Source organism: Haloarcula sediminis (genome assembly GCF_035656455.1).
Lineage (GTDB): Archaea > Halobacteriota > Halobacteria > Halobacteriales > Haloarculaceae > Haloarcula > Haloarcula sediminis.
In genome coordinates this window covers 543,115-596,553 of record NZ_JAYMGA010000001.1, presented here as the reverse complement: position 1 = coordinate 596,553, position 53,439 = coordinate 543,115, and the positions used below count along the sequence as shown (strand labels likewise).

The window sequence follows — 53,439 nt, the reverse complement described above, 5'->3', positions numbered from 1 at the left end:
GGAATACAAGCTCAAGAAGACGACCGTCCTGAACAACATCTACGGCGTCGACTTGATGGGGCCGGCGGTCGAGATAGGGAAGCTCCGACTCTGGCTGTCAATCATCTCGGAACTGGACGAGGACGTTATTGACGACCTTGATGACGACGACCTCGCGCTTCCCAATATCGTGTTCAATCTCCGTGAGGGGAACAGTCTCATCGGGTACACGGGCTTCCCCGAGACGAACGGTGATGACCAGTACCGACTTGGCAGTTTCAGCGAAGACAGCGTCCGAGACCGCTATCAGGGCATTATTGATGAAATCGAGAAGCACGAACAGGCGTTTGACAGCGAGACCGCCGAAAAACACCGCAGTCAAGCCTTCGAGAAACTACGGAACGCCCGCGAAGAACTGATTGACGATATTCACGCAGATTTCGTAGATGCGGGCATTGATGATATTACACCGGAAGAAGTCAGGGAATTAGAGCCGTTCAATTGGGTTCTTGAATTTGCTGAGGTCTATGCCGACGGTGGCTTCGATGTTGCTGTAGGAAACCCGCCTTGGGATGTGCTACGGACGAACCGAGATGACTTTTTCTCTCGGTATGACCCGACTTTCCGAACTCGGATGCCGGAAGACAAGGACGCGAAAATGGAGGAGTTACTGGAAGACCCCGAAATCGAGGAAGGCTGGGAACAATATAATCAGCAGATGCAGGCACGAGCCGACTATTTCAATAATTCCGATGGATATGAACTTCAGAGTCCAGTTGTAGACGGCAAAGAAGTAACATCAGAAAATGAGTTATCTGCTCTTTTCTTAGAGCGCGTATATAACATAGCGCGAGACGATGCCTATGTTTCTCTTATCCTGCCAAATGTGATATTCACCAGTTCTACCGCCAAAGACCTCCGATTACACCTACTAAACAATACTACCGTGGATTCGCTCCTACATTTCGAGAACCACGGCATTTTCGAGGGGTTACACAATCAGTATCGGTTTGGTATCCTCACCTTCCAAAACGGTGGGCAGACAGATGAACTCCGAGGAATATTCTTAGAGAATACCATTGATGTGATTGAGAAATTTGAGGAAAAAACAGTCAAGATTCCACGTAAGGTACTAACAGATTATTCGCCCGAAGCGGCGCTGTTCCCGCAGATTTCATCGCGTGGGGATACCGACCCTGAAAATGAAGTGGGTGTTTTGAGCAAACTCCTTGACCATCCCTCGCTTGACGAGCCATTTGAAGATTCTTGGAACGTCAGTATCCATCGTGAATTAGACCGTACATACGATGCAGACCGATTTGTGGAATCGCCCGACGAAGGTGATTACTCAGTTCTGGGCGGAAAAAACATCTATCAGTTTGTCTACGATGATAGATTTCTGGACGTGGAACCCCCCGAGTTTTGGAGTGTAGATGAGGGCGTGTCAACCGAACTCAGCGCAAAAAGCCGTATCCGCGAAAAGGAGGTTCGTAATCTAAAAACGGCACTCTACAACGAATTTGATGGAACGGGGTCTCAGAAAGGCTTTGTAAACAATCTCCTTGAAGATGCCCGTGGTGAGCCTCTCTCCGTGGATGATGTTCTCCTTGATTGTACCACCCCACGAATCGCGTTCAGAGACATTGGAAACACTACCAACGAAAGGACGTTTATTGCGACAGTCCTTCCCGCCGGAGTAGTCTGTCACAGCAAACTTCGGACATTCAGACCACACGAGACGGTTGCTCAGGAATCTGATTTAGACGAAACACCGCTACGGAGTATCTATCAACGCAGATTTACAAACGAAGAAATGTTCGCCGCGTTGGGACTGATAAATAGTCTCGCCTTCGATTACCTAATGCGTACTAAAATCGACAACACGCTGGTAGCGTACAAGGTTCGTGAATCACAGGTTCCACGATTAACGGACGGCGATGAGTGGTTCGACTATATTTGGACACGAGCCGCCCGATTGAACTGCTACGGAGATGAGTTCGAGTCACTCCGAGACGAACTCGGTATCACATCCGCAACGGGCCATCAAGAGAGAAAGATACTGCAAGCCGAAATGGACGCTGGTGCGATGCTGGCGTATGGTCTGAATCGCAATGAAGTGGAGCATATGTTAGACAACTTCGGTCGAGTCAAGAGTCCTCGATTAATGGACGACGAATACTTTGAGATGGTGCTGGAGAAATACGACGACCTCGCTTCTTGATTGAGCGGCGAGTTCCTGCTGATTATCGACCCGAAGACAGCGGGAACGCGGCCCCGCTTCTATCAGCCCATCTTGTCCAGCGCCGAACGCCGGTCTTCGGGCGGGGCTTGGTCGTACTTCATTGTCGTCTCGGCCCGCTTGTGTCGGAGTTGCTGTTTCGTCGCGGCTAAGTCTTCCTCGCGGGTCATATACGTCCCGACCGAGTGGCGTATCGAGTACCAGCTCATCTTGCGGTTCTTGTACTCGATTCCTGCCCGGTCACAGAGTGTCCGAATGAGCCGGCCCAATTGGCGGTTCCCATAGGGATTACCGTGGTCAGTGAGCCACAGTAGGTCGGTGTCGTCGTATTTCGGGTAGTGGCTCCGCTCGTGAATCCAGTTTTCCAGAGCCTCGGCGGTGTCGGCGCGGATACTGACGTTCCAGTTTTCCTCGTTCTTAGTCGACTCTGATTTAGGAATCCGTAGCACGGCGTTGTCTACGTCGACCCACTCGACTTTGGCCTTCTCCACCTCGGCGGGCCGAAAGCCGGCGTCAAGGGACGACCAGACCAGCGACGTGTACTTCCAACTCGGTGTTTCCTTCCAGTCGTCGACCCCGAGCGCGTCGGTCGACTTGTTCGCCTTCTCGGCAACGAACGGTTTGAGCCGTTCCCGCCGTTCAGGCTTGCACTTGACGGTACTGTACGAGGGAATCGTCCCGTATTGGAGCGCGGCCTGACGGATTTGGTGTCGTTCCTTCTTTGTCAGGTGGTCTTGGGGCTGTTGGGTGTTCGAGACGTTGAAGCTCCGGTCGGGGTTCCAGAGGTTCCCGCCGTACTCGTGGTGTCGCCATTTGAAGTACCGCTTTATACAGTGTAGCAGGGCGTGTTTGTGCGACTGACTGTAATCGGAGTACGCGACCCGCTCTATGAACTCGTCTGCGTCCGCTGTGTCCATCACAGGGACGTACTCATTTCTTTGAGACCAAACGTACCGCTCGAAGAAGGCAACGCGATAGCAGGTCTTCTTGGCGGTATCCTCGGTGTAGCCGTCCTTGTCGCGGGTGTCTTTCCCTTCTCGCAGGAGCCATTTGGCGAACTTCTCGCGCCGGCTCCGGTAATCGAACTCCTCTTTTTCGTTCAGGAACGCCGCTGATTCCTCGGGAACGAGCGGAAAGGGGACGTCTATCTCGGTCTGTTCGAACAGGTCGGATACGGAATCGGACTGTGGTTGCATAGTTGTCACGATGCCGAATCCGCCGGGATAGGCACGTTGGGGGTGCGTAGGAGCAGATTTCTGGTTCAGCGAACAATTTGGTCGTCAGACCAAATCTTGAGTCCGCCGCCGTTTCCGGGCTTGGCTACCCTCGCACGCGCCCTATGCATCCCACATACACACAGCGGTATAAATGTCGTACGGAACCATCGCCGGGACCGCTGGATTGACCACTCGGGCATCCGACACTGAGATATGGACGACCACACGCGCGACGACAGCGTCGGGCCGCCTGCGGGAGACCCGACTGGGTGGCGGGCCGACGGGCAGTGGGAGCACGCTACGCTGCGTCGGGCCGTCGTCCACGGGGTCCGGCTGTACAACGACGGCGGGTTCCACGAGTCACACGACTGTTTCGAGGCCGAGTGGTACAACTACGGCCGCGGGAGCACCGAGAGCAAGTTCCTGCACGGGATGGTCCAAGTCGCCGCCGGCGCGTACAAGCACTTCGACTTCGAGAACGACGACGGGATGCGGTCGCTGTTTCGCACGTCGCTTGACTACTTCCGGGGCGTCCCGAACGATTATTACGGGGTCGACCTGCTGGACGTGCGGACCGCGCTCACGAACGCGCTGGCGGAACCGTCCACGCTCCACGGGTGGGAGATACGCCTCGACGAGGACTACCCTGTGGCCGACGAGACGGACTACGACTTCGCCGAGGGGCTGGACTGACCGGAGTCCGCTGTCACGGGCGCGACTGAGTCAGCTACCAGGGCCCTGGTAGGTCGCGAGTGTCTGACTCGTGCTTTCGGTGGCCCAGACGACGCGGATGTCACAGTCGGCTGTCACGCCCACAGTTATCTCCGCTCCCGCGGTGACTTCGGTGGTGTCGGTCGCACTGGCCCAGTCGGCGTCCGGTTCCGTGACGTCCGGAGTCGCCCCCGCAGTTTCGACGATGCCTGACCCACGGATGTAGAGCCTGGCGCCGTCGATGTTGTCCCCGCCGCTGTGCGTAATCCGCAGGATGCCCTCGTCGCTTGCATCGGCCGCGGACTCGTCGTATTCAAAGTCGAAAGCGGCCTGCGGTGTCGCCGGCTCCGACGAGCCGTCCTCCGTCACTTCGTACGACCATATCTTCCACTCGCTGTCGTGGCGTCGCAACTCGAACAGTTGCGTCTGGGACTCGTTGAGCTCCCCCGAAATGCTGGCTTCGACCTCGACGGTCGCCGAACCGTCGGATTGAGTGAGGACTGTCGTGCTCTCTACGGTCACCGTCCCCTGGAAAGAGACAGCCGACTCCGTGAGCGCGTCAGGCGCTTCAGGGTGATACGTGTCGACGAGTCTACCAGCGTCCTCGTCGCTGTACGCGCCCCAGTGTTCGTATATCGGCTCTGTCACCGCCGGCGCCGAACTGGGGATACCGGTATCTGTCTCGGTCGGCGTCCCAGCGCCGGGATCAGCGGTGTCACTCGGGGTCGCACTACGTTCCTCGACGGTCCCCGGGCCCCCTTCAGAGTCCGTCAGACAGCCGGCTGTCCCCGTCGTGAGTGCGATTCCCGTCAACCCAAGCAATCGTCGCCGTCTCATACGCTCCGGAGGCCGGGCTGTGTAATAAAAGCTTGACCACCACGGCGATCACATCGGGGTCGGGAGTGCCCCCCAGCTCGACACCAAACCCACACATATACTAGGATCCGGTTACTGAGCTACGAACAGATGCGAGTGGAGCAACTGGGTGAGGGTGAGCCATCGATTGCTGTCGTCGGCAGCATCCACGGCGACGAGCCCTGTGGTCGCGACGGTATCGAGGCGGTGCTCGCGGACCCACCCGAGGTGTCCCAGCCCGTGAAGTTCATCGTGGTCAACGAGCGAGCGCTGGCCGCCGGCGAGCGCTACCTCGAACTGGACCTCAATCGCGTGTTTCCCGGGGACCCGGACAGCGACGTCTACGAGATGCGGTTGGCGGCCGAGCTGACCGAGGAGCTCCGGGGCTGTACCGTCCTCTCCCTGCACTCCACGCAGTCTTACGACGGGATGTTCGCGCTGGTCGATGAGCTCTCCGACCTGGCGCGTGATGTCTGTCCGAAGCTCTCAGTCGACGCCGTGGTTCGGACCAAAGGAAACAACGAGGGGCGGCTGTTCTCCGTCGCCCCGACGACCATCGAGGTCGAGTGTGGCTACCAGGGGTCGCCCGAGGCGGCCGAGAACGCCGAACAGGTCATCCGGGAGTTCCTGGCCGCGCTGGGCGTCACAGAGGAGCCGGCCCCTGTCAGAAACGACTCGCTGCCGGTGTTCCAGCTCGGCGGTCCCATCCCCAAGGACGCCGCCGAGAAGTACGAGGTGTTCGTGCGCAACTTCGAACCGGTGGCCGCGGGCGACCCGGTCGCCGCGGCCGACGGGGAGACGGTGTACGCCGACGAGGCCTTTCACCCCGTGTTGCTCTCGGCCGAGGGGTACGAGGACGTCTTCGGATACATGGGGAGCCACGTCGGCACCCTGGAGTAGTCGGTCAGGCGTCTTCGGGCGCCTCGAACTCGACCATCGTGAGGTCCCGGTCCAGCATGCAGTAGTCATGGGGCGGGTCGCCCAGTACCTCGGTGATGCGGTACTCCGTGTCAAACTCCGCCCCCTGTGGCTCGCAGTAGGGGTGGCTCGGGCACTCGGTGTGGGGACAGGGGCCGGCGAGTTCGGCCTTGCTTCCGGCGAAGGCGCCCTTTGTCGGGACGTTTACGCGAACGGGGGCGGGCTCGACCTCGACGGCGTGGACGCCCCCGTCGTGGACCGCACAGTCGAGCGTCTGCCCGCTCTCGCGGACCGCCGTGATTCGGTACCGCCGGCCCGGCGTGAGGTTGAGACACTGGTCGCGATACGGACACCCCGAACAGCCGGACGCTTCGCCGTGGTAGACGAACTCCTCGCCGGTTTCGGCGAGGCGTGCGCCGACGAGCGTGACAGTTGTCATACAGGCCGTAGGCGGGCCCGGAAGGTAAGTGTCAGGCTCTCCCGGTCAGTGTGTCCAGTTCCGCCAGATACGCCTCGCGGGGGACCTGATACAGCGACCGGAAATCGAACTCGCCGGCGGCGAAGTCGTCTGCAAGGTCGACAGCGGCCGCCACGGCGTCGTCCCGCTCTCTCACTGCTGCCGCCTGGTGGTCTACCTCCGGTTCCAGATACAGCGTCACGTACCAGTCCTCGCCGGTCCGGTCGGCGCCCGGGCGACGCGTTCGTTTGCCGCGCGTGAGATAGATAGTCGGCAGGCAGGGTGCGGGAAAGGCCTCACTGTCGAAGACGTCAGGGCGGTACGCGAGAATGAGGTCCGTCTCGGTCCGGTTCCATACCGTCCACTCGTCCGGCAGCGCCGCGAGGTCCATACCGGGCGCTGTGGCTCGGCGGTCAATACGTTGTCGGCTGATACTGGAGGCTGTAAGTTCGGAAAGATATTCGCCACTCCGGGGTGGCGAATTACTTCAGTTTGTTACAGCCACCAGTATGACTGCGGGTCCGATTACTTATAAATTAATCACCGGGATACTGCTGTGGTATACCATACCGACGCACTGCTGTCTATCGGTTGGCCCGCCGATATCCGGGCCGGAGTCCCGGTGGTTTATGTACTACGGCAAAAGGGTCTTAATGTTGAAGCACTCATGTAATAAATAGTATCGGAAACACAGTCACAGGCTGTCATCCGTTACCGAGAGGGTGGCGCGGTTCCCGCCCTGTCAGCAATACCATGGTGTTGTTTACCAACCGACCCGGGCGGACGGGTCATGCCGCGGCTCCCGCTGATTCACAGCCGAAGCGGCGGCTCTCACGGCCGGACTGTTCCCGGGGCGGTCGCGTCACGTCGACGCCGTCCCGTGCAGAACTTTTCGAGATAGCATGAGCCAGAACAAAGAGACACTCGAAGCACTGAGCCAGGAGTACCAGGACACGATACCGGCGGACCTCCGGACCACCCGGACGTTCGACTGGTATCTCGACCAGCTGTACGAGGACCCGAAGGTCGCCCGTAACGCCCACCAGCGCGTGGCGGACATGTTCGACTACTACGGGACCGAGTACGACGAAGACGCCGGCGTCGTCGAGTACAAGATAGCCAGCGAGGACCCCATCCACGACGGCGAGAACACGTTCTACGGGCGGGAGGTCCACGAGGCTATCCACGAGTTCGTCAACAAGGTCAAGTCAGGCGCCCGGGGGCTGGGCCCGGAGAAGCGCATCAAGCTCCTGTTGGGGCCGGTCGGGTCGGGGAAGTCCGACTTCGACCGGCAGGTGCGCCACTACTACGAGGACTACACCCGCAGCGACGACGGGCGGATGTACACCTTCCGCTGGACGAACCTCTGTGACGTGATTCCGGACCAGGACCCGGGCGACGACGTGGTCCGCTCGCCGATGAACCAGGACCCGCTGGTCTTGCTGCCCCAGGACCAGCGCGACCGGGTCATCGAGGACATCAACGAGGTGCTCGACGCCCCCTACACAATCCGGAACGAACAGGACCTCGACCCGGCCTCGGAGTTCTACATGGACCGGCTGCTGGCGTACTACGACGACGACCTCCAGCGGGTACTGGAGAACCACGTCGAGATCGTCCGCTTTGTCGCCGACGAGAACCGGCGCCAGGGCATCGAGACCTTCGAACCCAAGGACAAGAAAAACCAGGACGAGACCGAGCTCACGGGGGATGTCAACTACTCCAAAATCGCCATCTACGGCGAGAGCGACCCGCGCGCGTTCGACTACTCCGGCGCGTTCTGTAACGCGAACCGGGGTATCTTCTCCGGCGAGGAGCTCCTGAAACTCCAGCGGGAGTTCCTCTATGACTTCCTCCATGCCAGTCAAGAACAGACAATCAAGCCCAAGAACAACCCCCGAATCGACATCGACCAGGTCATCGTCGGCCGGACGAACATGCCTGAGTACCGGGACAAGAAAGGCGACGAGAAGATGGAGGCGTTCAACGACCGGACCAAGCGCATCGACTTTCCCTACGTCCTCCAGTACGAGGAGGAAGCCAAAATCTACCGCAAGATGCTGCGCAACGCCGACCTGCCGGACATACAGGTCGAGCCACACACCCTGGAGATGGCCGGTCTGTTCGGTGTGTTGACCCGCATCGAGGAGCCCGACACCGAATCGGTCGAGCTCGTCCAGAAGGCCAAAGCGTACAACGGCGAGATAGACGAGGCCGACGACATCGACGTCAAGAAGCTCCGCGAGGAGGCCGAGCAGGCCGCGGACATCCGCGAGGGGATGGACGGCGTCTCGCCCCGCTTTATCGGCGACGAGATAGCCGAGGCCATCATGGACTCGATGCACCGCAGCCGGGACTTCCTCTCGCCGCTGACGACGTTCAACCACCTGGAGGGGAACCTCGAAAACCACGGCTCCATCGACTCGGAGTCGTTCGAGGAGTACTACCGCTTTCTCGAACTGGTCCGGGAGGAGTACAAGGAGCGGGCCATCGAGGACGTGCGCCACGCCTTAGCCTACGACATGGACGAGATACAGCGCCAGGGCGAGAAGTACATGGACCACGTGATGGCCTACATCGACGACGACACCGTCGAGGACGAGCTCACCGGCCGCGAGCAGGAACCGGACGAGCAGTTCCTCCGCTCGGTCGAGGAGAAGCTCAACCTCCCCGAGGACCGCAAGGACGACTTCCGCCAGGAAGTCAGCAACTGGGTCTCCCGGCGCGCCCGCGAGGGCGATACGTTCAACCCACAGGACAACGACCGCCTGCGCCGCGCGCTGGAACGCAAACTCTGGGAGGACAAGAAACACAACATCAACTTCTCCGCGCTGGTCTCCTCGGGGGAGATGGACGACGACGAGCGCAACCAGTGGATAGACGCCCTCATCGAACAGGGCTACTCCGAGGAGGGCGCCAAGGAAGTGCTCGAGTTCGCCGGCGCGGAGGTCGCCAAAAGCGAGATGGAAGACTAATGAGCGGCGAGGAGTACATCGACCGCGCCGACGACTCGCTTTCGGCCACCTACGAGGAGCCCATGGCGCTGGGCGAGTACGTCGACGCCGTCCTGGAGACGCCCGAAATCGCCGCCCACGCCTCGAAGTACCTGCTGTCGGCCATCGAGGCCGCGGGCACCCGGACCGTCATCGAGGAGGGTGAGGAAAAAGAGCGGTACCGCTTTTTCGACGACCCGCACAACGACGGCGAGCACGCCATCCTGGGCAACACCGAGGTGCTGAACGCCTTCGTCGACGACCTGCGCTCTATCGCGGCGGGGCGGGGCAAAGACGAGAAGATAGTCTGGCTCGAAGGGCCCACCGCGACGGGCAAATCCGAGCTCAAGCGCTGTCTCATCAACGGTCTGCGGGAGTACTCCCGAACGCCCGAGGGCCGTCGATACACGGTCGAGTGGAACGTCGCCGGCGCCGGCGGCAGCGACAGCGCGCTGACCTACGGCGACACCCCCATCGAGGACGAAGACGACTGGTACGAGAGCCCCGTGCAGGTCCATCCGCTGACGGTGTTCCCGGCGGACGTGCGCGAGGAACTACTCGCCGAGATAAACGAGCGCCTCGACGACCACATCGAGATCCGCGTCGACGGCGAACTCGACCCGTTCTCCCGGGAGGCATACGACTTCCTGGAGGAGCAGTACCGCCGAGCGGGCGAGGAGAACCTCTTCTCTGCGGTCACCGACCCCTCCCATCTCCGGGTGAAAAACTTCGTCGTGGACGTGGGACGGGGTATCGGCGTCCTCCACTCCGAGGACGAGGGGACGCCCAAAGAACGGCTCGTCGGCTCGTGGATGCACGGGATGCTCCGCGAGCTGGACTCCCGTGGCCGGAAGAACCCGCAGGCCTTCTCCTACGACGGCGTGCTCTCCCAGGGGAACGGCCTGTTGACGGTGGTCGAGGACGCCGCCCAGCACGCCGACCTGCTCCAGAAGCTACTGAACGTCCCCGACGAGAGCCACGTCAAGCTCGACAAGGGCATCGGGATGGATGTCGACACCCAGCTCGTCATCATCTCCAACCCCGACCTGGAGGCCCAGCTGAACCAGCACGCAGACCGGGAGGGACAGGACCCGCTGAAGGCGCTCAAACGCCGGCTTGACAAACACGAGTTTACCTACCTGACGAACCTCTCGCTCGAAGCACAGCTGCTCCGTCGGGAGCTGACAGACGAGACGAGCGTCTGGGACCCCGACTCTTGGGAGGAGCTGGAGACGTGGATACAGGAGCCCGTCTCGGTCTCGGTCAGGGACGACATCGACACGCCGACCGAGAAGGATATCGCGCCCCACACTATCGAGGCGGCGGCGCTGTACGCGGTCGTCTCCCGACTGGACAGCTCGAACGTCCCGACCGGGCTGGACCTGGTGGAGAAGGCGCTGCTTTTCGACCGGGGTTACCTGATGGAGGGCGACGAGCGCGTCGACATCGAGGACTACGACCTGGAGATCACCCACACCGACGGGGACCACGGTATCCCCGTGACCTACGTCCGCGACGTGGTCGCCGACCTGCTCCACGAGGCCCAGGACCGACACCACTCCGACCTGCCCGTGGAACACGTCATCATGCCACGCGATGTCCTCAACGCCATCGCGGCGGGACTGGGAGACGCCCCGGTGTTTTCGCCGAGCGAGGCCACCGAGTACGAGGAGCGCGTGGTCCCGGTGAAAAACTACGTCTTCAGCGAGCAGGAGCGGGACGTGCTGGCCGCGATGATGCGCGACAAGCGCGTCGACGAGGCGACGGTCGAGGAGTACATCGAGCAGGTGTACGCCTGGGCCTCCGACGACCAGATAGAGAACGAGCGCGGCGAGTACGTCGACCCGGACCCGCTGAAGATGAAGGTGTTCGAGATAGAGCACCTGGGCCGGTTCGACGAGAAGAACTACGAGGGCGCCGAGCCCGACCACGCGGTCACGAAGTTCCGCACCGACAAGATAATCACGGCGCTGAACCGCCACGCGTGGCAGCGCCGCGACGAGGAGTTCCGGGTCGGCGACGTCTCGCCCAAGGAGATACCGGTCATCAAGACCGTGCTGGGGAGCCACGACTGGGACGACGTCAAGCGGACCTACGAGGACTTCGATCCGGGGCAGTGGGACAACCCGCCGTCCGGCACCGAGACGGCCGCGCTCAAGGAGACGACTATCAGGAACATGATGGAGATGCACGGCTACAGCGAGGCCGCGGCCGAGCTGACCAGCCGCCACGTCATGAGTCAGGTGAGCTACAGATGGGACTGAAAGACGACCTCGAACGGTATCGGGAGGTGGGCGAGGAGCGCCGCCAAGACCTGGCGGAGTTCATCCAGTACGGCGATCTGGGTCAGTCCCGCGGCGACGAGGTGAAGATCCCGATCAAAATTGTCGACCTGCCCGAGTTCGCCTACGACCAGCGCGACAAGGGCGGCGTCGGCCAGGGCGAGGGCGCCGAGGAGGGCGACCCCGTCGGGCAGCCACAGCCCCAGCCCGGCGACGGCGAGGAGGGCGAAGACGGCGAGCCCGGCGAAGAGGGCGGCGAACACGAGTACTACGAGATGGACCCCGAGGAGTTCGCCCAGGAGCTGGACGAACAGCTCGGGCTGGACCTGGACCCCAAGGGGAAGACGGTTGTCGAGGAGACGGAGGGCGACTTCACGGACATCACCCGGAGCGGCCCCTCCTCGACGCTTGACTTCGAGCGGCTGTTCAAGCAGGGGCTCAAGCGCAAGCTCGCGATGGACTTCGACGAGGGGTACGTCCGCGAGGCGCTGAAGGTCGACGGCTGGGGGCCGGCCACGGCCTTCGAGTGGGCCCGCGAGAACAACATCCCCGTCTCGAAGGCGTGGCTGGACGACGCCTACGGCGACCTCGCGGCCGAGGAGAAGTCGACCTACGACTCTATCGAGGAGATGGAGGCAAGCGTCGAGCGGGAGGACACCTCCACCCGCATCCGACGTGAGGGCGTCGACCAGATACCGTTCCGCCGTGAGGACGAACGGTACCGCTATCCCGAGATTGTCGAGGAACGCGAGAAGAACGTCGTCGTCGTCAACATCCGCGACGTCTCCGGGTCGATGCGCCAGCAGAAACGCGAACTGGTCGAACGCACCTTCACGCCGCTTGACTGGTATCTCCAGGGCAAGTACGACAACGCCGAGTTCGTCTACATCGCCCACGACGCCGACGCCTGGGAGGTCGACCGCGACGAGTTCTTCGGCATCCGCTCCGGCGGGGGGACCCGCATCTCCAGCGCGTACGAGCTTGCCACCGAGGTGCTGGAGGCGGAGTACCCCTGGAGCGAGTGGAACCGCTACGTCTTCGCGGCCGGCGACAGCGAGAACTCCTCGAACGACACCGAGGAGCGGGTCATCCCGATGATGGAGGAGATACCGGCGAACCTCCACGCCTACGTCGAGACCCAGCCCTCCGGCAACGCCATCAACGCGACCCACGCCGAGGAGGTCGAGCGGAGCTTCCGCGACTCGGACAACGTGGCGGTCACCTACGTCACCTCGCCGGATGACGTGGTCGACGCCATCTACGAGATACTCAGCACGGAGGAGGAGTCATGAACGACGACAGATTTCGGAAACAGCGCATCGCCGACGACCTCGAAGAGCCCGTCCGGGAGGCGAGCAACCTCGCGACCAAACTGGGGCTGACGCCGTACCCGGTGAACTACTGGGTCGTCGACTACGACGAGATGAACGAGCTCATCGCCTACGGCGGCTTCCAGCAGCGCTACCCCCACTGGCGGTGGGGAATGCAGTACGACCGCCAGCAAAAACAGGGGCGGTTCCTCGGCGGGAAGGCCTTCGAAATCGTCAACAACGACGACCCGGCCCACGCCTTCCTCCAGGAGTCAAACACCCTCGCCGACCAGAAGGCGGTCATCACCCACGTCGAGGCCCACGCGGACTTCTTCGCGAACAACGAGTGGTTCGGCCTGTTCAGCGACGGCGCCCCGCCCCGTGCCGCGGGCAGCGAGGGCGACGGCCGCGGCCCGGACGCCGCCGGGATGCTCGCCCGCCACGCCGACACCATCCGCGAGTACATGCAAGACCCGGAAATCGACCGCAGTGAAGTCGAGCGCTTCATCGACCACGTCCTCTGTCTGGAGGACAACATCGACCAGCACCGCCCCTACCGCCCGGTCGAGACGGCCCGGGACCGGCTCGAAGAGATAGAGGGCGTCGACGTAAGCGAGCAACTGGACGAGCTCGACCTCTCCGAGGAGGTCAAGCGACAGGTGTTCGACGAGGAGTGGCTCGACGCCCAGAGCGACGAGGAGGGGAACGCCACCTTCCCGGCCCAGCCCGAGAAGGACGTGCTCGGCTTCCTCCGCAAGCACGGGATGGCCTACGACGAGGACGCCGAGAAGGCCGTCGAGATGGCGGAGTGGCAAACGGAGATACTGGAACTGCTCCGTCGGGAGGCGTACTACTTCGCCCCGCAGAAGATGACAAAGGTCATGAACGAGGGCTGGGCCGCCTACTGGGAGTCGCTGATGATGACCGGCGAGCGCTTCGCCGGGGACGACGAGTTCGTCCTCTATTCGGACCACATGGCACAGGTCCTGGGGTCGCCGGGGCTGAACCCATACTCGCTGGGGCTGGAACTCTGGGAGTACATCGAGAACACGGAGAACCGCCGCGAGGTCGTCGAGCGGCTGCTCCGCGTCGACGGCATCACCTGGCGGACGTTCCACGACGTGGTCGATTTCACCGAGGTACAGGACCACCTGCAACCGCCCGCGTGGCTCCGGGACGTGCCCGGCCACGTGGACGAACTCGACCCCGAGGACCCGCGAGTCGACGCCGACGCGCTGGCCAGAGCCCGCGACGGCGAGTTCGACGTGGGGAACTACCCCTGGAAGGTGCTGACCTACGAGGGGCTGGCCCAACGGCACTACTCGCTGGTCAAGCCCCAGTACCGCGGTTTCGTCTCGCGGGTCGGACAGGCCGAACTGGAGCGGGTCTCGCGTTACATGTTCGACGACACGCGCTACGACAGCGTCGCCGACGCCCTCGCGGACGTGGAGTACACCCGCGGCTGGGGCCGGATGCGCGAGATACGCGAGAGCCACAACGACGTGACCTTCCTCGATGAGTTTCTCACCCAAGAGTTCGTCGACGACAACGACTACTTCACCTACGAGTACACCCACGCCTCCGGCGACTACCGAGTCACCTCGACGGACCACGAGGACGTCAAAAAGAAGCTCATGCTCCAGTTTACGAACTTCGGCAAGCCGACCATCGTGGTCCAGGACGGCAACTACCGGAACCGCAACGAACTCCTCCTGGCACACAGGTACAACGGTATCACGCTGGACCGGGAACAGGCCACCGAGGTACTCAAACGGCTGTTCGAACTGTGGGGCCGCCCGGTGAACCTGCTGACAATCGTCAAGGAGTTCGACGACCACGACATCGAGGTCGCCAAGCGCCGGGACCGCGAGCCCGAGCCCGAAGAAGTCGGGAAACGGCTCCGCTACGACGGCGAGGAGGTGACGGTCGACGACGTCCAGTGGAGCGACGTGGAGCATCTGGCGGCGACGGACATCGACTACAACACGAAACCCGAAGACTGGCTGGCGTAGGTCCCGGGTCGCTCTGGCCGTCGTCGTACCGCCTCCGTGCCCGAATCGGCTGGGAGGCCAACGGGCGCGCCAGTCGGCCGTTCTCTCGTTCTACGACGCGTATCGCCGTGCGTAACCGTCGGTAGTTTCATGTAGGCATTCGGCCAATAGATTTAATTACCCCTCCATCATGCCAACGCTCTACGGCGTCCTCGGCGTCGACCCCGACGCGGACGAACAGTCCATCGTCCGCGCGTACCGCGAGCAGGTGAAGACCGCCCACCCGGACGTCACCGACGATCCCCGGGCCCGGACCCGGTTCAAGCGCCTCACCACGGCCAAAGAGGTGCTCACGGACGGGGCCGAGCGGGCACGCTACGACCGGCTGGGTCACGAGACGTACGTCAAGCGCCACCTCGACGGCTGGACGGACCGTGTCGATACCCGCGACGACGCCGGGGCCGGCGAGACGATCAGCGAGGCCGCGAAACGGGCGGCCGGGGAGTCGGCAGCCGAGTCGCGGTCCACACAGCAGGTGAGCGCGAGCGACGGCTACGCGACGGCCGCGGAGTACTACCGACCGGGTCAGCGGGTCGGCGTCGAGGCCCACAGCGGGTTCGGACGGACGCTCGCGGCGCTGCGGGACGTGCTCCCGTGGCTGGTCGCGCACCTCCTCCTGCTTGGCGGGGCCGTCGCCGTGGCCGTGGTCCTGCTCGCGGGCGCCGGCGGCGGGGGAGTGCCGTCGGTGACGAGCATCGTCGTCGCCACCGCGATGGTCGGGACGACCGCGGGCCTCTCGGTGTTGCATCTCGCCTCGACCGTCTACCGGTAGCGAAGGGAAACCCGTTTTTCCGCCCGCCTCGAAGCCGGGGTATGAACGTACGCACTGTCGCCGACCTCGGGCCCGGGGAGCGGTCCGCGCTGTTTGACCGGGACTCGGGCGTCGACGCGGTCCGCGACGACGTGGCCGACATCGTGAGCCAGGTCCGCGAGGAGGGCGACGTGGCCCTGCGCCGCTTCGCCAGCGAGTTCGACGACGTCGAGGTCGGCAACGTCGACATCACCGACGCCGCCGAGCGCGCCTACGAGGAGATAGATGACGACATCCGGGCGGCCATCGAGGACGCGGCCGCGAACATCCGCGCGTTCCACGAGCGCCAGCGCCCCGAGGACTGGCGCGAGGACTTCGAGGGCCGGGAACTCGGCCGGCGCTTTCGCCCGCTCGACAGCGCCGGCGTCTACGCTCCCGGCGGCACCGCCGCCTACCCCTCCAGCGCGCTGATGGGCGTCATCCCCGCGAAGGTGGCCGGCGTCGAACACGTCGCTGTCGCCACGCCGCCCGCCGAGGAGGTCAACCCGGTCACGCTCGCGGCCGTCCACGCCGCCGGCACCGACGCGGTCTATCAGGCCGGCGGCGCCCAGGCTATCGCCGCGCTGGCCTACGGCACGGAGACGGTGACAGCGACCGATATCGTCGTCGGCCCCGGCAACCGATGGGTCACCGCCGCCAAGGCCGAGGTGCGGGGCGACGTGGCAATCGACTTCCTGGCCGGGCCGAGCGAAATCATGGTCGTCGCCGACGGCGACGCCGACCCCGAACTGGTCGCGGCCGACCTCGTGGCGCAGGCCGAACACGACGAGAACGCCTCCGTCGTGGCAGTGACCGACGACGCGGACCTGGCCGAGGCGGTCGCCGACGCCGTCGACGAGCAGGCCGGCGAGCGCGAGCGCGAGGCCGTCATCCGCGCTGCCCTCGACAACGACGCCTCCGGCGTCTTCCACGCCCGCTCGATGAGCGAGGCGGTGCTGTTCGCCGAGGAGTACGCCGCCGAACACCTCTCTATCCAGGCCGAGGACGACGAGGCGCTGCTTTCCCGGATCCCCTCCGCCGGCTCCGTCTTCCTCGGCCCGTACAGCCCCGTCGCCGCGGGCGACTACGCTGCCGGGACGAACCACGTCCTCCCGACCGGCGGGGCGGCCCGCGTTACCGGCGGGCTCTCGGTCGATACCTTCGTCCGGTCGACGACGGTCCAGCGACTCTCCGAGGAGTCGCTTGGCGACCTCAGCGAGACGATTACGACACTGGCCGAGGCCGAAGGACTCGAAGCCCACGCAGAGAGCGTCCGAAAGCGGTTTGAGTAGCAGGAGCGCTCAGACGCCGAGGTGTCCCAGCAGGCGGTCGAGCAACACCACGGTGGCACCGACGACGGCCCAGAGCCCGGGCACGGCCACGAGCAGGACGAGCCATCCCGGGAGCGGCGCCGACGGCGGGGAGCCATGGAGCAGCCCCATCGACGCCACCGCAGCCGGGTTTGTCACTGGTCGGTCACCGGTCCAGTCCGATAGACGTAGTAGCCGGCGGCGGCGACGACCAGGCTCACGACCAGCCAGTGTGGGTTGTACCGACCGCCCTGAGACAGGGGCTGGTGGAGGCCAAGCAGCATGTGGTTCACCGCCGCGTCGAAGACGTCGAACACGCCGAGTCCAACCAGCGCCCCACCGGCCAGTGGCCGGACCGCGAGCGAACCCCTCGTCGCCCGCTCGGCCCGCCAGACGAGTCCAGCACCGACGCCGACGACGAGCATCCCCAGCGAGAACAGGCCGTCAGCGAGGACGTTCGTCTGTAACCCCGCCAGCGTGTCCGTCGGGTAGATGCCCGAGAGCAGGTGGTGCCACTGCAACACGTGATGGAGGACAAGTACGTCGACGAGGCCGCTGAAGCCGAACCCGAAGACGCCGGCCCCGAGCAGCGCTTGCCGACCGACTCCCGCCGTCGTCCCGTGGGTTCGGTACGGGCCGGCCTGCTCCTGTGAGTCCATACCGGTCGTTGCGGCCGTCGTCTATTGACCGGGCGGCCTGTATATGCAACCGGGTGTCCGTCGGTCATCCGGCGTCAGGGTTAACAGGGCTGGACCCCACCACTCTGTATGAGCAGCACCGTAGACGGCGAGCCCCAACTCGGGGGCGAAGACGTCGGGGTCACCGAGGAAGCAGCCAAAGAGGCGCTCGACCTGCTGGAGGGGGAAGACATGGATACGGACGTCTCCGGTCTCCGCCTGTTCGTCCAGCAGGGCGGCTGTGCGGGGCTCTCCTATGGGATGCGTTTCGAACACGAGCCGGAAGACGGGGACACCGTCTACGAGCGCAACGGGCTCCGCGTGTTCGTCGACGGCGCGAGCATCGACTACATCGAAGGCTCCGTGCTGGCCTACGAGGGCGGCCTGCAGGGCGCCGGGTTCCACGTCGAGAACCCCAACGTGGTCAGCGAATGCGGCTGTGGCGAGTCGTTCCGGACCTGACTGCACGGCCCGTGGTCGGGCGGCGGTGTCGCCTCGCTATTCCTCTAGCTCGAAGGCCACTGTCACTTCCGCCTGGTACTCCCGGCCGTCGGCGCTCGCTATCTCGACGCCGAGTTCGTCGACCTCGACCCACATCAGGTTATCAAGCGTGCGCTCCGCGCGCTCGATGGCGTCGTCGGCCGCGTCGTCGAAGCTCTCCGAACTCGTGCCTATCAGCGTGATTTTCTTGAACACCATGGCGTGCTAGATTTTCACACGATATGGGTATAAAACCTCGCTCGCTCAGCTCTCACGGCCGTCGAGAAACTCCTCGAAGATGCCCACGATATCGGTAAGATGGGCCGTCCCCCAGGTCGCGACGACGATAGCGCCGATAGTGTCAAACACGAGGTCGAGCATCGTGTCCCCGAGCCCGAACTGCGTGAGTATCGTCGCGTTGCCGGTCGCCTCGGCCGCGAGCGTGATGGTGAATTCGAGGACCTCCCACGCGACGCCAAAGGCCAGCACGAACAGCAGGATGAACACGAACATGAACCGGGGCGGGACGTATATCTCCTCGGAGTGGCGGTCCAGCGCCCGCACGGTCGTGTAGCCGATGGCGGCGACGATAGACGAGGAGAGGGCGTGTGTGAGGTGGTCCCACCACCAGATGCTCTTGTAGAAGTTCGCGTCGGCCCACGGGAGCCCGATGACCCCGACAGCGTGGAGGAACACCGCCGTCGTGATCCACAGCGTCAGCGCCGGGTCGAGGGCGATGCCGTAGTCCCGTTCGAACAGCGCCGGGAGCTGTGTGACAACCAGCCCGACGCCGGTGTTGACGATGACGCCGGTGCTCCCGGTGACGATGCCGACGGCGAGGATACAGACCAGCGCGACCTCCATCGCGTACGTGGCCTGGCGCTGTCGGGCCCGGCTGATACCGACGTAGTCCCGGAGCCTCATCGGGCCACCTCCGCGGGGACCCGCGCCGTGGCGACCTTGTAGTTGATGTACAGCGCGAAGACCACGCCCGCGCCGACGCCGGCGAGCGTCGAGGCGACGAACTCCCACATCAGCGCCTCCTCGATGGCGTGTTCCGACAGCGCCGGGTCGAGGATGAACGCCGTTCCCAGTGTCAGGTCGGCGCCCCACCGGACGACGGCCCAGATGCCCGCGGTCGCCATCGTGGTCACGCCGACGAAGACGACGGCGAACCGGGGCGTCATCTTCACCGGCGTGAAAAGCTGTAGCTCCACGGCGACGATGAGGGCGACGGCAGCGACCGAGAGATACGTCGCGAGGTTGCCGGTGACCGGCACCGTCGCGAACAGCCGACCGACGACCGGCAACGCCGAGAGCAGTACGATCTCCCAGGGGAGCATCGCGTCGACGCTGCGATACGAGAGGGGCGGCAAGAGCACGATGGCGGCGAGAACGCCGGTGAAGGCCGCCCACAGCGGTTCGCCGCCAGAGACGCTCCCCGCGGCAGCAGCAAGTATCAGCCCGACGACGAGCCACGCGAGGAGCGCGTTGACCCGCCGGTTACCCAACAAATCCGTCACGTCGGCGCTCATGGACGCCACGAAACGCGGTGGGTGGAAAACACTGTCGCCCTCACAGCAGTCCGTAGGCCAGCGCGTAGGCGACAGCGGCGACGGTAACAGCCGTCAGTCCCGTCACCGCCATCCGTAGTCGGTCGACGCCGCGACTGAACGGCCGGACTGGCGCCCCGATGACCGAGATGGCGAGGACGCTGAACACGAAGTGTGCCGACTGCTCCATCGTCGGGGCCGGCAACAGCAGTGCGGCCGCGGCGTAGCCGGCGCCCAGCGAGGCACGGGGACTGACCAGATCGAGGAGCCGACGGTCGGTGTGGCGGGTGTAGGCCCAGATAGCGAGCCAGACGGTGCCGAGTTCGACCGCGAAAGCCGCCAGTAGCTGCCCCGTCGGGTCGGGATGGAGCGCCACGCGCTCGGCGACGAGCACCACGTCGAAGGGGTAGAGAAACGGCGGCGGTGACCCGGTAAGGAGGTCACCGAACGGGTGCGAGAGCAGCCCGAGTAGCGCGAGCCCGAGTAGCGGTCGCGGCGCGACGCCCTGGCGGCTCGCGAGACCGGCGACGACGAACCCCGAGACGGCGAATATCAGCACCACGACGCCCCCGATGGGACCGCTAACCAGCGTACCGACGGCGAGCACGACTGCAGCGAGGGTGAGCGAGGCCGCTCGCGACCGGCGGGTGCCGACGGCCCAGCAGGCGACCGCGACGGCGAGTAAACCGCCCAGCACCAGCGAGTGGGTCGGCCCCCGATGGATGACGTTCGCCGTCTCCCAGAACATGTCGGGCCCGACGCGCTCGACCGAACGCAACAGGAGTCCGACCGGTGCGTAGACGATGTCTACGTCCGGGACAGCGGCGAACAGCCCCGCAAAGAGGCCGTATCGGAGCGCCCGCTCCCGGGGGACCTCGAACCGCTCGGCCGCGACGGTGGCGAGGGCGAACGCCAGCAGCGCGTGGCCGATGAACATGCTCGCGAGTTAGTCGCCAACAGCTATAAATATCGCGTGTCAACGGCTGTGATACCCGAACCGCTAGCGGGCGGTCCCGACTTTTGTCCACCCTTTCTCGATGTCGGCGTTCGCTCGCACGACCGTGTCACCGTCGACCAGAAACCGGGTTTTCCGGAGCTCTATGGCCAATACCTCACCGGTAACGTCGCCGGCTTTGACCGTGTCCCCGGGGTTGAAGTCCGGGTCACGGAGGAGGTAGACCCCGGCGACCGCGTCGGCTATCATCCCCGAGAGGGCGTAGGAGACGCCAAGGGCCAGAAAGCCGGCGGCGGTCCCGAGCGACGCCGCGATGAGGGTCAACCCGACGATAGAGAGGAAAGAGAGCCCGACCGCAAACCAGAGGAAGACGAGGACGATTGCGGCAACGAACTGCCGGTACACCGGTGCTTCGCCGGGCAGTGCGCGGGCGAGGACGGCGCGCACGACGAACATGATGAGCTTGATCGCGACGGCAGCAAGCGCCAGAAAGACGAGGCCGGTGAGGATGTCCGGCAGCGCGGTGGCGATACCGTCGAACAGCTGCTCGAAGGCGTCGGTGAAAACGGTCGGTTGCACACCGGAGGGTCGTCTGAGCCGGTGGTAAGTGTTTGGCTACGGCCTGACGACGTCGTAGCCCCCGTCTTCGCGGACACCGATGACCGCCCAGTCGTAGGCGACGTCCATCCGCGAGAGCCGGTCGCCGACGTCGGGCGCTTCCGGCGCGCGTGTGACGATACAGTGCATCTCCCCCGACTCGGGGAGTGAAGTGTCTTCTTCGAGCACTGTGACGCCGACCTCGCGCCACTTGTGTGCCGCTCGTAGTCCCTCGTCGGTGCGCGACACGGTGTACCCGATGTCGTCGAATATCGACCGAGCCTGCTCGTCTAGTGATGTGCTAACGGCCGCCATCTACGACACTCTACCACTGGATGGGTGATAAACGTTACCACTAACTATATGTCTGACATGAACGCCCGCCGGTTACTCGTGGGCCGCGTCCCACTCCTCGGCCTTGCGGAGGTTGCTACAGTCGTTACAGCGGATACGGCCCATCGAGTCCATGGCGTTGTTGAACGTCTCGCAGTTGCCACAGAAGTACCCCCAGCGGCGCTCGCGGTCGTCGTCGAGATAGACGACGAAGAAGGGTCCTTTCGTGCCGGTGTCTCCGTCCCCGCGGTCGACGTAGAGGGTCCGGCCGTCCGGACCTGCGCGTTCGTCCATAGCGGCCTGTGGCGGGCCAGGGGGGTAAATGGTACGGGCGGTGTGCCGGCGGGGCCCGAAGCCGTGTGGCGCGCTGGCACGCGGTTTCAGCTTCGAAAGCGCTTTTAGGGCCCGTGGCACACAGACGATTACAGCCTGCACCGGGTTGATGATGCTCCCAGCCTTCTCAGGACCAGCGCGCCGGCGGGGCGTGCCGCGGGATTTCCCGCGAACGGCGGGGGAGCCTGAGCCCGCGTGCAGGAGGTGACTACACAAATGCCAGTATACGTAGATTTCGACGTTCCGGCCGACCTCGAGGACGACGCCCTCGAAGCGCTGGAAGTCGCACGAGACACGGGCACAGTGAAGAAAGGAACCAACGAGACGACCAAGGCCGTCGAGCGCGGCTCGGCAGAGCTCGTCTACGTCGCCGAGGACGTCCAGCCCGAGGAGATCGTCATGCACATCCCCGAGCTGGCCGACGAGAAGGGCGTCCCCTTCATCTTCGTCGAGCAGCAGGACGACCTGGGCCACGCCGCCGGGCTCGAAGTCGGCTCGGCCGCCGCCGCCATCACCGACGCCGGTGAGGCCGAGGGCGACGTCGAGGACATCGCCGACAAGGTCGAGGAGCTCCGCTGAGGTGACCACGGATGAGCGCTGAGGAATCCGAAAGTAGCGGCGCCACGTCGGCCGAGGTCATCGAGATCGTCGGCAAGACGGGGATGCACGGCGAGGCCATGCAGGTCAAGTGCCGACTCCGCGAGGGCGAGAACCAGGGCCGGATCATCACCCGGAACGTCCTCGGTCCCGTCCGCGAGGGCGACATCCTCCAGCTCCGCGAGACGGCCCGCGAAGCTGACTCCATCGGAGGACAATAACGATGCCCCGAACCCGAGACTGTGACTACTGTGGCGCGGACATCGAGCCCGGCACGGGCACGATGCTCGTCCACAACGACGGCTCGACCACGCACTTTTGCTCGTCGAAGTGCGAGAACAACGCCGACCTGGGCCGTGAGGCCCGGAACCTCGGCTGGACTGACGCCGGTCGCGCGACGACCGCCGCGGAGGACGCGGCAGCGGCGCAGGCGGACGCCGAAGCCGAGGCAGAGGCCGAAGCGGAAGACGCTGAAGCCAACGCAGAAGACGCCGACGCCGAAGCGACTGACGACAACGAGGACGCGTCCGAGGCCGACGAGGACGCCGACGACGAAGCCGAAGAAGCACAGGCGTAAGACCGACAGCGGCCCACCGATTTTCCTATTCCGATGACAGAGACAGAACGTACCTTCGTGATGGTGAAACCCGACGGCGTCCAGCGCGGCCTTATCAGCGACATCCTCGACCGGTTCGAGGGACGCGGCCTGAAAGTAGTCGGCGCGAAGCTGATGCAGATGGACCGAGAGCTAGCCGAACAGCACTACGCCGAACACGAGGACAAGCCCTTCTTCGAGGGGCTCGTGGACTTCATCACCTCCGGCCCGGTCTTTGCCATGGTCCTCGAGGGACAGGACGCCACCCGTCAGGTCCGTCGGATGATGGGTGCGACCGACCCCAAAGAGGCCGACCCCGGCACGATCCGGGGCGACTACGGGCTCGACCTCGGACGGAACGTCATCCACGGCTCCGACCACGAGGACGAGGGCGCAAACGAGCGCGAGATCGACCTGTTCTTCGACGAGGACGAACTCGTCGAGTGGGACAAGATAGACGGCTCCTGGCTGTACGAGTAGCGTCCGAACTGCTTTGTGACCGGCGGCCCTACGGCCGCCCGTGAGTCGCACACTCTACCAGCTCGACGGCTGTCCGTACTGCGAGAAAGTGGCCGACAGGCTGGACGAACTCGGCGTCGACTACGACAGTGTCTGGGTCGAGGCGCTCCACTCGGAGCGCGACGAGGTCAAGCGCGTCTCGGGCCAGCGGGCGGTCCCGGTGCTGGTCGATGAGGACCGCGGCGTCACGATGGCCGAGTCCGACCGCATCCTGGAGTTCGTCGAGCGGAGCTACGCCTAGTCTTCCGGCTCGAACTCCAGGGCCGCGCCGTTGATGCAGTAGCGCTTGCCAGTCGGCTCGGGGCCGTCATCGAAGACGTGTCCGAGATGTCCCTCGCAGTTGGCACAGACGACCTCCGTCCGGCGCATCCCGTGGCTCTCGTCGACTCTGGTCTCGACAGTGCCCTCGTCGTAGACATCCCAGAAGCTGGGCCAGCCGGTGCCGGAGTCGAATTTCTCCTCGCTGTCGAACAGCGCGGTCCCACAGCCCGCACAGGTGAAGACGCCGTCGTCTGTGACCTCCATGAGGTCGCTACTGAAGCGGGGTTCGGTCCCGGCCTCCCGGAGGATACGGTACTCCTCGTCCGTGAGCAGTTCGCGCCATTCGTCGTCAGTCTCGGGCACGCTATCGGCCTGTTCGCTCATACCCGTCGTACGTGCTGGAGTGACATAAGCCCACGTCGACAGTGTGCCAGCCGCCTCGCCGGGTGGGGGTCTCATGCGCTCGGGCCACGCCATTCACCGATGACGGCAGTGCGACTGTCCGAAGGGCTCTCCCAGACGATGCGGACAGTTATCGTCTCCAGACTCCCGGGTGACTCGCCGACGATACCGAACGCCGTGCCCGCTCCGGCGTCGCCGCCGACCCAGTCACTCCCGGCCGCCGCGCCGTCGAGCGGGTACGATTCGACCGGCGAGCGGTGTCCTGTCCCACTGTCGTTACCGGGGGCCGGCCGGAACGGGGCGTCGGCCGTGATTTCGACGGTACTGGGGTCGATTCTCTCACCGCTCTCGTGGCCTATCGTCAGATTCCCGTGCCCGTGCTGTGAGTACTCGTAGGTGAAATTCACCTGCGGCGGCGCGTCGTCCGTGCCGCCCTGGACGCCGAGGACGAACGCCGCAGTGGTGGTGGTCGTCAGCACGATCGCGGCGGCGACTATCAGGGAGATTCCAGCCACAAACGCCCCGACGCCGTCGTCACGAAACAGCTTCGGCCGCATTCGTCAGTACGTATATATTTTCCCGCTAATAAATTCTGTCAAACCGACAGGAAATGCATACGCTGCCGATAGCGGCAGGCGGGACTGCCGTCGTGACCGCCAGTCCGGCACTGCTCGACCGGTGACGCCACGCGCTGGGCGGGCCGGTCAGGGACTCGGCGTCCGCTCGAAGTCCGCGGTGAACCGCCGACTCGCCAGCACTGCGTCGCCGATGGCCTCGGCGGCCGTATCGTGGTCGGTCCCGCCGTCGACGTCGAGTCGCGCCCCCAGCGCATACACCTGGAACCTGACGGTGTAGCGCTGGCCGGGTTGTGGGCACGGTGGCTCGTACCCGACCTCGGCGCCCTCGGGGCGGCCCTGTCGCGCCCCATCGAGTGACGCGACCGTCGGCGTCCGAGGGAGGGCCGCCGGAATCCGGTCGGTGTCCGCGGGGACGTTCCAGAGCGTCCAGAAGACCGGGTCAGTGATGCCCCCGCTGTCGTACTCAGCGACGACAGCGAGCCCCTCGGTCGGGTCCGGGACCCGGCCGATATCGAAGGGCGGCGACTCGCCGGCACCGGAGCAGGTGAATCGGTCGGGAAGCGTCCCGCCCCGGTCCAGCGCGGGGCTCGAGACGCTGAACCGCCCGGGCGTTTCCTCGGCCCCACCCAGACAGCCGGCAAGCAGGCCGGCACCGACTCCGCTCACCGTCTGTAACAACCCACGGCGTCGCATAGCCCCGCTGGGGGAGCCGGGTACTTTGCCGCTTTGATGTTCGCGCCGACACCGAATCGATGGGAGCTGTCGACCGGGCCAAAGTAATAAGACACTGCCCCTATTTTAATAATTAACGCCATTATAGGCCGGGTTTGTAACAGGTGAATTAATAACTCTGTGCGGGCTAGGGTCGGGTAATGACAACCGAGGACCCGGACACGCCCGACGGTGGGCCGGCAACACCGACAGACCGGCAGGGCGATGCCGTGAGTCGGTTTGCCGTCCCCGAGATGGACTGTCCCTCCTGTGCGAGCAAGGTCGAGTCCAGTGTCGAGACGCTTCCGGGCGTCGAGGCCATCGACCCGCAGGTCACGACCGGGACGCTGACCGTCAGGTACGACGGCAGCGCGACCGCGGAGACGGAGATCGTAGAGCGGATCCGGTCTGCGGGGTACGCGGTCGAAGACCGGGCGGAGACGCTCCGGCTCTCGGTGCCGGACATGGACTGTGCCTCCTGTGCGGGCAAGGTCGAGTCCGCGCTGTCGACCGTCGACGGGCTGGAGAGCTACGAGACACAGCCGACGACGGGGACGGTCGTCCTCACCAGAGACGGGTCCCACCCGACGGACGAGTCTATCGTCGACGCCATCGAGAGTGCGGGCTACGATGTCACGGAGACCAGTGAAACGGGAGCGACCGACGCCGGGACCGACGACGACCTCTGGACCAGTCCCCGGGCGCTGAAAACCTGGGCCAGCGGCGTCGTGCTGGCTGTCGGACTCGGACTCGAGTTCCTGGTCCCCGGCGCGAACGCACAGGTCGGGACGGTCCTTGGGAGTGCGCTCCACGTCGCCGACCTGCTCTTTCTCGTCGCCGTCGCCGTCGGCGGCCAGGCCATCCTGCACAACGGCTACTACTCGGCGCGCAACCTGAACCTGGACATCGACCTGCTGATGTCTATCGCTATCCTCGGGGCGCTGACTGCCAGCCTCGCCTTTGGCGAAGCGCTGTACTTCGAGGCCGCGACGCTCGCGGTTCTGTTCAGCATCGCCGAGCTCTTAGAGCGGTACTCGATGGACCGGGCCCGGGACTCCCTGGAAGAGCTGATGGACCTCTCGCCCGACGAGGCCACCGTCCGACGGGACGGCGAGGAGGTGGTCGTCCCTGTCGACACCGTCGACGTGGGCGAGCGGGTCGTCGTCAGGCCCGGGGATAAGATCCCCCTCGACGGGGACGTCATCGACGGGGAAAGCGCCGTCAACCAGGCCCCGATCACCGGCGAGAGCGTCCCCGTCGACAAGACCGTCGGCGACGAGGTGTACGCCGGGACCATCAACGAGGGCGGCTATCTGGAGATACAAGTCACCTCGACGGCGGGCGAGAACACGCTCTCGCGCATCGTCGAGATGGTAGAGGACGCCCAGTCGAACAAGACCGAGCGCGAGCAGTTCGTCGAGCGGTTCTCGGCGTACTACACGCCCGTCGTCGTCGCCTTTGCCGTCCTCGTGACCGTCGCCAGCCCGGTCGTCCTCGGGACGACGCTCTCGACGGCGGTCGTCTACGGGCTGACGCTGCTGGTGCTTGCTTGTCCCTGTGCCTTCGTCATCTCGACGCCCGTCTCGGTCGTCTCGGGCATCACGAGCGCCGCCAAAAACGGCGTCCTGATAAAAGGCGGCAACCACCTGGAAGCGATGGGGGCGGTCGACGTGGTCGCCTTCGACAAGACCGGGACACTCACCAAGGGCGAACTCACCGTCACCGACGTCATCCCGCTGAACGGCAACAGCGAGGGGGAGGTACTTCAGTGTGCGCGCGGGCTGGAGGCCCGCAGCGAACACCCTATCGGCGAGGCTATCGTCGCCGAAGCCGGTGACGGCGGCGAGCGCGAGGTCGCAGCCTTCGAGAGCATCACCGGCAAGGGCGTCCGGGCTGAACTGGGCGGGGTCCCACATTTCGCCGGCAAGCCCGGCCTGTTCGAGGAACTCGGTTTCGACCTCTCGCACGTCCACGCGACGACCGACGGCGGCCTCGTCACGAAGACCGCCCAGCAGCTCTGTGAGCGCAACAACTGCCTGGACCTGCTCGACGAGACGGTCCCCGAGCTACAGGCAGAGGGGAAGACGGTCGTCCTCGTCGGGACCGAGGACGAACTGGAGGGGGTCATCGCCGTGGCCGACGAGGTCCGGCCGGAGGCCCGTGCGGCGGTCGCGCGGCTCAAATCCATGGGTATCGGGAAGACGGTGATGCTCACCGGCGACAACGAGCGGACCGCGGGCGCCATCGCCGAGCAGGTCGGCGTCGACGACTACGCCGCCGAGTTGCTGCCCGACGAGAAAGTGGCACACGTCGAGGAACTCGATGCGGCGTCGGACGGCGGGGTCGCCATGGTCGGCGACGGCATCAACGACGCGCCGGCGCTTGCCACCGCGACGGTCGGCGTGGCGATGGGTGCGGCCGGCACCGACACGGCCCTGGAGACGGCCGATGTCGCGCTGCTCTCTGATGACCTCTCGAAGCTGCCCTATCTGTATGACCTCTCCGGCCGGGCCAACGGCGTCATCCGGCAGAACGTCTGGGCCAGCCTGGGCGTCAAGGCGGCCCTGGCCCTGGCCGTCCCCTTTGGCTACGTCCCCATTTGGCTGGCCGTCCTCGCGGGCGACGCGGGGATGACGACGGCCGTGACCGGGAACGCGATGCGGCTCTCGAACGTCGAGGCCGAGGCGCTCGACACCGAGCCCTGAGGACCGGACCAGGGTGGCACTGACCGACGGGCTGTCGGGAATCCGCGGCACAGAACAGGACCGTTCCGGCGGGCGCTTCCGTTCTGGCACCCGCGTTCTCCAAACCGAGGCCGTCCTTTGTCATCTCGAACGACGACTGCTCACACAGCGTGAGCCGTGCGCTGTCACCGTAACATCGACGACGCCGCGGGACGGGGGTTCAGCGGGTGTGTTCGGCGAGGACACCCCGACAGATGATAAACAACAAATACATATTACCAGAATCTGTCTCACAAGCTATTCTGTATATAGGGTAAAGTTTAACAATATGTGAGTTGAGGTGTGATGCATGGGTACACCTGACAGTGGACGCGGTCGGCGGTCGTTCCTGAAAATTGCCGGCACAGCGGGCGCGACGGGACTCTCCGGTCTGTCCGGCTGCATCGCCTTCAGCGGTAACGAGAGCTCTGACACGATCACTATCGCGGCCGCAGTCCCCGAGACCGGGCGGCTGGCCCCGGTCGGCAAGGAAATGCTCGCCGGCTACGAGCTCGGCGTGGAAGCGCTCAACGAGGGCGACACCGTCGACCAGGAAGTCGAACTCCTCGTCAGGGACGACGAAAGCGACCCGACCACGCTCCGCCAGCAGCTCCAGCAACTCACGAGCAACAACGATGTCGACATGATCTGGGGAAGTTTCTCCAGTCCGCTCGTCATGTCGGGTTCGGCGTACGCGGAGAACAACGGGTTACCGTTCCTTGCTGTCGCCACCTGCTATCAGGAACCGCTCGTCTCGGGGGACAAAGAGTGGACGTACACGCCGTTCCCGAAAACACGCGATGTCACGCGTGCGACGACCGGGATGCTGGAACTGGTCCCGGAAAGCGACCGCCCGCAGACGGTCGGTATCTGGGAGGAAAACTCCGGCTGGGGGGCCGAGATGGCCGAGGCCTGGGACACGAAGCTCTCGGATGCGGGCTACGATATCGCGATGCGGGAGACGTACAACCCCGGCAACGAGGACTTCTCGACGCTCATCTCACAGACCGAGAGCGCGGGGGTCGAAGCGCTCGTCGGGTGTCCGCAGCCGCCGGACGGTATCACCGCGATGAACCAACTGAACAACTCCGACTACATGCCCGATTTCATCGAGTTCGTGCGCGCCGCGGACCCGCAGGCGTGGTGGTCGGCGCTCGGCGAACAGGGGAACTACGTGACCATGTGTCCTGGCTGGGCGCCCGGGATGACCGGCAACGGCAACGAGGCGCTCTTGGACACGTACGCCGACCGGAACGACGGAGAGACGCCTCGCGTGATGGTCGGCGTCGGCTACAACCTCGCACAGACCGTCGAGCAGGCGCTGGCCGCCGCCGAGAGCGCCGACCCCGAAAGCGTGCGGACCGCGCTCGACGAGACGGAGTTCAGTACGGTCATCGGGGAGTTCAGTTTCGACGAGCACGGGATGCCCACGGAGGGCCAACTCTCGGCCGCGAGCGCGCAGTGGTGGGACGGCGAACAGCGCCTCGTCTATCCCCAAACCGAGCAGGCCGACGAGCTACGGTTCCCCATCGAGTGACAGCCGGACGCTTGGCTGTGTGGGGCCGTCCGTGGGACCGAGTCCGACGGGCCGCTCGCCCACATCGGGAGCCTGTGACGCGGGCGCGTTTATCGGTGGCACTGTCCCAGTCGTGTCGGTGACACGAGCGCCAAGCACCTCCTGTAGTTAAGAAAATGGCCGATAAATTGAACATCGTAACCAATACTTTAAGTTAAAAGCTTACCTTGTGTTCTCACGATGGGAGCGAACGACATAGAAGATGTGACCGTACTCGGCGCGGGAAGCATGGGTCACGGTATCGCTGAACTCGCCGCCATTGCGAGCCACGACGTGGTACTGCGGGACATCAAAGCGGACCTCGTCGAGGACGGCCTCGAACAGATCGAGTGGAGCCTCGGCAAGCTCGAAGAGAAGGGCAAAATCGACGAGCCGGCCGACGATGTCCGCGCCCGCCTCTCCGGCGAGACGGACCTCGAAGCCGCCGTCGCCGACGCGGACCTCGTCATCGAGGCGATTCCCGAGAACCTCAGCCTGAAACGCGAGACGTTCGCGGAGGTCGACGACTACGCGCCCGACCACGCCATCCTGGCGTCGAACACCTCCGGTCTGAGCATCACCGATATCGGGGCCGCGACCGACCGCCCCGAACAGGTCGTCGGCGCGCACTTCTTCAACCCGCCGGTGAAGATGGACCTCGTGGAGGTCGTCCACGGCGAGCGGACCAGCGAGGCGACCCTCGAAGCCATCCACGCGTTCGTCGAGGACCTCGACAAGCGCGCCATCGACGTCAAACGCGACGTCCACGGCTTCATCGTGAACAACGTCATGTTGCCGTTTATCGAGGAGGCGGCGTGGATGCTCTCGGACGACGAGACCACGATTCAGCGAGCCGACGCGGCGATGGTCTACCAGCGGGGCTACCCGATGGGGCCCTTCGAACTTGCCGACTACACGGGCATCGACATCGCCTACCACTTCCGGGAGGACACAGAGCTTGACTCCCCGCCCGCCATCGCGGAGAAAGTCGACGCGGACCACCTCGGCAAAAAGACCGGGCAGGGCTTTTACCACTGGGAGGGCGAGGGCCCGAACTACGAGCCCGGCGACGGCGACGGGTTCGACTGGCTGCGCATCGAGGCGCGAATGGTCAACGAGGCCGCGAAGCTCGTCGGCGGCGGTGTCGCGACGCCGGACGATATCGACCTCGGGAGCCGCCTCGGCGCGCGTTTCCCCGAGGGCGCCTGCCGGCTCGGCGACCAGCTCGGCCTCGATACCGTCCTCGACAAGCTCCGCACGCTCCACGAGGAGACGGGCTCGGAGCGGTTCGCACCCGCGGAGTACCTCGTAGAGCTCGTCGAGGACGGCCACACGGGCGTCGACGCCGGCCGCGGCTTCCACGACTACGCCGGTGACGGCCCCTACCAGTACATCAACAAGGAGCTCACCGAGCGCGGCGTCCTCGAAATCGAGTTCGACCGACCGGAGCGGCTGAACGCGTTCTCCGAGACGATGTTCGGCGAGGTGAAGGAGGCTCTCGACAACGCCGACACCGACGAGGTGTCCTGCGTGGTGTTCTCGGGCGCCGGGGAGGCGTTCAGCTCCGGCGCGGACATCACGGGCTTCATGGCGTCCGAGCCGACGGAGCTGATGGACGTCGACGAGACGATACAGGCCATCGACGAGTTCGAGCGTCCGACGCTCGCACGCATCGACGGCTTCTGTCTGGGCGCTGGCTTCGAAATCGCGCTCGCCTGCGATCTCCGGCTCGCGACGGCGGACTCCTCGCTTGGCGCGCCCGAGATCAACCTCGGGCTCATCCCGGGCGGGGGCGGCACCCAGCGGCTCACACGCATCGTCGGCGAGGGACGCGCGAAAGAGCTCGTCTTCCGGGGCGAGCAGATCTCCGCCGAGCGCGCCGCCGACTGGGGGCTGCTCAACCGCGCCGTCCCCGAAGCGGAGTTCGACGGTGTCGTCGAGGAGTTCGTCGACGACCTCGCGGACGGCCCGAAGACGGCGCTGAAGGTCGCAAAGCGCGTCATCGACGACGGACAGGACGCCAGCCTGCAGGCCGGCCTCGACTCGGAGAGCCAGGCCTTTGGCCTGCTCACGACCACCGAGGACATGGTCGAGGGCGTGACGGCGTTCAGAGACGACCGCGAACCGGAGTTCGAGTGATGACCCGCAACGCTGCAGTCGTCGGCGGCGGACACGCGGACTGGGGCAAACGCGAGGCGACCTGGAAGGACCTCGCACAGGAGGCCGGGAAGGCCACCTTCGACGACGTGGACGGCCTCGGGCCGGACGACGTCGAGGGGCTGTTCGTCGGCGCGGTCCAGCCCGAGCGGTTCGCCTTCCAGAGCCACGTCGCGCCGCTTGCGGCCGAGCTCCTGGGCGTCCACGCCTCGAAGATGATCTCCCGGACGGAGCTGGCCTGTGCGAGCGGGCAGGCCGCGCTGCGGTACGCGTGGCTCGCCATCGCCGCCGGCCAGATAGACGTCGCGCTCGTGCTCGGCGTCGAGAAGATGAACCTCGGCGACGGCCACATGGAGGAGACCCAATCGAGTATGTCGAACGTGCTCGACCGCGAGTTCGACGGCGTCAACGGGCTGAACGCGCCGTCGTTCTTCTCGATGTTCGCCCAGCGTCACATGCACGAGTACGGCACCACCCGCGAACAGCTCGCGAAGGTGAGTGCAAAGAACAAGCGCCACGCCGCGAACAACCCGTACGCGCAGTTCCAGACCGAGGTCGACGTCGACGACGTGCTGGACTCGTACCCGATCGCCCCGCCGCTGTGTCTGCTTGACTGCAGCGGCATCACGGACGGCGCCGCCGGCCTCCTGCTCGTAAGCGAGGAGAAGGCCCGCGAGCTCACGGACACTGCGGCGTATGTCACGGGCAGCGGCCAGTCCTGCATGGCGAGCAACTCCATCAACAACCTGCCGTCGATGTCGGCGTGGCCCCAGGCGACGGAGGCCGCCGAGCAGGCCTACGAGCAGGCGGGCATCGATGACCCGGTCGAGGAACTCGACGTCGCGGAGATTCACGACTGCTTCTCCATCAGCGAAATCATCGAGTACGAGGACCTCGGCTGGGTGGAGAAAGGCGAGGGGGGCCAGTTCATCGAAGACGGACGCAGCGAACTCGACGGCGACATCGCCGTCAACCCCCGCGGCGGACTCCTTGGCTGTGGGCACCCGCTGGGTGCGACCGGCGTCTCACAGGCGCTTGAAGTGTACAAGCAGTTCACCGGCGAGGTCGAATCCGCCCGACAGGTGCCGGACAGCCCGGAGACCGGCCTCATCCACAATCTCAGCGGCAGCGGCAGCGTCCACAGCGTGATGACGCTCGCGAGGGACCCACAATGACCGACGACACCGACCACACCGACGACGAACCGCCCCGGACGACGGTCTCGGTGCCCGAGACCATCGAGATGCCGCGTCTGCTGGACTTCTATGAGATGCAGGACGCCGACCACACCCGGATACACGAGTTCTACGACCGCCTCCGCGACGGGTCGCTGTCGACGACAGCGTGTCGGGACTGCGGCGAGCGTCACTTCCCGCCCCGCGTCGTGTGTCCCGAGTGTACGAGCGACGACCTCGAATACGTCTCCCTGCCCCACGACGGCACGCTGTTTGCGTTCGCCGCCGTCAGGGGGAGCGGCCCGCTCGGGATGGACACGCCGTTTGTCACGGGCGTCGTCGACCTGGACGGCGTCGACATCCAGCTGTCGGCCCGCATCGACGGCGCCGACTACGACGACCTCGCCATCGGCGACCCCGTCACGCTGCAGGTCGTGGACATCGACGGTCCGACCGATCGGGACAGGGTGTTTTATCGATTCACACCGCGGGATGATACAGCATGACAATGGACTACGACCTCACGATAACGAAGTTCCTGGAACGCGCCCGCGACCTCTTCGACCACAAGGAGATCGTCACCGCGCTCCCGGACGGGAGCACGCACCGCTACACGTACGGCGACGCCTACGAGCGCATCAGCCAGCTCGCACACGCGCTGGACGACTACGGGATGGCGGACGGCGACCGGTCGGGCGTGATGGCGGTCAACCACTACCGCCACTTCGAGCTCTACTTCGGGCCGTCCTGCAGCGCGCGCAGCATCCACATGGTGAACCACCGACTGCCGGAACACCACCTCGTCGAGATCATCGAGGAGGCCCAGGACCGGCTGATGTTCGTCGACCCGCAGTTCGTCGACGTGCTCGAAGCCGTCGCGGACGACCTCGACACCGTCGAGCAGTACGTGATTCTCGGCGACCGAACCGACGTGCCGGACACGTCGCTGGAGCCGGTCACCGACTACGAGTCGTTCATCGAGGGGTACGACACCGACTACGACTGGCCCGCCATCGAGGAGGACACCGAGAGCGCGCTCTGTTACACGTCCGGCACCACCGGGCTGCCGAAGGGCGTCCAGTACACCCACCGGGGCCAGTTCCTGCACACGCTGATGCACAGCCACGTCGACGTGTTCGGCGTCAGCGAGACCGACACCGTGATGCCAGTGGTGCCGATGTTCCACGTCAACGGCTGGGGGCTCCCGTACACGACGACCTTTACGGGCGCGAAAATCGTGCTCCCGGGCCAGCGGACCGACCCGGACGAACTCATCCCGCTGATAACCGAGGAGGCAGTCACCGTCGCGGCCGCGGTACCCACCGTCTGGATGGAGGTCGACCGCCTCATCGAGGGCTCCGACGACCTCGGGCCGGACGTGCTGGACTCGCTACAGGACGTGCTCATCGGCGGGAGCTCCCCGCCGGCGTCGCTCATCCGGAAGTTCGACGAGGTCTACGACGCACCTATCGGTCAGGGCTACGGAATGACGGAGGCCTCGCCCCACCTCGCGAACACGCTGATGACGACGGAGATGCAGGAACTGCCCGAATCGGAACGGGACCGCCTTCGGATGAAAGCCGGCATCCCGGCGCCGGGCGTCCAGGTTCGGCTCCGTGACGAGACCGGCCAGCCGGTGCCCCACGACGGCGAGACGCCCGGCGAAGTGCAGGCGCGGGCCCCGTGGCTCGCCGGCGAGTACTACCAGCGCCCGGACGCGACGAAGGCCTCGTTCACGGGCGACGGGTGGTTCCGGAGCGGCGACGTCGCCACCATCGACGAGTACGGCAACATCGACGTGGTCGACCGCCTCGACGACGTCATCAAGAGCGGCGGCGAGTGGATCTCCAGCATCGAACTGGAGAACGCGATCGCCGGCCACGACGATATCGAGGAAGCCTCTGTCATCGGCGTCCCCCACGACAAGTGGCAGGAACGCCCGGTGGCGTACGTCGCGGCAGCGGACGACGTGACCGCCGAGGACCTCCGCGATCACTTGCTCGTGCAGTTCCCGAAGTGGTGGCTGCCGGACCGCTTCGAGTTCATCGACGAGGTGCCAAAGACGACCACTGGGAAGTACAACAAGCGACGGCTCGTCGAGCGCTTCGACGCGGAGTACGGGTCGCTGCCTGTCGAGGAGTAGCGCCGCGCGGCTAGAACTGGTAGTCGTCGTCGCCGTCGAGGTAATCGAAGAGCTCGGGGCTGGCGCCGAACTCGAGGACGTTCGTCATCACGCTCGTGCGGACGTTCAGCACCGTCTTGCCGTGGTTCTTGTAGAACTCGTGGAGCCAGCGCTCGCCGTGTTCGCGCGTGGGAAAGAGCATGATGGACTTCCACTGGTACTCGCCGTCCGACAGGAAGTACATGAGCGTGTGTTCGTCGTCGCGGATGTGCTCCATCGTCTCGCGCCATTCATCCGCGAAGTACTCCGGATTGAACTTGAACTCGAACAGTTCGAAGATGAAATACTCCTCGTTGGGCACGATGGCTTCCCGGAACACCCCTGCCTCACGCATGTTCCGAATGGACTCGTTGACCGTGACATACGAGACATCGATACCGTACTCGTCTTCGAGAATTTCGGCGAGGTCCCGGGAGGAGATGCTAGAGTTTTTGGCGAGCTCTCTGAGAATGTAGACGTCCCGTTCTTTGAATTCGTATGCCGGCGTGTCCTTTACCATACACACGCCTATCCGGGTAACAATGTTAAGATTCAGGAATTGGTTCCGGCGGTTGGACTGAATCTGTCGTACGAAACAGGGCTCAGAGCCAGGGGTGGGATTTGAACCCACGAACTCTCGATTACAAGTCGAGTGCTTGGACCACCCAAGCTCCCCTGGCGCGTTCGACCGTTGTGGGGCGATGTTTTAAGCGGTGTCGTTTTCGGTCGACTTCTCCAGCTCCAGCCGGTGGGGGGCGTACCCGTGGGCGGCGTAGAACTGTCGGGCCGCGTCGTTTTCGGCCATCGCCTCCAGTTGGATCACCGTGGCTCCCGCATCGGCCAGCCGCTCCTCTGCGGCCTCCAAGAGCGCGCTGCCGATGCCGTCCCGACGCGCCGCCGGCACGACGTAGATGTTCTCGACGAGCCCGGGTGTCACGTCCTGTTCGTAGCGACCGCGCTCGACGCTGAACATGACGAAGCCGACGACAGCGCCCTCCCGGCGGGCCACGAGGAGGTTGTCCGCGACGATTCGCTGGACGACCGTCTCGCGGATGACGGCGCGGTTCTCGGGCCCCAGAAGGTGTGAGCCGTAAGCCCGCTGGTCCCGAGCGAGTTCGACCCACATCTCGGTGAGGTGGTCGGTCAACTCCGTCGACGGGGTCGTGATGTCCACGGCGGGAATGCGTACCACGGTCGCAAAACGCTTGTGTCGGCTACACGTCCCGGCAGTCCGCACAGAGTAGCTGCCCGTTCAGCGACGCGAGCGAGCGAGTGAGCGTGCCACAGGCCGAGCAGATGCCCTGCTCCTCGAAGGAGTCCTCCGTGGCCGTGGTCCCTTCGGCGGTCGCCCGCTCGGGCGTCACCACCTGCGTCGCTTCGTCCCGCCGCTCGGTGGCCTCACTCGCCAGGCGAACCGACGAGAGGATGCCCTGGCCGGTCAGCGTCCCCAGCGGTTCCCCGTCTTCAACCACGACCACCCACTGTGTCGAGTGGGTCGCCATCCGGTCACGGGCTTCCGGCAACCGCGCCTCCGGGCCGATAGAGGGGTACGATTCGGTCATCACGTCCTCCACCGTCGCCGTCTCCGGGGTCCCTTCCGAGACGAGATACCCGAGGATGTCTGCCCGAGTGACGACTGCGACGGGATCGTTGCCTTCCAGCACCAGCGCCGCCGGCTCGCCCTCGCGAACCAGCAACTCCGCCGTCTCGACGAGCCCGTCTGACGCGCTCGCACCCACGTACTCGCGGTTCATCACCTCCTGGACGGAGACCGGGTCGTTCATACGTGAACGTATCGCACGATGCTGCCTAAAAGCTATCTCCGCCAAGGTTATGCTGCGTGGCACCAAACAGTACACCCTTCCGCTGTGGTCTGTCTTCCGCTGTCGTGTCTCTGGGTCGTTCGACTGCAGGGGGCGCTTCGCTCTCTGGCCGTTCCGGGACGAGACGGTCCGCTCCTTCGAGAGCTTCCCTTCAGTCAGACCTCGTTACTGCTCGCGGGTCACGCCGTTCCCCGCTGCGTGTTCGGCGGAGTCTCACTACGTGCGATTCCGCCCTACTCCTCGAACACCACTGTCGTTCCCTCGGCCCGGCACTCTTCGAGCGCGTGTTTCGCGTCCATGCCGGCGTCAGAGGGGTTCCGAGCGCGACCGACACCGACCTTGAGTTCGACGTCGACGGCCTCGCGGACGTGGTTGCAGGCGTCCCGGTAGGCCGCCTCGTCGAGGTCGGGACACACGGCGATGACGTTGTCCCCGCCAACGAAGAACGAGAGGGAATCGTGGGCCTCCCGCATGTACTTCATGAGCGTTGCGTACCCCTGTTCTATCTGGATGAACGTGTCGAACTCGTTGAGCTGGTCGGTGTATTTCTCCGTCGCGTCGTCGACATCGAAGTGAGCTAACTGGACGTCGGTCTCGGTCCGGAACTCCTCATCGATGGTCTGGCCGCGCAACACCTCGCGGCGGCCGTCGTCCTGTGCGCTACCGGCTTCCTGTAGCTGTTCGGTGGCCGTGCCGAGTGCCGACACCGGCGTCGTCCCCGTCGCGACCGAGAGGCTCATCGTCACGGGGTAGCGGTTCCCGACGGATTCCTGGATGAGCGCGTGGTCGGCCTCGTCGAGGCCGTTGCTCACGGCGATCATGTTGTCGAACCGCGAGAAGAAGATGTAGCCGTCCCGGTTGCCAAACAGCTGTGCGAGGTCGGCGTACAGACGGGACTGCAGCGTCTGGAGGTCGACTTCGCGACGCGGCTCGGGCGTCACTGTCCACGGGCCGTAGTTGTCGATCTGGATGTGCGTTACCTGCGTGTTCGTCACTACCGGCCTTTTGGCCCCGACCGGTATTGATGTATCGGAACCGGCACAGAGCCACACCGTTTCGCCGCGGGAGCGTACTGCACCGAGAACGCGCGCCATCCCACGGCGGCCCGGTCTCCGTCGGTGAACAGTCGTCTCAGGCGTGTTGCAGTCGGTAGGGCCACAGGTCCGCCTCGCGGAGCGCCTCTCCGAGCGCACGGTGGAACTCGGGGAAGTCCGCGAACTCGGACTCGTCGACGTGGTCGAAGATGTCCGCGACGCTGACGACCGTCTCGTAGTCGATTCGGACGGGGTGGTCGCCGTACGCCGAGACGTACTCCTCGGCCGAGAGCGGGAAGTCCTCCGCTTCGTCTATCTTCTTTGCGAGGATGGCGTGTCCGTACTTGCGCCGGCCCTCGCTTCCCTCTTCACCGTCGGGGTCGTGTGGCCACTCCATATCCGGTTCTCGGGACACCGGCACAAAAAGGGTTGCTCTCCGCGGCTACCAGGGGTCAAAGTCGTCCGGACGGCCGCCCTCGCCGCCTCCGCCCTCGTCGCCCCCGCGCAACAGGAGCAGGATGGCAACGAACGCGCCAAGCGCGATGGCAAGACCGCCGACGAGATACACCGTACTGATACCTAACACGGTCGAGGGGACGGCGTCGGGAAGCGCTCCGCCATCTGCCAGCGGGCCACTCGCCGTCGTAGCTGGCCCCTGCTCGGACGCGCCGGTCTGTCGCTGGTCACTGAGCTGCCCGGTGGGGATGAACACGGAGCCGACACTGGTCTCGTTGACGGCGAGCCGGTACTGTCCGGACTCGGTGACATCGTGGGAAAGCGAAATGTCCGCGGTCCCGTTTGCCGGAACCGTCACCGTCGTCGTGTTCACCGCCTCGCCGTTGACCCGCATCTCACCGCGGTACGTCCCCGCGATGGCCCCGTCGTTTCGCACCCGGATATCGACGGACAGCTGTGCGGCGGAGCCACGTACTGTCGACCCGTAGGACGTGTTCCCGATGGAGATGTCCGGGTTGATACGGCCCACTGCATAGGTCGTCCCGCGCGTCGCTGTCGCCTCGTAAACGGTCCGGTTGGCGCTGTTGGTCGCGACGCTTGTCGACAACGGCTCCCAGGCCCCGCCGTCGCGCTGGTACACCGTCACGTCGTCGCGCGCGAGCGTCGAATTTGCCAGCACGGCATCGCTAACTCCGATCTGCATGGTCGACTCCTCGAAGCCGTCCCCGCTCTCGAAGTCGATAGCGCCGAACAGGGTGGCCCGCTCCGGCGACGGTACCGTATCCGGCATCTCGGAGCGGTTCGTGTACTCGGTGAGGTACTGCTGGAAGGCCGACTGCCCGGTCGTCGTCGACCACCGCTGGAGCGCAAACGAGCGGTTCGACGGCTGGATGTCTAGGTCGGTCGAGTCAGCCGTCGAGACGCCGTTCGCCCTGATGTCGATGCGACGCTGCGTGTCGGTTTCCGATGCGACGCGGGCCCGCGAGGAGACCACCGTGACGACGCCAGCCCTCCTGTCGTTGACCTTGAGCGCGTAGGTCCCCGGCTTGTCGAACTGGATGGTCGCATTGGCCGTCCGCCGTTCGTCGGGCCCGACACCGCTGACCCGCTTCGACTCGAAGGTCGTCCACGTCGTTCCGTAGTTGGTGCCGTTTCGTTTGAACTCGATCGTGAACCCGCCGCCCGAGTCGCCGACGTTTACCACTTCGCCGGACACCGTGACGTTCTCGCCGACGGTGGCTGTCGTCGCCGACACGTCCGCTGCTCGCACGCCGAAGGCCGAGGTGGCTGCCGCCACAGACGCCATGGAGCCGACGAGGAGGACGACCAGACCGAAGGCGAGCACGCGATGCCCGCGCTCTGTTGGAGACCAATCTGGGAGCTGCATTTGTCTGATGTCTGCCGGACCAATTATATAAAACCTCCCGGTCACCGGAATAAGTCACCGACGTTGACACTCTCAGACGGTGCCCGCCGCTGGCGCGTTGCCCGCGACAAAAACACGGTGGGGCTGGGATTTGAACCACGCGAAGGTGGTCACTCGCTTCGCTCGTGCTCCACCTTCTCTACGTCAAAACCCAGGTGACGTATCTGCCGCTCGCGAATTGCTCGCCGCAAGAATACGGTGGGGCTGGGATTTGAACCCAGGAATCCGTGAGGATACCTGCTTTCAAGGCAGGCGCAATAGGCCGCTCTGCCACCCCACCGCAGACGATGATTGCGGGGGTCCGCCCTAAGGCCTGTCGGTTAGTCCCGGACCAGCTCGCCGTCGGCCGTCACGCGAAGGCCGAGTTCGTTGATGAGCGTCGTCGTCCGCGGTGGCACGACGCGCTCTGCCCGGTGGCGGGCACGAAGTAGCGGGACGACGGTCTTGAGGTCCGCCGGCGTCTCGACGACCGGTGTCGTCGGCATGAAATCCACCCCCAGGTCGCTGTCCATCGCCCGGTCGGTGAGCGTCTGGACGGTCGGGGTCGCGTACGCGTCATCGAAGTCGACGGGCTCGGCGAACCCCGCGTAGTAGACTCGCCCGTCCGTCGAGGGCCCGAGTACGACGCCCGAAGAGCGGAGTTTCATCGCGGCGCTGTCGATGAGCTGACGGGTCAACAGACCCGCGCTCGGTTCGACGGCGGCAACGGTGTTGACGCCCTCGCGCTCCAGCAGGTGCGTGACGGTGTTGCCGACGCGGGCCGCGTGGTTCGACCCGACCTGGACCTCGTAGCGGGCTTTGTCGGGTTCTTGCAGGGCCGCATCGAGTGGCTCGCGGACCGCGCGTTCGGGGTCGACGCCGTCGGGAGTCTGTTCCTCGGGCCGGTAGTTCACCAGCAATTCGGCACCGCTGGCCTCGACGGCGCGACAGATGTCGGCGAGCATCGCCGAGTACAACGCGGCCGCTTCCGACTCATCGAGCGGTCCAGCAGCTAGCTCCGGCAAGACGTTCCCCTCGACCGGCGGGTCCGCCAGTACAGCAACCGTGGTCATACGTCCTCCTCGGAGCGAGGACGGTTAGTCGGTTCCGGACTCGCCGGACGAACTATGCCACTCCGTCCCAATGTGCCGGTATGCAGGTCCGCGAACTCATGTCGACGGCGGTAGTCACCGTCGACGTCGACGCGACGCTGGCAGTCGCCGCCGACCGGCTACTGGACGCGGGCGTGGGGTCGGTCATCGTCGTCGAGGGCGGTGACCCGCTCGGCATCCTCACTGAGTCGGACGTACTGCGGGCCGCGAGGGACACGGGCCGCCCGCTCGCTGCCATCGACGTGCGCGAGGTGGCCCACCGGCTCGCCGTCACCACGACGCCGTCGACGGCGGTCGGGACGGTCGCCCGGCTGATGGCCGACGAGGGCGTCAAGAAAGTCCCCGTGCTCGACGGGGTCGATCTGGTCGGTATCGTGACCCTGACCGACATCGTCTGGGAACTCCCGTCGCTACGGGGAGAAGCGACGGCTATCGAGGCGGTCCGCGAAGAGTGGAGTCCGCGGTGACGGTCTTCCGGACGCGGCGGACGGGCCGTCCCTGAGACACGCTAGCAACACTTATTTATACATTGTCAACTCAGTGTATAGTAACCACAGGGGGCCGGGGATGCATGCAATCGACCGAAACATACCGATGTGACGGCTGTGGCACTACGTATCAGGTAGCGGGCGAAGGGGAACCGACGGTGCTCTGTTCAGAGTGCGACCAGGTGGCGTCGCCACACGGCGACGCGGCCGCCGGGCGGGAGTACCGCGTCGGTCACGTGAAATACATCGAGGGTCGCCGACGGACGACCGAAGCGTTGGGCCGCTTCGAGTCGGGCCAGACGACGCTGGCCCGGGGCGGGTTCGACGACGCGGCAAGCGAGTTCGAGGATAGCGTCGACCGCTTCACGGCGGCGGTGGCACGGGCCGACAGCGAGCCGGTCCGCGAGGACTGCGAGCGCGCGCGCAAGAAGGCGACCTGTCTCTGGCAGGCCGTCGAGTGGCTCGGCGGCGCCACCTACGCCAGCGAACAGGGGGACACGGACCGGGCGACGCGGTACCGCGAGGACGCCCAGCAGCGGCTGCGGGCCGCGAAAGCGTACGACGACCTCGTCGCGCCCGAGGCGCTGACTGACTGAGACGCTCGGTTCGCAACGACCTCGACGGACTGACCGCTGCCGTCGGTCGTCAACGACCCCGACGGACTGACCGCTGCCGTCGGTCGTCAACGACCCCGACGGACTGACCGCTGCCGTCGGTCGTCAACGACCCCGACAGCTTGCCTTCCGGATGCCGACGGTCGTCAACGACCCCGTCGACCCTTCGTCTGTCGGTAATCCTGTCCCAGCACGTCGCTGAAGTGATCGAGGAAGGCCGTCCGCTCCTCGTCGGTCTGTTCGGCCGGCGGAAGCATCGGGAGAATCTCGAAGCCCCGACCCCGGATGGTCGTCGCGTGGCGCTCCTCGATGTCCAGCTCGTCCTCGCTGAGCGTCGTATACTCGAAGGCAAGCTCTTCGAGGGGGCGCTGGCCCACCGGGAGCAGTAGCTCGGGGTTTATCATCCGTATCTCGCTGTTGAGATACGGCTCGCAGTTGATTACTTCCTCGTCGGTCGCCGGGCGCTCGGGGTGGCGACAGCGGGTGACGTAGGTCAGGAAGGTGTTCTTGAGTTCGGGCTCGGCCGCGTCGGGATCTTCGACCATGTCAACGGCGTCGAGGATATCCAGCAGCTCACGCTCTTGCTCGCCTGTGAAGGGGATCCCCGACTCGTCGGCGCCTGCGGCGGGCGAGTCGCCGAGGACGATGAACTCCGCGCCGACGTCGCCGTAGCCGTGGACGACGGTTTCCCGAGTCTCACAGAGTTCCGGGCAGTTCTGGCACTCCTCGTCCATGCCGAACGGGTTCGACATCGACTCTTGGTTGGCGTCCATATGCATACGCACGCTTGTAGTCTCTTACCGGTATCGCCCGCCGGGGACGGTCGATTACCGGGTAACTGCTACAACCGTCCGTATCAGTCCTCGTCGACGGTCTTTGCGTGCGTGTCGGCGTCCTCGGGGTCGTTCTGCGGGCTGGAGGGGTGGTAGTCGGTGTCGTACTCGCCCGCGCGGCCGTCGAGGCGGTCCGGGTTGATACGTCCGGCCAGCAGCATGAAGTCGAGGATGGTGCAGTAGAGCATCGCTTCGACGACCGGAACGGCGCGTGGCGGCAGGACGGGGTCGTGCCGGCCCGTCACCGTTATCTCCTTTTCCTCGCCGGTCTCCCAGTCGACGGTCTTCTGGGTCTTCGGGAAGGAGACGGGCGCGTGCCAGGTCACCTCGCCGTAGATTGGGTCGCCGGTCGTGATGCCGCCCTGGAGTCCGCCGTGGTCGTTGCCGACCGGAGTCGGCGTGCCGTCCTCGCCGAACTCCCAGTCTTCCGTGTACTCCGACCCGGTGGCGGTGCGGGCCTCGCGGCCGATGCCGAGTTCGAAGTCGGTGACGGCGGGGATGGAGTACATCGCCTGGCCGAGCCGCGACGGGATGGAGTCGAACCGCGGCGCGCCCAGCCCGCGCGGGACGCCCCGACACTCGAAGTAGATGGCACCACCGATGGAGTCGCCCTCCTTCTGGTACTTGTCGGCCAGTTCCCGCATCTCTTCGGCGGCCTCGGGGTCGCCACAGCGGACCTCGTTTTCCTCGCTGTGTTCGAGCATCTCCTCGAAGGTCACGTCGTCGGCGACCACGTCGCCGATCTGGCAGACGTGGGCCTTGATCGTGATGTCGTACTCCGACTGCTCTAGGACCTGCTTGGCGACGCCGCCGGCGGCGACCCAGTTGACGGTCTCGCGGGCCGAGGAGCGGCCGCCGCCGCCCCAGTTGCGCGTGCCGAACTTCGCCGAGTAGGTGAAATCGCCGTGGGAGGGGCGGGGCGCCGTGATGAACGGCTCGTACTTCCCCGAGCGGGCGTCCTTGTTCTGGATGACCATCCCGATGGGCGTGCCGGTGGTGTAGCCGTCCTGCACACCGGAGTTGAGTTTCACCTTGTCCGGTTCGCCCCGCGAAGTCGTTATCATCGACTGGCCGGGTTTGCGCCGGTCGAGGTCCTTCTGAATCTCCGCCTCCGAGAGCTCCACGCCCGCTGGGACGCCGGAGACCGTACAGCCCATCGCTTCCCCGTGGGACTCGCCGTAGGTCGTCAGCCGGAAGAGCCGGCCGAACTCGTTGCCGTTCATTAGGAACGTCTGAGGGGCGGGGACATTTGAACCTTGTAGATGTACGGGCCGACGCGCCGGGCAAGAGTGTTGGGAAATATACATATGTGCCGGGGCGTTACTGACACAGAATGTCAGTCATCACCGAAATGACGGTCGACTCCGGCGAGTTCCTCCTGGGGACGGTCCTCTCGCGGGACCCCGAAGCGGACATCGAGCTGGAGCGAGCGATCCCGGCCACAGACCAGGTGATGCCCTACATCTGGGTGACCGGACGGGAGCTGCCCGACTTCGAGAGCCGGGTGCGGACGAGCCCGCACGTCAGGCGACTGGCCGCCGTCGACGTCGTCAACAACCAGGGGCTGTACCGCATCGAGTGGGCCGACGACGGCGAGAGTCTCGTCCACGGGCTCTCGGAGACGGGGGCGACGATACTGAACGCGCGGGGGGCGGGCACGTGGGAGTTTCTCCTCCAGTTCGACGACTACGGCGGCCTCGCCAGGTTCCACAACTACTGTCGCCGCCGCGGCATCGGAATCTCGCTAGACCGGGTCTACTCCCCGGAGGGCATCGAGCGGGCAGACGAAGACGGCCTCCGAACCGAACTGTAGGGGCGAGCTACCGCTCGACCGCGCCGCCAAGCGATTCGAGCAGGTCGAAGAAGTTCGGGAAGGAGACGTCGACGTGTTCGGCGCCGGTGACGGTCGTCTCGCCGTCCGCGACGAGGCCGGCGACGGCCAGCGACATGATGATGCGGTGGTCGGCCCTGCCGTCGACGGTCGCGCCTCGCAGTTCGGAGTCCTCGCCGTAGATGACGAGCTCGTCCTGTTTCTCCTCGACGCGGGCGCCCAGCTCGGTCAGCTCCTCGGCCATCGCGCTGACCCGGTCGGTCTCCTTGTAGCGGACGTGTTCGGCGTCGGTGATCCGGGTGACGCCGTCGGCGGCCGCGCCCAGCGTCGCGATGGTCGGAAGGAGGTCCGGCGTGTCTTCGACGCCGACCTCGATGCCCGTCAGCTCGCTCCGTTCGACCGCGATTTCGCCGCTGTCGCGGTCCCAGGAGAGGGTCGCGCCCATCCGGTCGAGAATGTCGACGATAGCGGTGTCGCCCTGCGCGCTCGGGACGGCCGAGGTGACGGTCATCCCTTCCGGGGCCGCAAGCGCCCCCATCGCCAGCAGGTAACTGATAGAGGAGAAGTCGCCGGGGACGTGATACTCCCCGCCGTCGGGGTCGTAGGACTGCCCGCCGGCGACGGTGAAGCCCTCGGCCGTTCGCTCGGCCGTGACGCCGTAGTCGGCGAGCACTTCGAGCGTGATGTCGACGTACGGCGAGGACTTGAGTTCGGTCGTCAGCTCGATGTCGATACCCTCCTCAGTGACCGCGCCGGCCATCAGCAGCGCCGTGATGTACTGCGAGGAGACATCGCCGGGGATGGCGACGCTCCCGCCGCCGACGCCGCCGCCGACGACGAGAGGAGCCTGGCCGTTCTCGCGGGTGCTCTCGGCCCGGCCGTCGAGTTGCCCGATGGCGTCCAGCAGCGGGCCCTGGGGACGGGAGCGCAGGGAGTCGTCGCCCGTGAGAACGGTCAGCCCCTCCTGAAGCGCGGCCGTCGCGGTGACGAGTCGCATCGTCGTCCCGCTGTTGGCACAGTCGATGACGTCGGCGGGCGTCCCGGGGCGGCCGTCGAAACCCGTGACCTCGATGGCTGACTCGTCGCTCCGGTCGACGCTGCCGCCGTAGGCCGTGACGGCGCGCATCGTCGCCTTCGTGTCCGCGCTCACGAGCGGCGCTCTGACGGTGGCGCCGTCGGCGTAGCCCGCCGCGAGGATGGCCCGGTGCGTGTAGCTCTTCGACGGCGGGGCCTGTGCGGTGCCCGCGACCGTCGAGTTGCGGATGGTGATATCCATGGTCGGGCGGTTGCGGGCGGGCGACAAGAGAGTACCGCTCTCGGCGTTCGCGGGCCACGACGCGACGGGTGTCCGACCACCAGTTTACACTGGTTGCTGTACGTTCGTAAAGATATTCGCGGTAGCGAAGTACGTCGGTTTGTTACAGCCACCAGTCTCAGTCCGAGCCGACGGCGTCGACCGCGACGGTCCAGCCGTCTCCGGTGAGCTCTACGCTGACGCCCGCCAGTCGACTCCGGAACACCTTCCGGTGGTGGCCGTCCGCGTCGTACTGCATCGAACTGGCCACGAGCCCGGCGTCGCACAGCCGCTCCAGCCGGCGGTAGACGGTCGGCCGCGAGCAGTCACAGGCGTCGCCGATAGCCCGTGCCGATTTGGGCTCCTCGACCAGACAGGCAAGTATCTCCCGGGCGTACTCGTCGTCGAGCAGCCCGAACAGCTCCGCCGGCGACCGTTCGGCCGCCGGCTCCGCGCTGTCGTCGAACGCCCGGGACGCCCCGGCGCTCGCGGTCACGCCGTCTCACGCTCCCGACCGACCGACAGGAGCGCGTCGGTCATGACGCCGCCGACCGCCGCCAGCGCGTTCCAGAGGTTACAGACGACGACGAGACCGACGACCCCCAGCACCGACAGCGCCAGCGCTTCGGGCAGCGTCGTGACGACGTGGCTGCCGAGCCGGTAACTGGTATCGGGAGAGTCGTACACGAGCGGGGCGGGGATGAGTACGGCTACGGTCACGCCACCGATGACGACCACGCTGAACGTGACTACGCCGAAGACGAACTTCAGGAGGACCACGCCGACGCTGGTCCACGTCGTCGGTTCGAGGGTAAAGCGCCGCAGCGCGGCCACGTACCCCTCCTCGTCGGTGTCGACGGCCCACTCGCGGGGGTGTGACAGCAGCGGCGGCGCCGGCGTCTCCATATCGAGCAGGGCGCGTGAGAGCCGCGCTTCCAGCCCTGCCGCCGCCGTCGTCGCCGCGAGCGTCGCAAGCAGTATCGGCAGGCCGACCAGAGTGACGAGCAGCGAGACCCCCGTCGAGGTCCCCACAGTGAAACCGACGAAGTACAGCATCCCCAGCGGAAACGCAAGCAGGAGATAGAGGAGCCGTTTGTACGTCCCGACACGAAGCGGTGCGGTGACGAACCGTCGCAGGCTGTCACCCGGAGTCGCAGTCTCCATCACAGGTAGACAGAGCCGCCGGGCGACGGTATATGTAGAGCAGCGGCTGTGAGCGACACAGCCGTGCGAAAGTTTTATCAGTCAGAACGGAACGTCCGGTAGATGGCCAGGAGGCCGACCGTGTGAGCGAGCGTGATACCGAGCAGCGCTTGCGCGTCCGACAGCGCGAGCAACTCACCGACGATGGTGAGAAAGAACGGGACGACGGCGATGGCGGCGACACCGACTGCGAGCCCCCGCATCACCGGGCTGTCGTTGCGCCGGTACCCCCTGAAGGCGAGCCACGCGACGACCGCGCCGAGAGTCGCCGTGACAGCCGACGCGGCCGTCGCGACCAGCTCCGCCGTCATGGCCGCCCCCTGTAGATGACGGCGAGGATGACGACCAGCCCGGCGGCCTCAACCGTGGTCGCCGCGAGAATTCTGACCGGCTCGGCCACCGCGGTGAGGTTCCCGGCGACGAGGCGGATGAACATCGGCGCCGGTGCCAGGAGGAACATCCCGACGGCGAGCCCGAGTATCGGTTTCGACCGCGAACGCAGGTATCCGCGGACGAACCGGTAGGTGACGAGGACCGAAAGCACCAGCGCGACGAAGAACGTCAGGAGCGCAAGCAGCCCGGTCGCGGCGCTTCCCCCCTCGACCGACACCTGCAGCGCTGGCGCGGCGGGCGGGGCCGTTTGGAACGGTTCGGGCAGTCTCATCCGGTGAACTCCTCGTACAGTCGGGTGAAGCGGTCGGCGGGCGGTTCGCGCCGGTCGACCTCGATGCGGACGCCGTCGTCGGTGAACTGTATCTCGACGCGCTCCAGGCGCGCGGCGTAGGTCTTGTAGTGGTTGCCGTCGGGGTCGAGCTCCTGGTGTTCGGTCAGCAGCTCCCGTTCGAGCAGCCGGTCGACGAGGCGGTATATCGTCGAGTCGTCGGCCCCACAGCGGTCGCTCAGGCTGTCGACGGACCGCGCCTGCTCGCGGGTGACCACGAGTATCGTCCGGGCGTTCTCGTCGTCGAGCAACGTGAGCAGCTCCTCGTCGGCGTCACCGGCCGACTGCATCTGTCGGACGTTGCGCCGACGGGTACATTAATCACTGCCCCGACTCTCCGGGCTCACAGCCCGGCCGCAGCTTTAGGTGAGTCCGTCGAGACATCCCCGATAGACTGCATGCCTTCCCTCCGATCTGCGTGTACCGCGCCCGTCCGCCTGCGGACCTACCGCCACCTCCTGTATCTGGCGCTCGTGTTACCGCTCGGACTGCTCTATTTCAACGTCTTGCTGACCGGCCTCTCGGTCGCGATACCGCTCTCCGCGCTGGTCGTCGGCGTGCCGATACTGCTCCTGACGCTGCTGGTCGCCCGGGGGTTCGCTGCGGCCGAGCGACGGCTCACCGCCTCGCTGCTCGGTGCCGACCTCGCCGACCCGTCCTACCCGTTTCTGGACGGCGGCCCGCGCGAACGGGCGAAAGCGCTGCTTTTCGACGGCACCACCTGGCGCGAGTGCCTGTATCTGTTCCTGCTGTTTCCGGTCGGCGTCGTCGCGTTCACGAGCCTCGTCACGGGGCTGACGGTCGCGCTGACCCTGCTTGTCACACCGTTCGTATACGATACACCGGGCGTCCGCGTCGGCGTCTTCCCGGAGGGGTCGGTGACGATTTCACAGTCACTGACCGTCCCCTGGGGCGACCTACTGGTCGGCGTCGGCGTCGTGACGACGGTCAGCGAGTGGGCGGTCGACTCGCTGGCTGACGCGCTTCTGTTCTCGCTGTTGGGCGTCGCAGTGCTGGTCGTGACGCTGAACCTCGCCAACGCGGCGGCGTGGCTGCTGGCCCGGGTCGCGGAGCGGTTGCTCGACGACCGGGGCGCGACCCGGGACGGATCGGAGACGGCGTGACCGAGGCCGACCGCCGTCGGTAACCCTTTGGCGTCCCCGCCCCGACGGGCCTGCATGAACCCCGACTTCGGCCGGCTCGACGCGTTCCTCGACGAGACCAACACCGACGGCTATCTCATCGACGCCGACTCGACGGACTCGGACCAGTACTACCTCTCGGGCTTTGACGCGCCGGACCCCTTTATCACGTTGTACGACGGCGAGACCCACCTGCTCTTTCCGCGGAGCCTCGAATTCGGCCGCGCGAAGCGCGAATCCCGCGCCGAGACCGTCGAACGGTACGTCGACTTCGACCATGCCGAACTGGTCGAAGAATACGGGTCCGAGTCGGCCGTCTCGCACGTCCTCGCCCGGTTCCTCGGCTCCTACGACGTCGACAGCGTCGCCGTCCCGCCCAGGTTCCCCCTGCGGACAGCCGACGGCCTCCGCGAGCGTGGCGTCGAGGTGACGCCCGACACCGACGGCACGATAACCGAGATCCGGGCGACGAAGACTGCCGAGGAGATAGACCACGTCCGGGCCGCCCAGCGGGCCAACGAAGCGTCGATGGCCGCTGCCGAGGACCTGCTCCGGGAGGCCACAGTCGCCGACGACGGGACCCTCACACACGAGGGCGCGCCCCTCACCAGCGAGCGGGTCAAAGAGGAGATCGAGGTGACGCTGCTTCGCCACGGCTGTTCGCTCGACGAGACCATCGTCGCCTGCGGGGCCGACGCCGCCGACCCGCACGACCGTGGGAGCGGTCCCCTCTCCGCCAATGAACCCATCATAATCGACATCTTCCCCCAGAGCAAGGCCACGAAGTACCACGCCGACATGACCCGGACGTTCTGTGTGGGCGACCCCTCCGAGGCCGTCCGGGAGTGGTACGACCTGACCGAGCGGGCGAAAGAAGCCGCCTTCGACGCGCTCGAACCCGGCGCCACGGGCGAAGCGGTCCACAATGCGGTCTGTGACGTCTACGAGGACGCCGGGATGTCGACCTTGCGGAGCGACGACCGGACCGAGACCGGCTTCATCCACTCGACGGGCCACGGCGTCGGTCTGGACGTCCACGAGCTCCCGCGGCTCTCGCCGGGCGGCGGGGAGCTCGAACCCGGCCACGTCGTCACTATCGAGCCGGGGCTGTACGACCCCGCGATCGGCGGCGTCCGCATCGAAGACATCGCCGTTGTCACCGAGGACGGCTACGAGAACTTCACCGACTACGACCAGCACCTGGTCGTGTGAAGAGCTCTCAGTGGTGCTGGCGGCCGTCCGGGGATAAATCATGAACTTTTATTATAGATGGGGCGAAAGCAGGTGATACCTCATGCTTGTACGCAAGCTCCGCTCGCGCCGTGCCGATGCGTCGACCGACCACCATCGCAGAAACCCCACACACCCACCCGGATGACAACCACAATCACGACACCCACCGACGACGAATCGTACCCGACACCCGAATTCGGCAGCCGTTCGACGGACGGCGCTCAGCTGATGTTCTCGCCGACCAGCTCGGCGACCGCCGGCCACTTCGACACCGAAGCGGACGACCTTCGCTGAGACTACCGGCAGTACGAGGCTCCGCCGTCGCTGCCGGCATGACACAACCGTTTTCCGGCCCCGTGGCATGGCTGAGATATGGCCGATTACACCACGGTCTCGATACCGAAAGACCTCGCAGAGCGCGTCGAGGAGACCATCGAGGGGACGAGCTTCTCCAGTACGTCGGACCTCGTCCGCTTCCTGCTTCGCAGCATCGTCGTCGAGCACCAGCGCGAGGGGGAGCTGACGGAGGCGCAGTTCCAGGACATCACCGACCAGCTCCGTGATCTGGGCTACCTGGAGTAGCTACGCCAGCGACTCCTCGGGTGGCTCGATATCGAGAATCTCAACGTCGACGGTGCGTCCCGACCGGTCGAACGCGCCGAAGCTCTCGTCGTCCCAGGGCGGGATAGCGACGAAGATGACCTCGTGGAGGTCGTCGAGCTTGCTGACGCCCATGTAGCCGTCCGGGTGGGAGACGAAACGGCCCTGCGTCTGGCCGGCGGGCGTCCCCAGGTCCATTCCGAAGACGGCGTTGACCGAGCTCCCGGCCGACGGCAGGTAGAAGTCGGTAAACACCGGCGTCTCCGGGTCCAGGTCGGCCTCCGGCAGCTCCTCGGCTCTGGTGACCGCCAGCGAGATAGTCACGCCGTCGGGCTCGGCCTCTTGGGCCATTCCCAGCAACGTTTCGACGAGACCGCGTGTAACGTACACCACGCCGGAATTTCGGGCGGTGGTCGTATAACCCCGTCGCCGGTCCCCCGGGCCGACCGGTTCGGACGAGGGGCTATCCCAGGACGAACGACTTCAGGTTCTTCAGGTACAGTCCCGGCATCCGCCCGCGAGAGCCACGGAGCGCCTCGGCGAGAGCCCCACTGGCGTCGTCCATGACGCCGTGGCCGTGGCCCACGAGGAGCCTGTCGGGGTCGAGGCGGTTCAGCTTCGTCGGCGGCGTCAGCCGGAGCATCGGGTGGACCCCGAGCCGTTCGCCACTGGCCAGGAAGTAGTCGACTGTCCCGACGGCCTCCGGAACGACGAGCGTGTCGTCTTCGTCACCGTACAGCGCGGCCTCCTTCCAGACCGCGTTGCTCGTGAGCTCGTGAATCCCGTAGTCGGTGCCCGGAATCTGTCGGTGGACCCGCTCGGTGGGGGCGTCGACGTCGTCTTCCGTGCCGGCGAGCGCGTCGGGGACGTAGACGGGGGCGTCGTGGCGTTTCGCGATAGCCGCCGAGTCGCGCTTGTGGCGGTCCAGCAGGAGGACGACGCCGGCTACCTCCCCGAACTCGGTCAGGAGGTCGTCGAGGCCGTCGCCGTCGACGGGGTCGACGACGATGGCACCGGCGTCGGTCCCGAGGACGTGGCTCGCCCGCTGCATCGTCTCGTCGGGGTAAGCGATCCAGCTCGCCCCCCGGTCCCAGCGATTCGTTTCGACCCAGTTCGTCGCCACGCCGTCTCCTTTCATTGGCATGCCCGGTGATACGGTCCCAGCGAGGATAAAGGGTCTAACTAACGGGCGCCGTGTTCCCGCCCAGTCGCTCCCGTCCACCGGGCCGACAGTTTTCAGGGTCGGCGACCAACGCCTCCCTATGCTCGCTGCCCCGGAGTGGCTCACGCTGGAGGCGAAGTACCCCGACCGGCTGACCGCCTTCTACGAGGCCTTCCTCGAACTCGACGCGGTAGAGGCCAGCGAGGGGGCGGCCGTGCTCGCGGCCGGGGAGACGGATATCTGCCTGCGTGCGCCCGGTCCGGTGCCCCGCGGCGGCCTCCACACCCACTTCGCGCTGACGGTCCCGGACCGGGAGTACGACGACTGGTACGACCGGCTCGACGAGCGCTTCGACCTCGTCGAGCACACCTTCGGCGACGCGCGGTCGCTGTACTTCTACGACCCGGAGGGCAACTGCGTGGAGCTGGGCGAGCGGCCGCTGGAAGCCAAACACAGCGGCGTCGGCGATCTGTTCGAACTGGTACTGGAAGTCGAGCAGCTGGGCGTGGCGGTCGAGTTCTACGAGCGACTGGGCTTTGACGTCGTCGACGACGGCCGTGACGACGGTCGGGTCCGACTCACTACCGGCGAGTTCGACCTCGAACTCTGGTCGCCGCGGCTGGGCATCGCCGACGCCCGTGGTGGTGTCCACGTGGATTTCGGCGTCGGCGCTGCCGACCCCGGTGCGGTCGCCCGCGAGGTGGCCGACGACGCGCTGGCGGTCACGTCCGTGGACGACGGGGTGCGTATTCGTGACCCCGACGGCCACTACGTGACGCTGGTCGGTGAGTGACCGCGCCGCCGGTCGACGGCGACGCGCTCAGGTGTTCAGCCGGCTCTTGTCGATGGTGACACTCGCCGGCGTCACGATGAGAAAGCCCCGGAAATGCATCAGGTCGCCGCCGGCGCCCTTGACCGGGCGGGCAAACCCCGACGCGAGCTCGTTCAGGTCACCCTCGACGTTCAACACGAGCACCTGCCCGTCCTCGATGGCTTCGACCCACTCCGCGTCGT

Annotated in this window: 63 protein-coding genes and 2 tRNA genes (2 of these 65 cut by a window edge); 29 read left to right on the top strand and 36 right to left on the bottom strand. The window is 65.5% G+C overall.

All coding sequences use genetic code 11. From position 1 onward, the window contains the following. Positions 1-2,200: the 3' portion of an Eco57I restriction-modification methylase domain-containing protein gene (locus tag VJ162_RS03210; RefSeq protein ID WP_324662336.1), read on the top strand. 1,457 nt of this gene lie to the left of the window's left edge; 2,200 of the gene's 3,657 nt are visible here — the last part of the coding sequence; its start codon lies beyond the left edge, outside the window; it ends in the stop codon at positions 2,198-2,200. 62 nt (positions 2,201-2,262) lie between these two features. Here VJ162_RS03210 and VJ162_RS03205 read toward each other — a convergent pair whose 3' ends face one another. Continuing rightward, positions 2,263-3,414, bottom strand: a complete 1,152-nt coding sequence (locus VJ162_RS03205; protein WP_324662335.1) for a tyrosine-type recombinase/integrase — start codon at positions 3,412-3,414, stop codon at positions 2,263-2,265. 234 nt (positions 3,415-3,648) lie between these two features. On the opposite strand from VJ162_RS03205, the gene VJ162_RS03200 reads away from it, so the two are divergent. Continuing rightward, a complete protein-coding gene (locus VJ162_RS03200) occupies positions 3,649-4,128 on the top strand; it encodes a DUF309 domain-containing protein (protein WP_324662333.1) in 480 nt (159 codons plus the stop codon). Between the two features lie 30 nt (positions 4,129-4,158). Here VJ162_RS03200 and VJ162_RS03195 read toward each other — a convergent pair whose 3' ends face one another. Then, complete coding sequence (locus tag VJ162_RS03195; protein WP_324662331.1) at positions 4,159-4,983, bottom strand: hypothetical protein; 825 nt, start codon at positions 4,981-4,983, stop codon at positions 4,159-4,161. 129 nt (positions 4,984-5,112) lie between these two features. Here VJ162_RS03195 and VJ162_RS03190 point away from each other — a divergent pair, with 129 nt between their 5' ends. After that, on the top strand, positions 5,113-5,901 hold the full coding sequence (locus tag VJ162_RS03190) for a M14 family metallopeptidase (RefSeq protein ID WP_324662330.1): 789 nt from the start codon (positions 5,113-5,115) through the stop codon (positions 5,899-5,901). Positions 5,902-5,905: 4 nt separating this feature from the next. Here VJ162_RS03190 and VJ162_RS03185 read toward each other — a convergent pair whose 3' ends face one another. Continuing rightward, positions 5,906-6,358 carry a UPF0179 family protein gene (locus tag VJ162_RS03185; RefSeq protein ID WP_324662329.1) on the bottom strand — a complete coding sequence of 151 codons (453 nt, stop codon included), beginning with the start codon at positions 6,356-6,358 and terminating at the stop codon, positions 5,906-5,908. A gap of 31 nt (positions 6,359-6,389) precedes the next feature. Beyond that, positions 6,390-6,767, bottom strand: a complete 378-nt coding sequence (locus tag VJ162_RS03180) for a DUF5820 family protein (protein WP_324662327.1) — start codon at positions 6,765-6,767, stop codon at positions 6,390-6,392. Positions 6,768-7,278: 511 nt separating this feature from the next. Between VJ162_RS03180 and VJ162_RS03175 the strand changes: the two genes are divergently transcribed. The 6 genes from VJ162_RS03175 (at position 7,279) to hisD (ending at position 17,094) form a co-directional block, all read left to right on the top strand. After that, positions 7,279-9,351 carry a PrkA family serine protein kinase gene (locus VJ162_RS03175; RefSeq protein ID WP_324662326.1) on the top strand — a complete coding sequence of 691 codons (2,073 nt, stop codon included), beginning with the start codon at positions 7,279-7,281 and terminating at the stop codon, positions 9,349-9,351. After that, complete coding sequence (locus VJ162_RS03170; RefSeq protein WP_324662325.1) at positions 9,351-11,633, top strand: PrkA family serine protein kinase; 2,283 nt, start codon at positions 9,351-9,353, stop codon at positions 11,631-11,633. The genes VJ162_RS03175 and VJ162_RS03170 overlap by 1 nt, the downstream gene beginning before the upstream one ends. After that, a complete protein-coding gene (locus VJ162_RS03165; RefSeq protein ID WP_324662324.1) occupies positions 11,624-12,943 on the top strand; it encodes a YeaH/YhbH family protein in 1,320 nt (439 codons plus the stop codon). Before VJ162_RS03170 ends, VJ162_RS03165 begins: the two co-directional genes overlap by 10 nt. Next, positions 12,940-14,973: a SpoVR family protein gene (locus tag VJ162_RS03160; protein WP_324662323.1), complete on the top strand. Its 2,034-nt coding sequence runs from the start codon at positions 12,940-12,942 to the stop codon at positions 14,971-14,973. Before VJ162_RS03165 ends, VJ162_RS03160 begins: the two co-directional genes overlap by 4 nt. A 169-nt stretch (positions 14,974-15,142) precedes the next feature. Continuing rightward, positions 15,143-15,784 carry a J domain-containing protein gene (locus VJ162_RS03155; RefSeq protein WP_324662322.1) on the top strand — a complete coding sequence of 214 codons (642 nt, stop codon included), beginning with the start codon at positions 15,143-15,145 and terminating at the stop codon, positions 15,782-15,784. A gap of 41 nt (positions 15,785-15,825) precedes the next feature. Then, on the top strand, positions 15,826-17,094 hold the full coding sequence (gene hisD / locus VJ162_RS03150) for a histidinol dehydrogenase (RefSeq protein ID WP_324662320.1): 1,269 nt from the start codon (positions 15,826-15,828) through the stop codon (positions 17,092-17,094). Between the two features lie 9 nt (positions 17,095-17,103). On the opposite strand, the gene VJ162_RS03145 is transcribed toward hisD, so the two are convergent. Both VJ162_RS03145 and VJ162_RS03140 read right to left on the bottom strand, forming a co-directional pair. After that, a complete protein-coding gene (locus VJ162_RS03145; RefSeq protein ID WP_324662319.1) occupies positions 17,104-17,271 on the bottom strand; it encodes a hypothetical protein in 168 nt (55 codons plus the stop codon). After that, positions 17,268-17,771: a DUF2243 domain-containing protein gene (locus tag VJ162_RS03140; RefSeq protein ID WP_324662318.1), complete on the bottom strand. Its 504-nt coding sequence runs from the start codon at positions 17,769-17,771 to the stop codon at positions 17,268-17,270. The genes VJ162_RS03145 and VJ162_RS03140 overlap by 4 nt, the downstream gene beginning before the upstream one ends. Before the next feature lie 108 nt (positions 17,772-17,879). Here VJ162_RS03140 and VJ162_RS03135 point away from each other — a divergent pair, with 108 nt between their 5' ends. Then, positions 17,880-18,251: a HesB/IscA family protein gene (locus VJ162_RS03135; protein WP_324662317.1), complete on the top strand. Its 372-nt coding sequence runs from the start codon at positions 17,880-17,882 to the stop codon at positions 18,249-18,251. A 36-nt stretch (positions 18,252-18,287) separates the two neighbouring features. Here the strand turns inward: VJ162_RS03135 and VJ162_RS03130 are convergent, their stop codons facing one another. The 7 genes from VJ162_RS03130 to VJ162_RS03100 all read right to left on the bottom strand — a co-directional run bounded on the left by VJ162_RS03130 (position 18,288) and on the right by VJ162_RS03100 (position 22,001). Next, positions 18,288-18,488 (bottom strand): dodecin, encoded by a 201-nt coding sequence (locus VJ162_RS03130; RefSeq protein WP_324662316.1) that lies wholly within the window; start codon positions 18,486-18,488, stop codon positions 18,288-18,290. Between the two features lie 45 nt (positions 18,489-18,533). Beyond that, positions 18,534-19,193, bottom strand: a complete 660-nt coding sequence (locus tag VJ162_RS03125; RefSeq protein WP_324662315.1) for a hypothetical protein — start codon at positions 19,191-19,193, stop codon at positions 18,534-18,536. After that, positions 19,190-19,804 carry a hypothetical protein gene (locus VJ162_RS03120; RefSeq protein WP_324662313.1) on the bottom strand — a complete coding sequence of 205 codons (615 nt, stop codon included), beginning with the start codon at positions 19,802-19,804 and terminating at the stop codon, positions 19,190-19,192. Before VJ162_RS03120 ends, VJ162_RS03125 begins: the two co-directional genes overlap by 4 nt. 40 nt (positions 19,805-19,844) lie before the next feature. Then, complete coding sequence (locus tag VJ162_RS03115; RefSeq protein WP_324662312.1) at positions 19,845-20,759, bottom strand: metal-dependent hydrolase; 915 nt, start codon at positions 20,757-20,759, stop codon at positions 19,845-19,847. Positions 20,760-20,822: 63 nt separating this feature from the next. Further along, positions 20,823-21,356, bottom strand: a complete 534-nt coding sequence (locus tag VJ162_RS03110) for a mechanosensitive ion channel domain-containing protein (RefSeq protein ID WP_324662310.1) — start codon at positions 21,354-21,356, stop codon at positions 20,823-20,825. 36 nt (positions 21,357-21,392) lie between these two features. Further along, entirely contained in the window at positions 21,393-21,689 is a 297-nt protein-coding gene (locus VJ162_RS03105; protein ID WP_324662309.1) for a DUF7116 family protein, read from the bottom strand. Between the two features lie 72 nt (positions 21,690-21,761). Further along, a complete protein-coding gene (locus VJ162_RS03100) occupies positions 21,762-22,001 on the bottom strand; it encodes a DUF5816 domain-containing protein (RefSeq protein WP_324662308.1) in 240 nt (79 codons plus the stop codon). Between the two features lie 255 nt (positions 22,002-22,256). Between VJ162_RS03100 and rpl7ae the strand changes: the two genes are divergently transcribed. From rpl7ae to VJ162_RS03075, 5 genes are read left to right on the top strand one after another with little or no spacing between them, the layout of a single operon-like run. Next, complete coding sequence (rpl7ae, locus tag VJ162_RS03095; RefSeq protein ID WP_324662307.1) at positions 22,257-22,619, top strand: 50S ribosomal protein L7Ae; 363 nt, start codon at positions 22,257-22,259, stop codon at positions 22,617-22,619. A gap of 11 nt (positions 22,620-22,630) precedes the next feature. Further along, positions 22,631-22,858, top strand: a complete 228-nt coding sequence (locus VJ162_RS03090) for a 30S ribosomal protein S28e (RefSeq protein WP_324662305.1) — start codon at positions 22,631-22,633, stop codon at positions 22,856-22,858. 2 nt (positions 22,859-22,860) lie between these two features. Next, complete coding sequence (locus tag VJ162_RS03085) at positions 22,861-23,214, top strand: 50S ribosomal protein L24e (protein ID WP_324662304.1); 354 nt, start codon at positions 22,861-22,863, stop codon at positions 23,212-23,214. 33 nt (positions 23,215-23,247) lie between these two features. Then, positions 23,248-23,712: a nucleoside-diphosphate kinase gene (ndk, locus tag VJ162_RS03080; RefSeq protein WP_324662303.1), complete on the top strand. Its 465-nt coding sequence runs from the start codon at positions 23,248-23,250 to the stop codon at positions 23,710-23,712. Between the two features lie 40 nt (positions 23,713-23,752). After that, the gene (locus VJ162_RS03075) at positions 23,753-23,992 is read left to right on the top strand and encodes a glutaredoxin family protein (protein ID WP_324662302.1); all 240 of its coding nucleotides are present in this window, start codon (positions 23,753-23,755) and stop codon (positions 23,990-23,992) included. On the opposite strand, the gene msrB is transcribed toward VJ162_RS03075, so the two are convergent. The 3 genes from msrB to VJ162_RS03060 all read right to left on the bottom strand — a co-directional run bounded on the left by msrB (position 23,989) and on the right by VJ162_RS03060 (position 25,658). After that, positions 23,989-24,396 carry a peptide-methionine (R)-S-oxide reductase MsrB gene (gene msrB, locus VJ162_RS03070; RefSeq protein WP_324662300.1) on the bottom strand — a complete coding sequence of 136 codons (408 nt, stop codon included), beginning with the start codon at positions 24,394-24,396 and terminating at the stop codon, positions 23,989-23,991. The two genes, VJ162_RS03075 and msrB, sit on opposite strands and share 4 nt — an antisense overlap. 71 nt (positions 24,397-24,467) lie before the next feature. Further along, positions 24,468-24,971 carry a type IV pilin N-terminal domain-containing protein gene (locus VJ162_RS03065; protein ID WP_324662299.1) on the bottom strand — a complete coding sequence of 168 codons (504 nt, stop codon included), beginning with the start codon at positions 24,969-24,971 and terminating at the stop codon, positions 24,468-24,470. 147 nt (positions 24,972-25,118) lie between these two features. Continuing rightward, on the bottom strand, positions 25,119-25,658 hold the full coding sequence (locus VJ162_RS03060) for a YbhB/YbcL family Raf kinase inhibitor-like protein (RefSeq protein ID WP_324662297.1): 540 nt from the start codon (positions 25,656-25,658) through the stop codon (positions 25,119-25,121). Positions 25,659-25,864: 206 nt separating this feature from the next. On the opposite strand from VJ162_RS03060, the gene VJ162_RS03055 reads away from it, so the two are divergent. The 6 genes from VJ162_RS03055 to VJ162_RS03030 all read left to right on the top strand — a co-directional run bounded on the left by VJ162_RS03055 (position 25,865) and on the right by VJ162_RS03030 (position 35,456). Then, positions 25,865-28,408: a heavy metal translocating P-type ATPase gene (locus VJ162_RS03055; RefSeq protein WP_324662295.1), complete on the top strand. Its 2,544-nt coding sequence runs from the start codon at positions 25,865-25,867 to the stop codon at positions 28,406-28,408. A gap of 328 nt (positions 28,409-28,736) precedes the next feature. Continuing rightward, entirely contained in the window at positions 28,737-29,963 is a 1,227-nt protein-coding gene (locus VJ162_RS03050) for an amino acid ABC transporter substrate-binding protein (RefSeq protein ID WP_324662293.1), read from the top strand. 219 nt (positions 29,964-30,182) lie between these two features. After that, complete coding sequence (locus VJ162_RS03045) at positions 30,183-32,120, top strand: 3-hydroxyacyl-CoA dehydrogenase/enoyl-CoA hydratase family protein (RefSeq protein WP_324662292.1); 1,938 nt, start codon at positions 30,183-30,185, stop codon at positions 32,118-32,120. Continuing rightward, positions 32,120-33,313, top strand: a complete 1,194-nt coding sequence (locus VJ162_RS03040) for a thiolase C-terminal domain-containing protein (RefSeq protein WP_324662291.1) — start codon at positions 32,120-32,122, stop codon at positions 33,311-33,313. Before VJ162_RS03045 ends, VJ162_RS03040 begins: the two co-directional genes overlap by 1 nt. Further along, positions 33,310-33,819: a Zn-ribbon domain-containing OB-fold protein gene (locus tag VJ162_RS03035; RefSeq protein WP_324662290.1), complete on the top strand. Its 510-nt coding sequence runs from the start codon at positions 33,310-33,312 to the stop codon at positions 33,817-33,819. Before VJ162_RS03040 ends, VJ162_RS03035 begins: the two co-directional genes overlap by 4 nt. Before the next feature lie 2 nt (positions 33,820-33,821). Beyond that, on the top strand, positions 33,822-35,456 hold the full coding sequence (locus VJ162_RS03030; protein WP_407066832.1) for a long-chain fatty acid--CoA ligase: 1,635 nt from the start codon (positions 33,822-33,824) through the stop codon (positions 35,454-35,456). A 10-nt stretch (positions 35,457-35,466) separates the two neighbouring features. Here the strand turns inward: VJ162_RS03030 and VJ162_RS03025 are convergent, their stop codons facing one another. The 9 genes from VJ162_RS03025 to VJ162_RS02985 all read right to left on the bottom strand — a co-directional run bounded on the left by VJ162_RS03025 (position 35,467) and on the right by VJ162_RS02985 (position 41,265). Continuing rightward, positions 35,467-35,994 carry a winged helix-turn-helix domain-containing protein gene (locus VJ162_RS03025; RefSeq protein WP_324662288.1) on the bottom strand — a complete coding sequence of 176 codons (528 nt, stop codon included), beginning with the start codon at positions 35,992-35,994 and terminating at the stop codon, positions 35,467-35,469. A gap of 86 nt (positions 35,995-36,080) precedes the next feature. Next, positions 36,081-36,154, bottom strand: a tRNA-Thr gene (locus VJ162_RS03020). Positions 36,155-36,180: 26 nt separating this feature from the next. Beyond that, a complete protein-coding gene (locus VJ162_RS03015; RefSeq protein WP_324662287.1) occupies positions 36,181-36,648 on the bottom strand; it encodes a GNAT family N-acetyltransferase in 468 nt (155 codons plus the stop codon). Between the two features lie 40 nt (positions 36,649-36,688). Further along, positions 36,689-37,258 carry a CBS domain-containing protein gene (locus tag VJ162_RS03010; protein ID WP_324662285.1) on the bottom strand — a complete coding sequence of 190 codons (570 nt, stop codon included), beginning with the start codon at positions 37,256-37,258 and terminating at the stop codon, positions 36,689-36,691. Positions 37,259-37,530: 272 nt separating this feature from the next. Continuing rightward, the gene (locus VJ162_RS03005) at positions 37,531-38,292 is read right to left on the bottom strand and encodes a GTP cyclohydrolase III (RefSeq protein ID WP_324662284.1); all 762 of its coding nucleotides are present in this window, start codon (positions 38,290-38,292) and stop codon (positions 37,531-37,533) included. 136 nt (positions 38,293-38,428) lie between these two features. Next, positions 38,429-38,728, bottom strand: coding sequence for a DUF5785 family protein (locus VJ162_RS03000; RefSeq protein WP_324662283.1), 300 nt, complete (start codon positions 38,726-38,728; stop codon positions 38,429-38,431). Positions 38,729-38,773: 45 nt separating this feature from the next. After that, on the bottom strand, positions 38,774-40,174 hold the full coding sequence (locus VJ162_RS02995; RefSeq protein ID WP_324662281.1) for a hypothetical protein: 1,401 nt from the start codon (positions 40,172-40,174) through the stop codon (positions 38,774-38,776). Positions 40,175-40,409: 235 nt separating this feature from the next. Next, positions 40,410-40,493, bottom strand: a tRNA-Ser gene (locus VJ162_RS02990). A gap of 40 nt (positions 40,494-40,533) precedes the next feature. Beyond that, entirely contained in the window at positions 40,534-41,265 is a 732-nt protein-coding gene (locus tag VJ162_RS02985; protein WP_324662280.1) for a hypothetical protein, read from the bottom strand. 80 nt (positions 41,266-41,345) lie between these two features. On the opposite strand from VJ162_RS02985, the gene VJ162_RS02980 reads away from it, so the two are divergent. Continuing rightward, a complete protein-coding gene (locus tag VJ162_RS02980) occupies positions 41,346-41,771 on the top strand; it encodes a CBS domain-containing protein (protein WP_324662278.1) in 426 nt (141 codons plus the stop codon). Positions 41,772-41,875: 104 nt separating this feature from the next. Then, on the top strand, positions 41,876-42,388 hold the full coding sequence (locus tag VJ162_RS02975) for a hypothetical protein (protein ID WP_324662277.1): 513 nt from the start codon (positions 41,876-41,878) through the stop codon (positions 42,386-42,388). A 164-nt stretch (positions 42,389-42,552) separates the two neighbouring features. Here the strand turns inward: VJ162_RS02975 and VJ162_RS02970 are convergent, their stop codons facing one another. Together VJ162_RS02970 and aroC are read right to left on the bottom strand one after the other, a co-directional pair. Beyond that, a complete protein-coding gene (locus tag VJ162_RS02970; RefSeq protein ID WP_324662276.1) occupies positions 42,553-43,179 on the bottom strand; it encodes a uracil-DNA glycosylase in 627 nt (208 codons plus the stop codon). Between the two features lie 83 nt (positions 43,180-43,262). Next, positions 43,263-44,462 carry a chorismate synthase gene (gene aroC, locus VJ162_RS02965; protein ID WP_324662275.1) on the bottom strand — a complete coding sequence of 400 codons (1,200 nt, stop codon included), beginning with the start codon at positions 44,460-44,462 and terminating at the stop codon, positions 43,263-43,265. 110 nt (positions 44,463-44,572) lie between these two features. Here aroC and VJ162_RS02960 point away from each other — a divergent pair, with 110 nt between their 5' ends. Continuing rightward, positions 44,573-45,052 (top strand): bacterio-opsin activator domain-containing protein, encoded by a 480-nt coding sequence (locus VJ162_RS02960; RefSeq protein ID WP_324662273.1) that lies wholly within the window; start codon positions 44,573-44,575, stop codon positions 45,050-45,052. Between the two features lie 7 nt (positions 45,053-45,059). On the opposite strand, the gene aroA is transcribed toward VJ162_RS02960, so the two are convergent. The 6 genes from aroA to VJ162_RS02930 all read right to left on the bottom strand — a co-directional run bounded on the left by aroA (position 45,060) and on the right by VJ162_RS02930 (position 48,578). Further along, positions 45,060-46,346: a 3-phosphoshikimate 1-carboxyvinyltransferase gene (gene aroA, locus VJ162_RS02955; protein ID WP_324662272.1), complete on the bottom strand. Its 1,287-nt coding sequence runs from the start codon at positions 46,344-46,346 to the stop codon at positions 45,060-45,062. 157 nt (positions 46,347-46,503) lie between these two features. Beyond that, positions 46,504-46,860, bottom strand: a complete 357-nt coding sequence (locus VJ162_RS02950) for an ArsR/SmtB family transcription factor (RefSeq protein WP_324662271.1) — start codon at positions 46,858-46,860, stop codon at positions 46,504-46,506. Next, a complete protein-coding gene (locus tag VJ162_RS02945) occupies positions 46,857-47,528 on the bottom strand; it encodes a sensor domain-containing protein (protein WP_324662270.1) in 672 nt (223 codons plus the stop codon). The genes VJ162_RS02950 and VJ162_RS02945 overlap by 4 nt, the downstream gene beginning before the upstream one ends. A gap of 77 nt (positions 47,529-47,605) precedes the next feature. Beyond that, positions 47,606-47,878: a DUF7521 family protein gene (locus VJ162_RS02940; protein WP_324662268.1), complete on the bottom strand. Its 273-nt coding sequence runs from the start codon at positions 47,876-47,878 to the stop codon at positions 47,606-47,608. Continuing rightward, positions 47,875-48,231: a hypothetical protein gene (locus VJ162_RS02935; protein ID WP_324662267.1), complete on the bottom strand. Its 357-nt coding sequence runs from the start codon at positions 48,229-48,231 to the stop codon at positions 47,875-47,877. Before VJ162_RS02935 ends, VJ162_RS02940 begins: the two co-directional genes overlap by 4 nt. Next, positions 48,228-48,578, bottom strand: a complete 351-nt coding sequence (locus tag VJ162_RS02930; protein WP_324662266.1) for an ArsR family transcriptional regulator — start codon at positions 48,576-48,578, stop codon at positions 48,228-48,230. The genes VJ162_RS02935 and VJ162_RS02930 overlap by 4 nt, the downstream gene beginning before the upstream one ends. 108 nt (positions 48,579-48,686) lie before the next feature. On the opposite strand from VJ162_RS02930, the gene VJ162_RS02925 reads away from it, so the two are divergent. The 4 genes from VJ162_RS02925 (at position 48,687) to VJ162_RS02910 (ending at position 51,245) form a co-directional block, all read left to right on the top strand. After that, positions 48,687-49,412: a sensor domain-containing protein gene (locus VJ162_RS02925; RefSeq protein WP_324662265.1), complete on the top strand. Its 726-nt coding sequence runs from the start codon at positions 48,687-48,689 to the stop codon at positions 49,410-49,412. A gap of 54 nt (positions 49,413-49,466) precedes the next feature. Next, on the top strand, positions 49,467-50,642 hold the full coding sequence (locus VJ162_RS02920; protein WP_324662264.1) for a Xaa-Pro peptidase family protein: 1,176 nt from the start codon (positions 49,467-49,469) through the stop codon (positions 50,640-50,642). Between the two features lie 162 nt (positions 50,643-50,804). Further along, complete coding sequence (locus VJ162_RS02915) at positions 50,805-50,957, top strand: hypothetical protein (RefSeq protein WP_324662263.1); 153 nt, start codon at positions 50,805-50,807, stop codon at positions 50,955-50,957. 78 nt (positions 50,958-51,035) lie between these two features. Beyond that, the gene (locus VJ162_RS02910; protein WP_004593281.1) at positions 51,036-51,245 is read left to right on the top strand and encodes a ribbon-helix-helix domain-containing protein; all 210 of its coding nucleotides are present in this window, start codon (positions 51,036-51,038) and stop codon (positions 51,243-51,245) included. Here VJ162_RS02910 and VJ162_RS02905 read toward each other — a convergent pair whose 3' ends face one another. After that, the gene (locus VJ162_RS02905; RefSeq protein WP_324662262.1) at positions 51,246-51,656 is read right to left on the bottom strand and encodes a hypothetical protein; all 411 of its coding nucleotides are present in this window, start codon (positions 51,654-51,656) and stop codon (positions 51,246-51,248) included. A gap of 70 nt (positions 51,657-51,726) precedes the next feature. Next, positions 51,727-52,407: a hypothetical protein gene (locus tag VJ162_RS02900; RefSeq protein WP_324662260.1), complete on the bottom strand. Its 681-nt coding sequence runs from the start codon at positions 52,405-52,407 to the stop codon at positions 51,727-51,729. Between the two features lie 118 nt (positions 52,408-52,525). On the opposite strand from VJ162_RS02900, the gene VJ162_RS02895 reads away from it, so the two are divergent. After that, the gene (locus tag VJ162_RS02895) at positions 52,526-53,218 is read left to right on the top strand and encodes a VOC family protein (protein WP_324662258.1); all 693 of its coding nucleotides are present in this window, start codon (positions 52,526-52,528) and stop codon (positions 53,216-53,218) included. Between the two features lie 27 nt (positions 53,219-53,245). On the opposite strand, the gene VJ162_RS02890 is transcribed toward VJ162_RS02895, so the two are convergent. Beyond that, a protein-coding gene (locus VJ162_RS02890) for a DUF5779 family protein (protein WP_324662257.1) crosses the window boundary here: on the bottom strand, positions 53,246-53,439 show its 3' portion. The gene runs 112 nt beyond the window's last position; the window shows 194 of its 306 coding nt (coding positions 113-306); its start codon lies off the right edge, out of view — the gene reads right to left on this strand; its stop codon occupies positions 53,246-53,248.

What these genes read in the sequence shown, in the direction of transcription:
- VJ162_RS03205 (WP_324662335.1), bottom strand. Translation starts at nt 3,414, where the DNA reads ATGCAACCACAGTCCGATTCCGTATCCGACCTGTTCGAACAGACCGAG.
- VJ162_RS03200 (WP_324662333.1), top strand. Translation starts at nt 3,649, where the DNA reads ATGGACGACCACACGCGCGACGACAGCGTCGGGCCGCCTGCGGGAGAC.
- VJ162_RS03195 (WP_324662331.1), bottom strand. Translation starts at nt 4,983, where the DNA reads ATGAGACGGCGACGATTGCTTGGGTTGACGGGAATCGCACTCACGACG.
- VJ162_RS03190 (WP_324662330.1), top strand. Translation starts at nt 5,113, where the DNA reads ATGCGAGTGGAGCAACTGGGTGAGGGTGAGCCATCGATTGCTGTCGTC.
- VJ162_RS03185 (WP_324662329.1), bottom strand. Translation starts at nt 6,358, where the DNA reads ATGACAACTGTCACGCTCGTCGGCGCACGCCTCGCCGAAACCGGCGAG.
- VJ162_RS03180 (WP_324662327.1), bottom strand. Translation starts at nt 6,767, where the DNA reads ATGGACCTCGCGGCGCTGCCGGACGAGTGGACGGTATGGAACCGGACC.
- VJ162_RS03175 (WP_324662326.1), top strand. Translation starts at nt 7,279, where the DNA reads ATGAGCCAGAACAAAGAGACACTCGAAGCACTGAGCCAGGAGTACCAG.
- VJ162_RS03170 (WP_324662325.1), top strand. Translation starts at nt 9,351, where the DNA reads ATGAGCGGCGAGGAGTACATCGACCGCGCCGACGACTCGCTTTCGGCC.
- VJ162_RS03165 (WP_324662324.1), top strand. Translation starts at nt 11,624, where the DNA reads ATGGGACTGAAAGACGACCTCGAACGGTATCGGGAGGTGGGCGAGGAG.
- VJ162_RS03160 (WP_324662323.1), top strand. Translation starts at nt 12,940, where the DNA reads ATGAACGACGACAGATTTCGGAAACAGCGCATCGCCGACGACCTCGAA.
- VJ162_RS03155 (WP_324662322.1), top strand. Translation starts at nt 15,143, where the DNA reads ATGCCAACGCTCTACGGCGTCCTCGGCGTCGACCCCGACGCGGACGAA.
- hisD (WP_324662320.1), top strand. Translation starts at nt 15,826, where the DNA reads ATGAACGTACGCACTGTCGCCGACCTCGGGCCCGGGGAGCGGTCCGCG.
- VJ162_RS03140 (WP_324662318.1), bottom strand. Translation starts at nt 17,771, where the DNA reads ATGGACTCACAGGAGCAGGCCGGCCCGTACCGAACCCACGGGACGACG.
- VJ162_RS03135 (WP_324662317.1), top strand. Translation starts at nt 17,880, where the DNA reads ATGAGCAGCACCGTAGACGGCGAGCCCCAACTCGGGGGCGAAGACGTC.
- VJ162_RS03130 (WP_324662316.1), bottom strand. Translation starts at nt 18,488, where the DNA reads ATGGTGTTCAAGAAAATCACGCTGATAGGCACGAGTTCGGAGAGCTTC.
- VJ162_RS03125 (WP_324662315.1), bottom strand. Translation starts at nt 19,193, where the DNA reads ATGAGGCTCCGGGACTACGTCGGTATCAGCCGGGCCCGACAGCGCCAG.
- VJ162_RS03120 (WP_324662313.1), bottom strand. Translation starts at nt 19,804, where the DNA reads ATGAGCGCCGACGTGACGGATTTGTTGGGTAACCGGCGGGTCAACGCG.
- VJ162_RS03115 (WP_324662312.1), bottom strand. Translation starts at nt 20,759, where the DNA reads ATGTTCATCGGCCACGCGCTGCTGGCGTTCGCCCTCGCCACCGTCGCG.
- VJ162_RS03105 (WP_324662309.1), bottom strand. Translation starts at nt 21,689, where the DNA reads ATGGCGGCCGTTAGCACATCACTAGACGAGCAGGCTCGGTCGATATTC.
- VJ162_RS03100 (WP_324662308.1), bottom strand. Translation starts at nt 22,001, where the DNA reads ATGGACGAACGCGCAGGTCCGGACGGCCGGACCCTCTACGTCGACCGC.
- rpl7ae (WP_324662307.1), top strand. Translation starts at nt 22,257, where the DNA reads ATGCCAGTATACGTAGATTTCGACGTTCCGGCCGACCTCGAGGACGAC.
- VJ162_RS03090 (WP_324662305.1), top strand. Translation starts at nt 22,631, where the DNA reads ATGAGCGCTGAGGAATCCGAAAGTAGCGGCGCCACGTCGGCCGAGGTC.
- VJ162_RS03085 (WP_324662304.1), top strand. Translation starts at nt 22,861, where the DNA reads ATGCCCCGAACCCGAGACTGTGACTACTGTGGCGCGGACATCGAGCCC.
- ndk (WP_324662303.1), top strand. Translation starts at nt 23,248, where the DNA reads ATGACAGAGACAGAACGTACCTTCGTGATGGTGAAACCCGACGGCGTC.
- msrB (WP_324662300.1), bottom strand. Translation starts at nt 24,396, where the DNA reads ATGAGCGAACAGGCCGATAGCGTGCCCGAGACTGACGACGAATGGCGC.
- VJ162_RS03065 (WP_324662299.1), bottom strand. Translation starts at nt 24,971, where the DNA reads ATGCGGCCGAAGCTGTTTCGTGACGACGGCGTCGGGGCGTTTGTGGCT.
- VJ162_RS03055 (WP_324662295.1), top strand. Translation starts at nt 25,865, where the DNA reads ATGACAACCGAGGACCCGGACACGCCCGACGGTGGGCCGGCAACACCG.
- VJ162_RS03050 (WP_324662293.1), top strand. Translation starts at nt 28,737, where the DNA reads ATGGGTACACCTGACAGTGGACGCGGTCGGCGGTCGTTCCTGAAAATT.
- VJ162_RS03045 (WP_324662292.1), top strand. Translation starts at nt 30,183, where the DNA reads ATGGGAGCGAACGACATAGAAGATGTGACCGTACTCGGCGCGGGAAGC.
- VJ162_RS03040 (WP_324662291.1), top strand. Translation starts at nt 32,120, where the DNA reads ATGACCCGCAACGCTGCAGTCGTCGGCGGCGGACACGCGGACTGGGGC.
- VJ162_RS03035 (WP_324662290.1), top strand. Translation starts at nt 33,310, where the DNA reads ATGACCGACGACACCGACCACACCGACGACGAACCGCCCCGGACGACG.
- VJ162_RS03030 (WP_407066832.1), top strand. Translation starts at nt 33,822, where the DNA reads ATGGACTACGACCTCACGATAACGAAGTTCCTGGAACGCGCCCGCGAC.
- VJ162_RS03025 (WP_324662288.1), bottom strand. Translation starts at nt 35,994, where the DNA reads ATGGTAAAGGACACGCCGGCATACGAATTCAAAGAACGGGACGTCTAC.
- VJ162_RS03010 (WP_324662285.1), bottom strand. Translation starts at nt 37,258, where the DNA reads ATGAACGACCCGGTCTCCGTCCAGGAGGTGATGAACCGCGAGTACGTG.
- VJ162_RS03000 (WP_324662283.1), bottom strand. Translation starts at nt 38,728, where the DNA reads ATGGAGTGGCCACACGACCCCGACGGTGAAGAGGGAAGCGAGGGCCGG.
- VJ162_RS02995 (WP_324662281.1), bottom strand. Translation starts at nt 40,174, where the DNA reads ATGCAGCTCCCAGATTGGTCTCCAACAGAGCGCGGGCATCGCGTGCTC.
- VJ162_RS02985 (WP_324662280.1), bottom strand. Translation starts at nt 41,265, where the DNA reads ATGACCACGGTTGCTGTACTGGCGGACCCGCCGGTCGAGGGGAACGTC.
- VJ162_RS02980 (WP_324662278.1), top strand. Translation starts at nt 41,346, where the DNA reads ATGCAGGTCCGCGAACTCATGTCGACGGCGGTAGTCACCGTCGACGTC.
- VJ162_RS02975 (WP_324662277.1), top strand. Translation starts at nt 41,876, where the DNA reads ATGCAATCGACCGAAACATACCGATGTGACGGCTGTGGCACTACGTAT.
- VJ162_RS02970 (WP_324662276.1), bottom strand. Translation starts at nt 43,179, where the DNA reads ATGGACGCCAACCAAGAGTCGATGTCGAACCCGTTCGGCATGGACGAG.
- aroC (WP_324662275.1), bottom strand. Translation starts at nt 44,462, where the DNA reads ATGAACGGCAACGAGTTCGGCCGGCTCTTCCGGCTGACGACCTACGGC.
- VJ162_RS02960 (WP_324662273.1), top strand. Translation starts at nt 44,573, where the DNA reads ATGTCAGTCATCACCGAAATGACGGTCGACTCCGGCGAGTTCCTCCTG.
- aroA (WP_324662272.1), bottom strand. Translation starts at nt 46,346, where the DNA reads ATGGATATCACCATCCGCAACTCGACGGTCGCGGGCACCGCACAGGCC.
- VJ162_RS02945 (WP_324662270.1), bottom strand. Translation starts at nt 47,528, where the DNA reads ATGGAGACTGCGACTCCGGGTGACAGCCTGCGACGGTTCGTCACCGCA.
- VJ162_RS02940 (WP_324662268.1), bottom strand. Translation starts at nt 47,878, where the DNA reads ATGACGGCGGAGCTGGTCGCGACGGCCGCGTCGGCTGTCACGGCGACT.
- VJ162_RS02935 (WP_324662267.1), bottom strand. Translation starts at nt 48,231, where the DNA reads ATGAGACTGCCCGAACCGTTCCAAACGGCCCCGCCCGCCGCGCCAGCG.
- VJ162_RS02930 (WP_324662266.1), bottom strand. Translation starts at nt 48,578, where the DNA reads ATGCAGTCGGCCGGTGACGCCGACGAGGAGCTGCTCACGTTGCTCGAC.
- VJ162_RS02925 (WP_324662265.1), top strand. Translation starts at nt 48,687, where the DNA reads ATGCCTTCCCTCCGATCTGCGTGTACCGCGCCCGTCCGCCTGCGGACC.
- VJ162_RS02920 (WP_324662264.1), top strand. Translation starts at nt 49,467, where the DNA reads ATGAACCCCGACTTCGGCCGGCTCGACGCGTTCCTCGACGAGACCAAC.
- VJ162_RS02915 (WP_324662263.1), top strand. Translation starts at nt 50,805, where the DNA reads ATGACAACCACAATCACGACACCCACCGACGACGAATCGTACCCGACA.
- VJ162_RS02910 (WP_004593281.1), top strand. Translation starts at nt 51,036, where the DNA reads ATGGCCGATTACACCACGGTCTCGATACCGAAAGACCTCGCAGAGCGC.
- VJ162_RS02900 (WP_324662260.1), bottom strand. Translation starts at nt 52,407, where the DNA reads ATGCCAATGAAAGGAGACGGCGTGGCGACGAACTGGGTCGAAACGAAT.
- VJ162_RS02895 (WP_324662258.1), top strand. Translation starts at nt 52,526, where the DNA reads ATGCTCGCTGCCCCGGAGTGGCTCACGCTGGAGGCGAAGTACCCCGAC.